Origin of the sequence: Bartonella sp. CL162QHHD (assembly GCF_042195435.1) — a bacterium.
Lineage (GTDB): Bacteria > Pseudomonadota > Alphaproteobacteria > Rhizobiales > Rhizobiaceae > Bartonella.
Map to the genome: position 1 here is coordinate 57,672 of NZ_JBHIOG010000015.1, position 55,951 is coordinate 113,622.

Consider the following 55,951-nt stretch of genomic DNA (forward strand, 5'->3'; position numbering starts at 1 on the left):
AACTTTAATTGATATTTTACCTAATAAAATATCCAATTCTAACTCTGAAATGATTGTTGCACATTATAACAAATGTCGCAAACCAGATATATTAATCCGAAGTGGAGCTGTTCATACACTGAACTCTGCTCTACTTTCTCATATGTTGCCTGTTCATATCATACGAAGCATTGGGCTTGGTTTGTTACATAGTTTCCCACCATTACGTAATTTATTTATGCGCGAAGGAATGTATCCGGGTTATGGATTCAAGGAAATTATGCAAATATCTCCAACAAAATCATCAAAACAGCCCTACTGAACAATAATGGACAATAACGTAAAATAAAAAAATAATAAATTGCATTTTGCAATCATATCATATTACTGATGCAAAAAATATCTTTGTTCTTTCTAGGAAAGAAAAAATTATTATATATATTTAGCATATTGATATGAAATAAGATAAAACTTAATTATAGACTAAAGCTTAAATTGTAAAGATATCTTGCTAAATCACATCTGTTAAATTTTGCACTATAAAGAAAATGAAAAATAATACCGTTTTTAAAGAGTTATTTTATAATATTAATTTTAATAAGAAAATAAATAATAAAAAACAGTTTTATTTAATCAATGGATTTTAAAATCTTTTTATTATTAAGTATAATATTAAAAATAAAATCATCTTTGGAACCTGTTAGTAACACAGAGGTTAATGAAGTGTTGTTTTAACAAATGGTAACAAGATGACACTAAATAAATTTTTGAAATTAAGTACTTTTTTTATAATGATTGTATGTGTCTCGTTGATAGTCACTACTTCAATAAGTGAAGTTTTTCACCTTCCTTATTGTCAAACCTTTACCTATAGCTCTACTCAAAATGTCACTAAAATAGGTCAGAACTCATTTACTGCTTCACAAGTTAAAAATTGTCTTATGCAAAATGGTTTTGAGAATATTAAACGATTGCGTTTAGATGACAATGGCATCTGGCGTGCTTTAGTAAAATTTAAAAAGTCCCATTTTTTCGTATCCGTTGACTATTCAGGAACAGTTAGCATTCAAAATGAAAGAAAAGAATATGATTGATTTTAAAACTTACAGCAACGTTTCTTTTTACAGCCGTAAGAAAAAAAATTTAAAAAAGTGCTGCCATTCTATTAAAGAATTTGCTTTCATTGGCGGTTTAAATGGAAGCATATCAGGAGCTATCGCGGCAATTCTTTCAGCTTATGGTTATATTGCTCTTCCAGGATTTGGTCCAGTTATCGCAATGGGTATAGGAGTAGCACTTTCTGCCGGAATAATAATAGGAGCACTGATAGGATCAGGAATGGGAGGAAGTGTCGGTATATGCTGTATTTTATGGGAAATTTATATGAATCATAATAATTCTTTCTCTTATAAATTTCATAATGAATAGAAATTTCTCGTCATTTTTTCTATGAAAAACAATTAAATCATCAACAAATTATATGTTCTTTTTTTGATGAAACGATTATCATATTATAAATGAAATAACATCTAACTTATTAAAACTGTTTGCTTAATTCTTTATTATACATCAAAAAAGTAGATTTTTTAAAGCATCTCTTGAAGAAATGTAAGCGAGATATAATTATCAGTCTATGGAAGCTACATTTTTTATAGATCAAAAAATGAAAGTTATGTTTAGAAATATATATATAAACATACTTTAATTTATTTGCTCTTTCTAATAACTAATATTTCTATTTAAATTATTTTTGTAAAAGTTCAATTTAAGACACTTATATAATATATTATTAATATAGATTATTAATTATAGATAATAATCTATTTAAAATAAGTATAAAGGTATTTTATGAAAAAAATATTATTATCATTATTGTTTTTTATGGCATTTTTAATTCATAAAAATTCTGTATTAGCACTATCAACACAAGTAAATATTTATAAATTAGAAGATAACAATTTCAAAAAGGCTATTGGTAGCATTAAAATTGAAGAAAACACGTACGGTTTGATTTTCATCCCTAATTTATCTACTTTATCAGAAGGGATGCATGGTTTTCATGTACATGTGAATCCTTCATGTGATACAAAAGATGGCATAATTGGTGGAAGCGCAGGTGGACATTATGATCCGGAACATACCGGAAAACATTTAGGACCTTATAATGTCAATGGTCATCTTGGTGATTTACCAGCACTTTATGTTGATAAGCACGGATATGCCATAATGAGCGTTCTTGCTCCACGATTAAAAAAAATCTCTGAAATTAAAGGGCGCTCTTTAGTCATTCATTTAGGGGCTGATAATCAATCAGATAAACCATTACCGCTTGGCGGAGGTGGTGCACGTTTAGCGTGCGGTATTATTGAAAAATAAAGAGAGTATTGTGGCAAACTGTGATAGTACACCCCTTTACTATAAGATGTGAGAAAAATTTATTTTCTAAATCTATTTCAAGAAATTGAGTAAACTGTGTGAATATTTTATAAAATTAATATTTTTGAATGTTTACTTCGGATAATAAAAAACTTAATAATGATCAAAATGAACAGCAGTAGAAATTAAAGAAATAGTAGTGTAAATTCTCCGTAAGAAGACTTCAATATGAGAAAGTAATATTTTTAATGCTTGATATAAACAAAGCAAAAAAGTCGAATTTCACTCTCTAAAGTAGCAAATTTGTAATAAATTATAGTCATTAAGTCTAGTATCTAATGGAATCATGCCCAATGCACAAAATAGAACAGGCCTAAAACAGAATTTTTACTCTTCCCCGACTCAACCCCACTCATGAGGTACGCGAAAAAAATTTAGTTGATACAATATCAATATAATAAGTCAAACAAAATAGTTAGAGTAATTTTTCATCACTCTGAAAAAAGGGCTTTTAAACAATGGAGTCTTTTTAAAAATACCCCTCATAGATACATATGATCCCAATCTAGAGAACGCATCTCACCAGTTTGATAAAATTGACGAATAAGCTTAATATAATCAAGAAAATCTTTGTTTTCCTCCACTAATCTATTAGCAGTATCCCAGTCAATATCACTACGTTCTTTGGCAGGAATTAAGATCTCACTCTCGGAAGAGTTTTCCTTATTAAGTCTTATAAATCCAATTCCATGCAAACTTGAAAGCACCCGAAGCTCTTTTAATGTATCAACTCCTTCAATTTCACTAGCTACTAAATAACTCAAATTAGCCCATGAAGAATTACTAACTGTTTGAAAAAATGCTTTTCGTAAATTTGAACGATTGATGAGAATTTTTACTTCAAAAGACCAAAGCTTTGTCTTTTTATCAAAATATTGCAAAACACAGTCTTTGATTTCACGATTCCATTCCTTGCTTAAATCTTGCATCCCTACGAGATCTGGATAAAGCCATTTATTTCCGCCTGCACCATGTTTATTACGAGAACATTTCTCATTAATGCGCTTGCTATAAACTGCAAGCTCTGACCATAAAAATTTAGATAATAACGGATAAAGATCATGCTCTTTAACAGAGCTACCTTCTGTTCTACTCTTTGCATTGTCCTCTATTGCGTCAATTTCAGCACTATCTGTTTGTTTAGTAAAATAATATTGTCGCGGTCGTCCTTCAGTGGTTTTAATTTCTGAATAACGCTTTTGTAATTGAGGGCGCTGCGATCCTATTTCAGCAACAATTTGCTGAATAAGAGCAGCATCACTATTAAGGGGATTGATTATCGCCGTTGAATGCTTTTGTTTTTGGCGGCATTTCTCTGGGTAATTTTCAAATATCCATTGAGCAATTTCTCGAGCTGTAAACTTTTTCGTCGGGTTTTTCTTTAAAAAATTAAAAACAGTGTTTGTTAAATTTAAAGTCATATGAAAAACTCCCCCTTTTATCCTCTGGGTATTTCATTATATTCAGGCGTTTTAAATGAAAGAACAATAAACTGTTTAAGTTTTTTAAAAAAAGAACATTTATCAAATTACTCAATAAAATCAAAATATTTTTTTAATTTATGACTATAACTCAAAGATCTTTTCACATAACGAAAATAAGATTGTACTTTTATAAAAAATTGTAAATGTGCTACAAATCCCCATACAAAAGCATAATCTTGTATAACTTTTCTATACATTTTTCTTTTTATTTTAACGTCGTTAGAAAAAAGTTAAAAATAATTATTCAAACATTTGATTGAACCTCACACCCGTCAATTAAAAAACTTATGTGTTTTATTTTTGAAGCAAAAAGTTACGAGCTCTCAAGTATAGATTCTGAAATGGTAAACTCTGCACACAAACCTTCAAAACTACTATTTGCTTTAATAGCATCATGGGGAATAAGAACATAATACCATTTTTTATCGCCATAAGTCGCCGCATAGCGCGTTGCATGACAACACCATTGAACTGCAGCTTCTCTCTTTTTTAAAACAATAGGATTTTGCATTTCAGAGGCTTTTTTAGGCTCACAAAGATATTTGGCATCCTTCGTTTCTACAACAAAGTCCGGTTCATAAGTCGATCCTTTATCATATTCTATTCTGAAAAAACCTCGAGCGGGTTTCATCCATTTCAAGACTTGTGCATCATCCTCTAATATTTGAGCAAATCGTAATTCCCCTTCTACTGAATCAAACTTTTGTAAAGGATAACAGCATTTTCTAAAGCCGCTGAATACAAGTTTTTTAATATCACTTTTAATGGCAGGAATATTACGAAAATCAAGAGGAGACGTCCCTTGCGGTAACACATAATGGATAGGTGATAAAGTTGTAAAACCTCGTGTAACTTTAACCGCATAATCTTTTTGCGTTTCCCATTGATGTTCTCTTAATTGCGCAACAATAAAACTAGTAAGCTTGTGCTGATAGTGAATTAATACGTTCTCAACAGCTGTATCATTGGGTAAATAAGATCGGAAATGTTCTACTATCTGACTAGCTAATTTTCGTAATAAGAGCGTATGGTTATCATAATCGACAAAGTCATTATCAATCAAACCACGAATGATGTAGTTTTCAAGATAAGGCTCTTTTACATATTCATTCTTAGAAGTAAGAAAAATGCTTTTATGGGTACGCAATTCTCGAATTAAAAGTTCTTTACTAACAGGTTGAAAATTTAAGCTTTCTAGATTTTTAAAATCAAAATCATAAAAACCATAAGTAACATCACGCGAAGGTATGAGTATAATATTTGGAATATCTATTATCAGTTCTGTTAATTGTTTTGTCAGAATTGTCACCACTTTTGATACAAGAGACTTTTGTGATGAAGGCTTAATATTCATAACTTTATTAGCAATTTTTTCTTGTATCTGTGCAGAACAAAGCATTTGAGAACTTGGCAATTTATCATTCTCTTTGATAAGATCCCACGCGATCGCTGCAATTTCTTGCTCCTCAGGCGTTAATGTAGGGGAATCTGTATTACGTAATATGATACCTTGTAAATCAGAAGATGCTCCATTTATATCGGAATTACGTGTTACCATCGTTTGCATCAATAAAGCTTCTACTTGACTTGGAACTGTCACTATATCGGTCTTTTCAAAGGGGATATTCCCTCCTGTTCCAATCTCAATATGCTTTTTTATAATTGAGTTTGGATCGTTTGCACGATCAATAATATCTTGAAAACGATCATGCGCAATAATTGTTAAACGATCAATAGCTTCCACGCCTGTTCTATACCCATAAGGCAAACGCAATCCACGCCCAATTGTTTGCTCTGTTAAAATTTCTGAAGCCGATGCACGCAACGGTACAATAGTATAGAGATTCGTAACATCCCACCCCTCCTTTAATTTATTAACGTGAATAACAATTTCTGTTGGGTTATGAGAATCTTCAATTGCAATCAGCTTTTGAATATTTTGATCTTCTTCTATATTCGACTGTTTTGTATGAATCTCTATAACTTTTCTCTTATAAGCTCCTGCAAAAAAATCATCTGATTCCAATAAATCACGCAATTTCTGTGCATGATTTGTATCTTGAGCGACAACTAAAATAAAAGGCTTAACGAACTTTTTGTTATAATCTTTTGCATAGACAATTAAATCTGCTTTCACGTTTTCATGGGCATGAATTGCATCTTGTAATTTGATATGTTCTAATTGTTCAGATGTATAATTTTGAGGTTGAAAATCTTTACGTGTAGCAACAGCAGGCTCTTTTACAAAACCATCCCTCATAGCCTCTGCAAGTGAATAACTATAGACAACATTTTTAAAATCTACGGGTTTTGCACCTATTGTTTTTGGTGTCGCTGTAAGCTCTATTCCTAAAACAGGTTTTAACTCATTAATTGCTGCCGCACCAGCAGAAGCTCGATAACGATGTGCTTCATCCATTAACAAAACTAAATCAGGAAGATTTGCGAGATAATCAAAATAACTTTCACCAATCGTTTCTTGTAAGCGTTTAATTCGCGGAATACTAGATTTTAGTGCGCCTTTTTTATTATCTGTTGTATTAATTTTAGAAATATTAAAAATATTGATAAAGGCCGTATCTCTATTCTCAAACAAACGCTTTTGTCCTTCAAAATGGTGTTCATCAACGCGAATACCTTTACCACTTTCATAATCTTCACCTGTAATAATAACGGGTCTATTGGCAATAAATTCACTTATTCCACTGAAAACATACTTCGGACTTTGGGGACTAAAATCCTGTTTTAACTTTTCATAAATAGTCAAATTTGGCGCTAAAACAAAAAAATGTCGGCTACGACCTGTTAAGTAAAGATAGCTAATAAAAGCCCCCATAAGTCGCGTTTTTCCAACACCCGTTGCTAAGGCAAAACAAAAAGAGGGAAAGTTTCGTTCAAAATCTTGCACAGAAGGATAAAGATTTTTTATCACTTCTAACTCTGCAACCAAATCAGCATTTTTAGAAAGCTCTATATTTTCTAAGATTTTTACCAAAATATTTAAAGATTCACGTTGAGGATCACGTAACGATAAGCGAGCAGAAATCCTTTTTTCAACAGTGTTCATGAAAAACTCCGCTTTTTATATATTATTCAAATAGATCTAATTCTGCTTGCGCAATATCTTTATTTTTGTTGTTTTCTTTTACCACAATCACTGGTTCAAGATTGGCTACATTTAAACTGTAATCGTCCCTTCCCCATTCGCATTTTTCTAATATTGCACGGGGGATTTTAGTGAGTGTCAGATTTTCAAAGGATGCTGATTTTGTATCAAAGGCTGTACCACAAATCAGCAACGTGCGATGAGAGCCTACCTCTTCACTCATTATACGGAGTTGTTCATGGGTCATAGCGCTTGTTGTGACATAAATATAATCTGTTTCGGTTGAGTACCCTTGCATCCAATAATGATTTTCATCAGGTGCGTAGGTAAATCCCATATGTTTGCACATTGCTTCTGAAAGCATCGCAGCATTATATTCGCGACTAATAATCCATTGTCCCCATGGATCTTTTTGTAACAGAGAAGGTGCAAGGCGATAATAGCGAAATCCACCGCCACCTTGCCAATTGACACTTTTGGAAATTCCCCCTTGATCAGTTCCATCAATGACTTGTTTTAAACGAGGGATAATGTGGGTGTGACAATGTTCACCAAGTTCAATCATAATCCACTTTCTTCCCATTTTATGAGCAACAGCACCGGTTGTGCCGGAACCCGCAAAAGAATCCAATACAAGATCACCGGGATTTGTAGATATCTTAATAATTCTTTGAAGAAGATGTTCAGGTTTCGGAGTATTAAATAATTCTACTTCATGATTAATAAATATTTTTTTTAATTCATCTTTAGCATTTGCATTATTGGAGAGACCTATCCAAATAGTTTCTGGAATACTTCCTTTATTTTCTGAAAGAAAAAATTTACGGTATAAATTATTTCCTTTAATAAGAAGGCGATCCTCTTTATCTAACTGCTGCATACTCTCTAGATTAACAAGCCAAAGGCGTTTAGAAAAAAACTTCCCTGTTTTGGTGGTGTATTCATATTCAGATCCGCCTTGCTGTCTAGCCCACAACCCAAGAATACGATATGCACCTCTTGAATCATTATCTGGATTTACATATGCTTTTTTTGTTACATCATCTAATTCAATTCAATTAATATAAAATTTTGAAAAGTCTTTTGCATAAACTAAGATATGATCGTGGGTTGTGCTAAAATAACGAGAAGAATTATCCTTTCCTCTTTTTTTATGCCATATGAGATTAGCAACAAAATTATTACGTCCAAATAACTCATCACACAGTATTTTAGCATAATGTATTTCATTGTCATCCAACTGCATAAAAAGCGCACCATCATCCGCCAGTAAATGATGTAACAATTCTAGCCGGTCTCTCATAAGACTGAGCCATATGGAATGCTCTAAACCATCTTCATAATGTTCAAAGGCATTGCCTGTATTATAAGGTGGATCGATATAGATACATTTTACCTTCCCCGTATATTCTTTCTCAAGCGCTTTGAGCGCGAGCAAATTATCACCAAAAATAAGCTTATTATCAAAAATATCTTGGGATGATATTTGATGCGAAGCGTGATAAGATTTTTCAAGATCTTCTAATAAGATACGAGGCTCTAGTTTTGGGCGTTTTTCTTTTCCAATCCAAGTGAGTTCTAGTTTTTGTTTATTATAACTCATGAGATCGTCCTTAAATTCAAATGCTTGTGAAAAGTAAACAGCTTATTCATGAATGGCTAAATTAGAGTCTCTTAACAATACTTTTAGTACCATCCGACAGCAATTTGAGCTTCTTCTGACATACAATCAGGTGTCCATGGTGGATCAAAAGTCATAGTGACTTCAACATACGAAACCCCTTCAACTGCACTGACTGCATTTTCTACCCACCCCGGCATTTCACCAGCAACAGGGCATCCCGGTGCTGTAAGAGTCATTTCAATTTTTACTGAACGATCATCTTCAATATCAATACGATAAATCAGTCCTAGCTCATAAATATCAGCAGGAATCTCTGGGTCATAAACTGTTTTAAGAGCAGCAATAATATCATTCGTCATACGATCAATTTCATCTGCTGGAATTGCTGATATGTAAGATTTTTTATTTTCACTTACAGTTTCAACAGATTCTGTAGAATGACGCTCTTCAATTAATTCAGCCATTAAAAAATGTCCTTGTTTCTTGCAATGCTTCTACCAATTGATCTATATCTTCTTTAGTGTTATACATGGCTAACGATGCGCGGCAAATAGATGTTAGACCAAAGCGCTGTAATAAAGGCTGTGCACAATGAGTTCCCGCACGTATTGCAACCCCTTTTCTATCAATAAACATAGCGATATCATGGGCGTGAATTCCTTCAATTGTAAATGATATAATAGCTCCTTTATTGGGAGAATGACCATAAATACACAATGACTCAACCATTTTAAGTTTTTCCTGCGCATAAGCTAAAAGGGACCTCTCATGGGCATGAATCGTGCTACGACCTTTCTCTTGTATATAATCAATAGCCGCAGTTAATCCAATAGCTTCAACGATAGGAGGGGTACCTGCTTCAAAACGGTAAGGAGGAGCATTATAAAACACCTTATCGGTTGTTACCTCCTCGATCATTTCCCCTCCCCCTTGAAAAGGACGCATTTCTTCTAATCTATCTTCTTTACCATACAAAACACCAATACCAGTGGGACCATAAAGCTTATGACCTGTAAAGACATACCAATCACAATCGAGATCTTGCACATCAACGGTTAAATGTACTGCTCCTTGAGAACCATCAACAAGAACCGGAATAGAATTTTGATGTGCTAGTTTAATAATCTCTTTAACAGGAGGCACAGTTCCTAATATATTGGACATATGCGTTATAGCAACAAGCCGCGTTTTTTCGCTTAAAGCCTTTTGGAAATCTTCAATGTGCAGAACACCATTTTCATCGACAGGAACAAAAATAAGTTTAACACCTTTTTGTTCACGGAGAAAATGCCAAGGAATAATATTTGAATGATGTTCCATGATCGTTAGAACAATCTCATCACCTTCTTTGAGTTTTGGCATCGCCCAACCATAAGCAACAGTATTAATAGCTTCTGTTGCATTTTTCGTAAAAACAATTTCTTCAGCTTTTTGAGCATTTAGAAAAACCCGAACGGTTTCACGAGAATTTTCATAAGATTGTGTTGCTATATTGGCTAAAAAATACATTCCCCTATGCACATTAGCATAACTATAGTGATAATAATTATTCATTGCATTGAGTACTGACATTGGTTTTTGGGCAGAAGCACTGCTATCAAGATATGCTAATCGCTTTCCATAAACTTGATGGTGCAAAATAGGAAAATCACGCCGAATTTCTTCGACATTATAAGTAAATGTTTGTACGTTATTTTCCATTTTTTCTACCTTAAACATTTTTTTCAAGCCATTTACTAATGATATTCTCCAAAACGATTTGAATCTTATCCTGCTTGATGTCATCAATGAGCTCAGAGATAAATCCTTTAATCAAAAGTGCACGAGCCGTTTTAAATGGGATACCACGCGCCATAAGATAAAAAAGATAATCATGATTAATATTAGCAACTGTTGCACCATGACCGCACGCAACATCATCAGCAAAAATCTCCAGTTCAGGCTTTGCATTAAATTCTGCATCATCTGAAAGAATAAGGCTATTACAAGCCATGCGTGCATCTGTTTTTTGCGCTTTTTGAGAAACACGTATTATTCCTTGGAAAACACCAACAGCCTTATCTGTAACCACATTGCGTATAATTTCGGTTGATATTGACTTTTCTTCCACATGACGAACAGTCATTGTAAGATCACTATGTGTTTGTCCTGATAATAAATTTATGACGCGTAATTGAAAATTAGATTCTTCTCCCTGTAATTCAATATCGATTTCTTGGCGATTTAATTGGCTCCCTATATTAATGACATAAAGTGATAACTTCGCTCTTTGATCAAGAACAGCACAAAATCGACCAAATTGTGTAGAATTAAAATCACGATTGCGAATGAGAATCCACGTAACATCACTATCAGCAGCAATACTTAATGAAAATATTGAACTGACAAAGGTATCTTTATCATTGCCAACCTGATGTTCAATAAACATAACTTGACTATTTTTATCAACTTTTATATCCGAAAAAATATGAGATTGTCCCCCCATTTGTATATTTTGTAATTCAATGGGTATATTTAACTTTGTATTTTCAGGGATGTGAAAAAGCCAACCATCTGTAACAAAAGCTGTATTTAACTGTCCAATAAAATCTTCATCAGAAATGTTTTGATTTATCTGCACAGAATTATCTTCTAATGCGTCTGAAAGGCGTTTTACTGTAATATTGTCTACCTTTGACTCTATCGATGTTTTTCCATTGTTTATGGAGAAAACAGAACTTTCTGAAAGCAATGCATCAACCAATTGATTGTCTTGAACTTTTGAAAAATTGCTAATAGACTTCAGTAAGGTACGCAGATTGGTATAATGCCATCTTTCGATTTTACGGGAAGGAAGCCGTGTCATTTGAAACTGCTCAATAGTTTTCTTGCGGATTTCCTGTACAGCTTTATCACCAGGTAAGTCGTTTACATACTGATTAAAATTACTGAGGATATTTTCTTCAACCGCTAACAAGTTTTGCTGTGCATTCATATTTAATAACCTCAAACCGCTTCCCTGATAAGATCAGCATACCCATTTTCCTCTAAATAAAGCGCTAAGGATTTATCACCGCTTTTGATAATTTGTCCTTTATAAAGAACATGTACCGTATCAGGAATAATATAATTAAGTAGCCGTTGATAATGGGTAATCACCAGAAATGAACGTTTTGAATCCCGAAGTTTATTAACACCATCTGCAACAATTTTTAGTGCATCAATATCTAAACCAGAATCCGTTTCGTCTAAAATGCAAAGTTTAGGTTCAAGAAGTGCCATTTGTAAAATTTCAGCGCGTTTTTTTTCTCCACCTGAAAAACCTACATTTAATGGACGCTTTAGCATATCCATATCTATTTCAAGTTTGGCTGAAACTTCTTTAACATATTTTATAAATTCAGGAATTTTAAGTTCTTCGTGACCTCGTGCTTTGCGTTGAGAGTTCATCGCAACTTTTAAAAATTCCATTGTTGCTACTCCTGGTATTTCCATTGGATATTGAAATGCAAGAAAAACACCATATGCAGCACGTTCTGCTGGATCCATTTCTAAAAGTGATTGCCCATTATAGAGAATATCTCCTTCTGTTATTTCATAATCATCACGACCAGCAAGTAAATAAGACAAAGTTGATTTTCCGGCTCCATTTTGTCCCATGATAGCGGCAACTTCTCCATCTTGAACTGTCAAGTTTAAACCACGAATAACTTTTGTATCGGTCTCAGCAATACGGGCGTGCAAATTTTTTATCTCTAACATAATTTAATCCTGTTTTGGCTGTTTTTTCAGATACAGATGCGGATTATTTTGCCTTAGCATCCATCTACTTTTGTAATTAGCATAGAGGTCATTTTTAGCATTATATGCTACTGTTACAGCCTTTTTACATAAAGTCTTCTATTTATCTAATTAAATAAAATTATCCAACACTACCTTCAAGGCTAATACCAATAAGCTTTTGTGCTTCGACAGCAAATTCCATGGGAAGTTTTTGAATGACCTCTTTTACAAAACCATTTACAATTAATGCGATAGCTTCTTCTTCGGGAATTCCTCTCTGCATAACATAAAAAAGTTGGTCATCAGAAATTTTTGATGTTGTGGCTTCATGTTCAAACTGAGCTGTTGCATTTTTTGCTTCAATATAAGGAACTGTATGCGCACCACAATCATTCCCGATTAACAAACTATCACATTGCGTAAAGTTACGCGCATTTTGTGCTTTTCGATGAGCTGTGACTTGTCCTCGATACGTGTTATTTGAAAAACCTGCAGAAATACCTTTGGAAATAATGCGACTGGAAGTATTTTTTCCCAAATGAATCATTTTTGTACCGGAATCAATTTGTTGATGACCGTTTGCAACGGCAATAGAATAAAATTCTCCACGCGCATTATTACCACGGAGTAAGCAAGATGGATATTTCCAAGTAATCGCAGAACCAGTCTCAACTTGTGTCCATGAAATTTTAGAGCTATCACCTCGACAATCTCCACGCTTCGTCACAAAATTATAAATACCACCCTTTCCATCTCTATCGCCAGGATACCAATTTTGTACTGTAGAATATTTAATCTCTGCATTTTCAAGGGCAATAAGCTCAACAACAGCAGCATGAAGTTGGTTTTCATCACGTTGGGGTGCTGTACACCCTTCAAGATAAGAAACATAGGAATCTTCAGCGGCGATAATCAATGTTCGTTCAAATTGGCCAGTGTTGCGTTCATTAATCCTAAAATAAGTTGAAAGCTCCATAGGACAACGAACCCCTTTGGGAATATAAACAAATGAACCATCTGTAAAGACAGCTGCATTTAAGGCCGCATAATAATTATCACTTATAGGTACAACTGTTCCTAAATATTCTTTAATAAGCTCAGAATGTTCAATAATCGCCTCTGAAATAGAACAAAAAATCACACCGGCGCGTGCCAACTCTTTTTTGAATGTTGTTACAACAGAAACAGAATCAAAGACTGCATCAACAGCCACCTGCCCCGATACAGACATACTGTCATCAAAAGTGGAGGGATCAGACTGTTTTCTTACTCCTGCCAAAATCTCTTGTTCTTTAAGGGGAATGCCAAGTTTCTCGTACGTTGCTAATAACTCAGGATCCACTTCATCCAAAGATTTTGGTCCTGTATGATTTTTTGGAGCAGCATAATAATAAAGCTCCTGAAAATCAATTCTAGGATATTCAAGACGCGCCCAATGAGGCTCTTGCATTGTCAGCCAACGTCGGTAAGCCTTTAAGCGCCATGTTAGCATCCATTCAGGCTCATGTTTTTTAGCGGAAATAAATTTGATAATATCCTCATTTAAGCCTTTTGGAGCTTTATCGGTTTCAATATTGGTTTCAAAACCATATTTATATTGGTCAACATCTATTTCACGTACTTGGCGTATCGTTTCTTGTATTGCCGGCATAAATTTTCTCCATTTTTTGGCGTCAAAAACCGGTAACTAAAGTCTTGTTTTTTACAAGATTAAAGTAAGCAAGTTATCTCTAGGCTATAGGTAAAGTGCAAAAAATTCAATCAAACTTATTTTATTTTTAAAATAATTCTAATTTTTATAACTTTCTGATGATAAACCTTCCCCTTTTTTCCTGCTTATAATTTGAGAAAAAAACGACAGAAAATCATCAATATCTTCAGAAGTTGTGCCACGCCCTAGCGAAATGCGAATGGCACCATTTGGAACATGATACCCCATTGCCTCCAACACTTTGCTTTGTTTTACTTTTCCCGAAGAACAAGCAGAGCCGGATGATAAAGAAAACCCTTCTAAATCAAAAGCAATTTGCATCGTTTCAGCTTTTATATTTTTCACGGTAAAGTAAGTTGTATTTGGCAAACGTTGAACTCTTTTGCCAAAAATTTCAACATTTTTACTTATTCTTTGTAGTCCATCTTCTAATTTATTGCGTAAATATATTAACTGTTTTATTTCCTCCTGTGTGAAGCAATCAGTTATTGCTGCCCCAAAAGCAGCAATAAGGGGCAATGCTTCTGTTCCTCCACGGAGACCTTTTTCTTGTCCTCCCCCAGTAATAAGAGGGTGTGGCATGAGAAGATTACCACATGAAACAAAAGCACCGATTCCTTTCGGACCGCCAACTTTATGTGCAGACAATATAAAAAAGTCTCCTCCTAGCTGATTAATATCCACAAAATTTTTATCTACATATTGTGTCAAATCAACAATAAGAGTGCCTCCTAAATCCCGAACAATAGCGGCGATTTCTGTTAATGGTTGAATAACACCCGTTTCACTATTTGCAGCTTGAATAGCAACAAGAGGTAAACCTTTTGTTTTATCATGAACCGTTAAGAGTGATGTTAATTTATCTTGTTGTATGAGCCCATCTTGATCAACAGAAATGACGCTTATCAACTCTTTAGAAAAACGTCCTCCCTCTGCCACAGAGGGATGTTCAGTCGCTCCAAGGTAAAGACGAGAAAATTTAACTTTTGCATTCCCCATATTGTAAAAGGGTGTTAACAAAGTCATTGCGGCTTCACTCGCACCAGAGGTAAATACCACGTGATCTGGATCTGTTTTAAGATTTTCAGCGATTTGCCGACGAGCCTTTTGCAACAAAGTTTTAGCCGCACGCCCTTCCTTATGAACAGATGATGGATTACCAAATATTTCTAAAGATTCCAGTAACGCTATTCGTGCCACTTTTTTGAGTGGTGTTGTTGCGTTATGATCAAAATATCGGCGTTTTATAACCATTTTACATCGCAATCATTAATCTTATGAATTGATTAAAAAAATAGCGCAATTTTCTTGAAAAGTGCACTAAAAAAAGAATATCTAATAATTATTTAAGAGATTCTATGGTAAAAGTCGACCAAGATCAATGAAAGCCTTTTATTGCATTTAAGGAGCATTTTATGCCAGAAATTATTTTTAACGGTCCTGCGGGTCGGCTCGAAGGACGTTATCAACCTTCACAACAAAAAAATGCACCCATTGCGATTATTTTGCATCCTCATCCCCAATTTGGTGGAACTATGAATCATAAAATTGTCTATGACCTCTTTTATATGTTCCAACAACGTGGCTTTACAACTTTACGTTTTAACTTTCGTGGTATTGGTCGTAGTCAGGGTGAATTTGATTATGGAATAGGAGAACTTTCAGATGCTGCTGCTGCTCTCGATTGGGTGCAAACACAACATCCAGACTCTAAAAATTGTTGGGTAGCAGGATATTCATTTGGAGCATGGATTGGTATGCAGCTTTTAATGCGCCGACCGGAAATTGAGGGATTTATCTCAGTTGCCCCTCAGCCTAATGTTTATGACTTTTCATTTCTTGCACCTTGTCCCTCCTCTGGGCTTATCATTCATGGCGGTATCGATAAAGTTTCCCCTCCAAAAGATGTTCAAATACTTGTCGATAAATTAAAAACACAAAAAGGTATCATCATCACACAAGAAATATTAGAAGAGGCTAATCACTTTTTCAGTGGATGTCATGAAGAACTTATTGAGCGATGTGCCCACTATTTGGATAACCATATCTCCAATGAACTTCTCGCTCCTCCTCCTGAAATACTTTCACTAACTTAGGAAAATACGATAGATTTATAAAAAATTAGCAAAAGTCGTTTCTGATCATAACAAAGTAATTTTTTCCGTTTGCATTTAAAATTTTTCTAAATTTTATTTCAGGATAAAAATGAGAATAACAGCATCCCTGTTTTCTATCACTGATAAGTCTCTTTTTTAGCGTAAAAAGGAAATAATACCTGTATTATTATCTTTATGTTACCAATATGTCTCTTTCTCTTGTGAGGTGTGTGTCAGTTATGATAGATAACGCATTAATAACTCATTATATAATCGCCTATTCTATAAAATAATGCACTCTTAAATTAGGAAATTAAATCTGTGTTTGCCTTTAAATCTGATTTTTTACACATTATGAGCGAACGTGGTTTTATCCACCAAATTTCAGATGAAAAAGGCTTAGATGATCTTTTTTCAAAAGAAACTGTAAGCGCTTATACTGGATTTGACCCAACAGCATCGAGTTTACATGCTGGAAGTCTTCTTCAGATTATGATGCTTTATTGGTTACAAAAAACAGGTCATCGCCCCATTGCTTTAATGGGTGGAGGAACCGGATTGATTGGTGATCCTTCTTTCAAAGATGAAGCGCGACGCCTTCTGACACAAAATGATATTGCTGAAAATATTGATGGTATTAAAAAGGTATTTGCTAACTATTTGACATTCGGTGACCGAGAAACCGATGCTTGTATTGTGAATAACGCGGAATGGTTATGCAATTTAAACTACTTAGAATTTTTGCGTGATGTAGGAAAACATTTTTCTGTCAATCGTATGTTGTCATTTGATTCCGTTAGACTCAGACTTGAGCGTGAGCACTCTTTGTCATTCTTAGAGTTTAATTATATGATTCTGCAAGCTTATGATTTTGTTGAACTTTATAAACGTTATGGATTGCGTATGCAAATGGGGGGCTCTGATCAGTGGGGCAACATTATTAACGGAATCGAATTAGGGCATCGTTTAGGAACACCGCAATTATATGCGTTAACATCACCATTGCTGACAACCTCTTCCGGTGCCAAAATGGGTAAATCATTGAATGGGGCTGTATGGCTGAATGCGGATAAGCTTTCACCTTATCAATTTTGGCAATACTGGCGCAATACAGAAGATGCTGATGTAACACGATTTCTAAAGCTCTATACTCCATTGCCAATGGATGAGATTCTTAAACTTTCTCTATTACAAGGGACAGAAATTAACGAAGCAAAAAAAATTCTTGCAACAGAAATTACAGCAATGTTGCATGGACGTGTTCTTGCTGATGCAGCAGCAGAAACAGCTCGCAAGACGTTTGAAGAAAAAACTCTAGGAGAAAATCTTCCAACTGTTGAAATTAATGCCTCAGAATTAAAAAAAGGTGTTGGATTGCTCACTCTTTTAGTACAAGCAGGACTCGCTAGATCTAATAGTGAGGCACGCCGACACGTTCAAGGTGGGGGGGTCCGTGTAAATGATCAAATTATTGAGGATGAAACACATCTTATTATTGAAGGGGATGTCAGTGCAGAAGGAACCGTTAAACTTTCTTTTGGTAAGAAAAAACATGTTGTGATGAAACCAGTATAATCTTTTGCTGTTTTGTTTATGTTGTCGACCTTGTTCTTTCAATTCAATTGTTGTGATAGGGCGAGTTTTGTTAGGAAATAAAGGTCTCTTCAAAATAATAATATTCTAGAGAGTTGAATAGTTCTTTTCTTCTGTGTACTCTGATATCTTATACCTGTTACACAAGAAAGAAAGATGAAAATAATGACAAGACCAATGAAAGGTGCTCTTGCTCCTGATTTTAATTTGCCGCGCGATGGAGGAGAGATGGTATGTCTTTCTGACTTTAAAGGAAAGTCTGTTGTTTTATATTTTTATCCAAAAGATGACACCAGTGGTTGCACAAGCGAAGCACTTGATTTCACAAAATTAAAGATGAAATTTGATGAAATCGGTGTTTCTGTTATTGGAATCTCTCCAGATAATGTAAAAAAACATGATAAATTTAAAGTAAAACATGAACTTGATGTCATCTTGGTTTCTGATGAAGAAAAAACAACCCTCGAAGCTTATGGTGTTTGGGTTGAGAAAAGCATGTATGGACGCAAATATATGGGAGTTGAACGGAGCACTTTTTTAATTGATGCAAATGGAATAATAGCAGAAGAATGGCGTAAAGTAAGCGTATCTGGGCATGCTGAAAATGTTTTAGCTACTGCAACACTTTTATATCATAATGGTAACTTGTAAATTGAGTGTTTGATTTACCTTAAAAAGCAAAAGTTATCCTCCTTAATTGATTTTAGTTTTTCAACGGATTCAATTTTTACAATATATTGATTTATAAGGATAATGAATTGTTTTACATTTATATTAGTCCCCCGAATATCCCAAATTTTTCTTATTTCAGATTCTTCCTATCACTTGCAATATCATAAGCAGAATTGGCGTGTGAGAAAAAAAATGAAGAAAGAAACAAGAAAATCCCTCTTTAAACCTTTAAAGTATCAAGGACTATCGTAACATCACAACATCAATAAAACGAACAGCTTAAGAAAAAATCTACATGGCTTGAAGGAAGGATATATAATTAACGAATATCCTCAATTTTTTTGTCTTGTCTATAAATGCGCCGTGCGAGTGCTGCCTCTATAAATGCATCTAAATTACCATTAAGTACGGATTGTGGATCCGTATTTTCAATTCCTGTACGCAAATCTTTGACAAGCTGATAGGGTTGAAGAACATAAGATCTAATTTGATGTCCCCATCCGATTTCTGTTTTAGAAGATTCAGCAGCATTGGTTTCTTCTTCTCTTTTTTTAAGCTCTTCTTCATAAAGCCGTGCACGCAACATCGACCAAGCCGTAGCGCGATTTTTATGTTGAGAGCGCTCTGTTTGACATTGAACAACAATACCCGTTTTTATATGCGTGATGCGAACAGCAGAATCTGTCGTGTTAACATGTTGTCCTCCTGCTCCCGATGCACGATATGTATCAATACGCACATCTGCCTCTGAAACATCAACTTCAATATTGTCATCAATAACTGGATAAACCCAAATGCTTGCAAAAGAGGTATGGCGCTTTGCATTCGAATCAAATGGAGAAATCCGCACTAAACGATGAACGCCTGATTCTGTTTTTAACATTCCATAAGCATTATGCCCTTTTACAAGAATAGTCGCTGACTTTATTCCTGCTTCTTCTCCATCATGAATTTCTAAAATTTCAACCTTCATTTCATGCTGTTCAGCCCAGCGCATATACATACGTAAGAGCATAGAAGCCCAATCTTGGCTTTCTGTCCCCCCTGCTCCAGCATGAACTTCTAAATAGGTATCATTCGGATCTGCTTCTCCTGAAAGAAGTACATCAATTTGCCTTTTATCTATCTCATTTTTAAGATTACGTATTGATCTTTCTGCATCAGCGATAATTTCAACATCACTTTCTTCTTCGCCCATCGCAATAAGCTCAATGCATTCTTCAAGTGTTTTTGTAAATGATAAAAGACCATTGATTGAATCATCAAGACGTTGACGCTCACGCATCATATCCTGTGCTCGTTGTGCATCATCCCATAATGATGGATCTTCTGCTTTTTGATTAAGATATTCGAGACGCTTTAGTGATTGATCCCAGTCAAAGATGCCCCCTTAGCAATTGTATTGCTTTCTGGATTTCATCAACTAATGTTTCTATTTCTGCTCGCATAATTTAACACCGTATTTTTAAAAACTCTTTTTGGTTGTGTCTCTTAGCATTTTATACAAATTTAATAGCTGCTATCAGAAAATGGTACAATTCTATCACTCTATTTACAGAACAGACATTGTAAAAAAGAGATAAAAACCATGACTCATGGCAAAAGGAGATTTTTTCGATTAATACAGCCCACCTGTCCCACTTTCAAGTGCTTTGTTGACTTGTGGAGAAGTCGTTACTGCAGGAACACCTTCTTGAAAAGAATTTGTACTCCCAATAACTTGATATATATCAGCAGGACCAGTCCCTGGTTTAAATGCTTCTATAATAACATCTTGATCTCCTCTTTCGGCAAGCATTCCTGTTTTTCGATTAATTGGCATTAAAATCATGCCCTTTGGCATCTTAAAGGGAACATCTGGCTTCCCTTTAAGAGCATCTGCCATAAAATCACCAAAAATAGGCGCAGCTAATGAACTTCCTGTTCCATTATATCCTAACGGAGCTGGTTGATCATAACCGACAAAAATACCAACGACAATATCAGGAGTAAATCCCATAAACCAGACATCCTTAGAGTCATTGGTTGTTCCTGTTTTAGCAGCAATATGTCGATTAAGATAACGTAAACGTGCCGCAGTACCACGCTGAACAACCCCTTCCATCATCGATGTAATCTGATAAGCCGTCATAGGGTCAAGAACTTGATCTCTTTCATCAATCAATGTGGGCTCACTTTGATTATTCCATGAATGCGTATTACAATTTTCGCAAATACGATCATCATGACGATAAATTGTCTTCCCATAACGATCTTGAATTCTGTCTATCAGAGAAGGTTTAATAGAGCGTCCCCCATTGGCAATAACTGAATAAGCTGTAACCATTCGTAATACTGTTGTTTCGCCAGCCCCTAAAGCCATGGGAAGATAAGGCTGCAATTTATCTACGATCCCAAAGCGTTCTGCATATTCAGCGACAAGAGGCATTCCCATATCATTGGCAAGCCGTATTGTCATAAGATTACGAGAACGCTCAATACCATAACGCAACGTTGAAGGTCCTGCAAAGGTACCTCCATAATTTTTGGGTTGCCAAACTTCACCATTATATTGACGAACTTCAATGGGGCCATCTAAAACAACGGATGCTGGTGTATATCCGTTATCAAGAGCTGCTGCATAAACAAAAGGCTTAAAAGCAGACCCCGGTTGGCGATAAGCTTGGGTTGCACGATTGAATTCAGATGCGGCAAAAGAAAATCCTCCCACCATAGCAAGAACGCGCCCTGTATGAGGTTCCATAGCAACAATTGCACCTTCAACCTTTGGAATTTGTTGTAAACGATAAGTATTATTTGTATTGGGTAGTTTTTCAACAAAAATGACATCCCCAACTTGCAGAACATGAGATAAGCTCTGAACAGTTTTTCGATAACCATTTTCTTTTACAACATGGAGTGCCCATTTTGAATCAGCTTCAGATAAAACAGCAATTTCCCGTTTTTTTGATAATATACCTGAAGCTTCGCGCTGTGGCTGTAAACCAATCTCTACTTTGTTGGGATTAGTAGAAAGAACAACAGCTAAACGCCATTCAGGAACATCACTTAGCCCTGTGATATTTGCAAGTTCTGTCCCCCAATCACTTTTCTCATCAATATGCGCATAAGCTCCACGCCATCCTTGCGCATGATCAAATCTAATTAATCCATCGTGCAAAGCACGTCGCGCAATAAGTTGTAAATGCGGATCAAGCGTTGTACGAATGGAAAGCCCACCTTCATAAAGTGTTTTAGCCCCATAGCGATGTATTAAACGACGCCGTACTTCTTCAGTAAAATAATCAGCCGCAAAAACATAGCTATCACTCCCACGTATTGTCGCTCCTAAAGGTTTAGCTTTCGCTTTTTCACCTTGTTCACGCGTTACATATCCATTTGCAATCATCCGGTCTATAACCCAATTACGCCGATCAATAGCACGTTGTGTATTCTTAAATGGATCATAATTTGCTGGTCCTTTTGGAAGAGCAGCCAAATAAGCACATTGTTCTAGCGTCAGGTCATTGACGGATTTATTGAAATAAGTCAAAGAAGCAGCTGCTATACCATAAGTGCCACGACCCAGATAAATTTCATTGAGATAAAGTTCGAGAATATGATCTTTTGAATAAGTTTTCTCAATACGCATTGCTAAAATAGCTTCCTTAAATTTACGTTCTAACGTTGTTTCTGAACTTAAAAGGAAGTTTTTAGCGACTTGTTGCGTTATAGTTGATGCACCCTCTGGACGTCTTCCAGAACCAATATTACGAATATTATTGATCAAAGCTCGAGAAAGTCCTTCAGGATCTAAACCAAAATGATGATAAAAGTTTTTGTCTTCAGCCGAAATAAAAGCATTTATAACAAGCTTTGGTATTGATTGAATCGGTAAATAGAGGCGATGTTTTGTTGCAAACTCTGCCATAAGACGGCCATCAGAAGCATGGACGCGGGTCATTACCGGCGGCTCATAAAGTGAAAGAACTTCATAATCAGGGAGTGCATTTGCTTGACCACTGGTCATAACACCCCACGTTATTGCACCACAAAGTCCAATAGCAATAAAAAAACGAAGAAGATATCTTAAAAAAATCATCATAAAAACGGCTATCGCTTTCTTAAGAATTAATTAAAGAAAAAATACGTTACTTCAAACACACCAAGTGGATATCACCACAAGATTGAGATCAAGAGAAATTGTTTTCTATCTTTTATTTATACTAGGTACACTAGAAGCCCATACTGATACTCTATTTTCTCACAAATTTAAAGAGGCTGTATCATTTTCTGCCTATAATCAGCAAATTGACGAATAGAATGAGCAATAGAGGCTGCCATTTGTTTTCTCCAATGAGGATCATTTAATAACTTTTCATCCTCTTTATTGGATAAATAACCTATCTCTATCAAGACTGAGGGTATATCTGAAGCTCTTAAAACTTGAAAATTAGCATACCGATGTGGGTTATTAATCAAGTTAATATGATTCTTTGATAAACTTGAAATAACACTATTTGCAAAATTAACCGAAAATGTATGTGTTTCACGTCGTGTAAGATCCATCAAAATATCTGTAACTTCGAGCGTTTCATCTGCAGGCAAACCATCAAGCAAATCAACTTTATTTTCATTTTCAGCTAAAGATTTTGCAATGGCATCAGAGGCTTTGTCTGATATGGTATACACTGTAGCACCGCGAAGAGAATGTAAATCAATCGTATCCGCGTGAATAGATATAAAAAGATCAGCATCAAACTCTTGCGCTTTTTTAACTCTTTCACTTAGTCTTAAAAAAATATTGGAATCTCGTGTTAAAGCAACGGTAATATGAGAATCCTTTTGTAATTCGTCTCGCAATGCACGCGCAAAGTCTAAAGTCACATCTTTTTCTAAAATTCCAGTAACACCCCGTGCACCACCATCAATACCACCATGACCAGGATCAAGAACAACACGGAAATTATATGCTGGCATTAACTGTGTTTGTGTATCAAAATTGCTTCTTTGCTGTTTTTTTAATGTCTCATCAAATTTTTCTTGTGTACTTTTACGAATATCAATCAGCAACTGCCATAAACCATTATTTAATTTTTTTACGACATTTTTTTCAACCACAAAAGCCGTTTTACTTGTCAAAATAATGCGTGAAGTCTGTATATCAGAGAAAGCATAACGTACATCTGAAAGCATAACGGATAATGTATTCCGTTTCTTTAAAGGCGTATTTTGCATCGAAAAGTCAATTGTAGGTAAATTGATAACCAAACGTGCTGGCCTGTCCAAAATCTGTAAACGAACATTTGGTTTTGAATTAAAAACCGCAATAATACGCGTATGAACACTATCACCAATGGTTCGAAAATTAATAAGTCTCAGAGGATCTGCGGCTTGAACACTGGTTTGGAGTAGAAAAAAAGATAATAAAAAGTATGTGACGAGCACAATAACATCCCCATAAGCTGTTTTCAGCTTTTTGGTAAAAAAAACTCTTATCATAAGCAAAATACTCTACATTACCTTTGTAATAATTTATCTTGGTTATATAAAATGATACACCAATTTATTCTCTATTTTTCAATAAAAGCTAAATAAACACCCAAAAACGAAATTAAGGTCATAAAGATATTATAATTATACATGATTTACATTGTTACTTGCCAAACGCATGATATCAACATAAAAGAATATTTATGCTTCCTAGCTGATAATAGTCATCTAAATTATCTGTAACTCATATTAAGTTATCTTTAGAGGTTTTTTGCCTATTATGCGTTGAGACTTTTTTATGGATGAAAAATTTCTATGTTATAATATTAGGATTGCATTACTTAAGATTCGTTGGTTCGGATATCCGAACTGTTTTAAAGATTATTTTACCGGAGACTTTTAAGAAATATGAGTCATAAAAAACAGATGGAAATAATGATGAGAAATGGTGTAAATGCAGTCATGCCTCTGCACGTGGTGTTCCGTCCTGTTTTTCTGGTACCTCCCTTTTATGGCAGACAGCCTTTTATGTTTACGAATAGTTATAGCGTTCGTTTGAATAAAATTGTGCATGTCGCCTTCAGGATATTAACTTATGTCAAACAAAATGCTTATAGATGCCTCCCATCCGGAGGAAACTCGTGTTGTTGTTGTTCACGGCAACAAAATTGAAGAACTTGATTTTGAATCAGAACATAGAAAACAGCTCAAGGGGAATATTTATCTCGCACGGATTACGCGTGTAGAACCGTCTCTCCAAGCAGCTTTTGTTGAATATGGTGGAAACCGACATGGTTTTTTAACATTTTCTGAAATTCATCCTGATTATTATCAAATTCCTATTGCTGATCGACTTGCTCTTCTTGAAGAAGAGGAAAAAGCAGCTATAGGAGAAAATTCTGTAGATACCTTTACGGAAGAAGCAACTAAAAATAAAAAACGCTCCAGAAGAACAAAAAAAAATGGAAAAAACAATGTCATTGCAGCCGATATTGAAAGTGACATCACATCTGAAGCGACAATAATTGATAATACAGAAGAAGCATTAAATGCCGATATCTCTGATGATGAGATCGAAATGGTCGGTGCTGAGGACATCCGTGAAGAGCTCCCAATTTATCAAAGAAAACAAGGGCGCCAGTATAAAATTCAAGAAGTCATTAAACGACGTCAAATTTTGTTGGTACAAGTTATCAAAGAAGAGCGTGGTAATAAAGGTGCTGCCCTTACAACATATTTATCTCTAGCAGGTCGTTACTCTGTTCTAATGCCCAACACAGCACGTGGTGGTGGCATTTCACGAAAAATTACGAACGTACAAGACCGTAAGCGTCTTAAAGAAATCGTAAAAGAATTAGCTGTTCCAAAAGGTATGGGCGTTATCTTACGAACTGCTGGTGCCAATAGAACAAAAGCTGAAATTAAACGTGATTATGAATATCTTATGCGGTTATGGGATACTATTCGCACTTTGACACTCGAGTCAACGGCGCCATGCCTTGTCCATGAAGAAAGCAATCTCATCAAGCGTTCTATACGAGATCTTTACAATAAGAACATTAGTGAAATTCTTGTTTCTGGAGACCAAGGATATCGTGAAGCGAAAGACTTTATGCGTATGCTCATGCCAAGTCATGCAAAAGTTGTGCAACCTTATCGTGATCCTACACCCATTTTCGCAAGAAATAATATTGAAATTCAACTTGATAAAATGTTGCAACCACAAGTTTCTTTAAAATCTGGTGGTTATCTTGTTATTAATCAAACAGAAGCACTTGTTGCTATTGACGTAAATTCTGGCCGCTCCACGAAAGAATTCTCTGTCGAAAAGACAGCCTTACAAACTAACCTTGAAGCTGCTGAAGAAGTAGCGCGGCAATTACGCTTGCGTGACCTTGCTGGTTTAATTGTGATTGATTTTATTGATATGCTTGAAGAACGCAATGTGAAGCTGGTCGAAAAAAAATTAAAAGATTGTTTAAAAAACGATCGTGCTCGTATTCAAGTAGGTCATATTTCACACTTCGGCCTTTTAGAAATGAGTCGTCAACGTATTCGCATATCGGTTTTAGAAAGTACAACACAGCCCTGCCCGCATTGCGCAGGAACAGGAAATATACGTTCTGAATCATCCATTGCGTTACATGTCATGCGCTCAATTGAAGAATATCTTCTTCATAATTCGCAATATAATATTATCGTGCGCACACCCGTAGCAACAGCGCTTTATGTATTAAATCATAAACGCAACATTCTTGTTAATTTAGAAGCTCGTTTTAAGCTTAATATTAGTATTGAAGCAGATGATAGTATTGGAACGCAACATCTTGTTATTTCTAAAGGCTCAATAGCAGAGAGCATTTCTCGATCTTCATTGGAAGATGCCAATGAGCAAGAAATTGAAGATTCTGTTTTCATAAAGAGTGAATCTATTGAAAATCCTTCTCCCATTGAAACAAACCAAAAGCGTAGGCGCAAAAATCGTCACGGTGAAATTACTGATCATTCTCTCTCCAACGTTCATAAAAAAGAAGATACTTTGAACGATGATTCTTATCGTCGAGGACGTCGTCGAGGACGTCGTGGTGGTCGACGCAATCAAGATAATAGTTTTCATCAGATTCGCGTTCCTTACGCAGAACCAGTGGGAGATTTTGCTAAGAAAGCTTTGGTAGAAATTAAAGCAGCGCATCGCAAACGTCGTATTTCGCCTACTAAATCTTTTGAACTTGAAGAAACAACAAATAATACACAAGCTCTAGATATACAACAACAGGGTGAATCTGAAAAAATTGATACAAGTATTAAACCTAAAAAACGTAAAACACGTTCTTCAAAAGTAGTAGAAAATCAGCTTTCTTTAGAGAATGATCAAAATGTTGCAGAACAAAAATCTCTTGAAGAAAAACCTACAACCAGTTCGATGCGTAAAGCTAAAACAAAAAAAGCAGACAAATCTATTCATGAGGTAGAAGATAAAGCTCTTGAAAAGAGTAAAAAATCAACACGTGGAACACGTAAAAAATCATCTTCTAAAGAGACGCAAATACAAAAAATATTAGAGCAAGAAACTGTAATCGAGATGGAGGAAGTTGTAGAAACCTCTCCTTCCCAAATTGAAGAAACAATTAATCAATCCGTTGTTATTTCATCAACGCCTAATGATTCTTCCAAAACTGAACGTATTGGTTGGTGGAAACGCAGAATTCTTTCGAAAAATTAAGGATTAAAAAAACCGCCACAGAAAACTGTGGCGGTTCAAATAAACAATTATAGAAAACGTTTCAACCAATTCTATAGTGTGGGTTTATTACTTTTGTTTTGCTTTTTCTTGCTCAGCCCGCATACGCTCTTCAATTTCTTTTTGCTTTGATTGAATGGCTTGCTGCAGCTTTATTTGTTCTTGTTGGAAATCTTTTTCCTCCATACCAGGACCGGTATAGGCTGCTGTAAACCCATTAAGAGAAAATTCAATAGGATTAGCTGAACCACGAAAATTAACTGTGGTTACAACCATTTTTGTTCCACTTTTCATAGCTGCTATAAGCTTATCATCTAAGACATCATTAGCAATACAACTTGGTCCATTACAAATAATATAAGGAATTTTTTTAGAGAACTCGTCACCAATTTTAATGTGAACACCTTCTGGCAAAAAACGCCCAGTAGGTACTTGAATACCTATACGTTTTTCATTTTGCTTCCCTTTTATTTCAACAAGATTAAAAGCCGTTAAAGGTTGTCCCGTATTCGATAATACAGTATTCATTGTATTACAAATATCAACATCATGCTGCTTACTGCAAACTTTGTACCAACCTTGTGATAAAGTTTGCGCATTTGCAGAAATACCAGCTATAAGAAAAAGGGCAGCGGCTCCAACTAATACTGAAACAGCAGAATAAACATTTTTATGCGACATGATTAAGTTAATCCTTTCAACGCGCTCTTAAGTAACTTTAAAAAAAATATTAAATGTAATTCCAACTTAAATTTATTAAATTATAATGAAATAACAATTAATTTTACTATTTTTACTTCAATATAAAAAAAAAAGTCAAATTTAGAGAAAAAATACGATGAGCCATTCTATTTTTATACACCCATATAATTCCCCTCTTCATCACATTGGTATTTGATATAATCTATCTATAAAATACCTCTGTGCATTTAAACTAAGATTACACAAACGAATCAATATTGCAATATTAATTAAAATAAAGTCTAATACTACTCTAAAAAACTTACTAATTAAACTTTTTACATTTATTACTCTTCATGTTAAGCTTATAGAGCCTTAGCAACAGGTTGTTGCAATGCATGAAGCTCCAAAATATCAGATAAATTTTACTGTTTTCCTTATGTGCCTCGTGTGATACATAAAAACAAAATCATCTACGATATTATTGAAACATTTAATGAATTAAAACCACTGATTGTCTAAAATTTCTGCATAATTGTAAGAGAACTTTTTGCTAATGAACAATTTTCTGCCCTTGTTTACAAAACAATGGTGATACGCTTTTGTAATAAAAATTTTATATTCTATAGCGTTTAAATAAAAAGTTTAGTTTAAAAATACGTTACTAAAGAAGTGCTTTTTTCTTAATTAAACAACACATTTTCTTAGAGAGAAAATCTATAACTGCTGAAAATATTTTATTTATAATAAACTTTCTTAAAATATAATAACATATTAATTTATAATAATAATTTATCTTTTTTCTATTTCTATATTGTATGAAAGATCTTAATAGCGCAAACCTCTCTTATATTGAATCAATAAAATTTATCCACTTGTACATCACAAGCAGAGTTAGTTTTATAGATAAAACTACTGAACAAAGGAATACCCCCCTATGAATCATCTCACGTGCCCAAAGCCATAATAAATTTATGCTTATATATTATACATCTATTATTGCACCTCTGTACAAATATCATCTCTCAGCTTTATAACGTGAATAAAAAATGTAGCTTTTATCAATTTATTTTAAGTTATTTCTCAAATAAAAGAAGCTTCTAAAATGATAAATTATTTTCAGCTTTCACAACATCAAAGATATAAATCGTTAATGATTTAAGTTTTAAGAAAAAATGAATTCAAAGTATCATTTTGTTTCCCTATATAACACAATTTAGAGCTATAAAATATTTCTCTTATCGTATTAATGAAACAATATTTATGATATGAGATGTATCGTCATTAAAATAATTAATCAGATAAAAATAAAAAACTACAAGCACAAAAAATTATGCATAAAAAGAAAACATAAAAAGATATATGAGTTTATTATTTAATATATATATTAAGTCTTATATGATAAGAACAATAGATAATATATTACGTGTATAAGATTACTTTATTATAAATAATAAGTAATAACTCAAAAAATAAAATATATTATTACTAATATGTTTTAACTATTGTTTAGTATATCAGCTTAATTTTTCTGTATTTATATGAGTAAATTTTTAATTGGATATTCTCATAGCATTATTTTTTATGAATTTTCTAAACTATAATGTTACGAAAAATTAAGTATTTTTCTATTTTGAATATAATTCAACATAAATCAAATAAATAATTTTTAATTGAATAATTCTTCAACATGAAAACGCATACGATCTATAATATTCTTTTTCTTGTTTGGAAGCATTATATTATGTACTTCTTTAATGGTATTACAAAGCTTAGGTGCACTTTTTACAAACCAATTATCTTCTGTAAGACTATTTTTTATATCGTCAAATATTTGTTTTTCATAACTATAAGAGCCATCTGTTAGTAATTCTTTAATATCCCTGACTAAACTAGGACTTATTGAATTATTTGCGCCTTTAGCCCAACTAAAATCTTTATCTTTCCAATCAAAATCTTTGCGCAAAATAGCACCTATATCACTTTGCAATATATCCGCTAACGTATTGCAAGCAATAATAAACATGAGATAATTTTTCATTATCTCATCATCACCTCCACTTTTCTCATTCATTCCCCTTTCATTAAACGTTTGAGTTTTTTTTAAATAGTCTTTTGCTTTAATCAACTTTTCTTCATACTCCCCTACTTCATACTCTCTCGCTATATGTATTCTAGAGATAATTTTTTGTTTTTTTTCAGCTAGATCCTGTAATTTCGAACCAAGATTATAATATTCATCCTTCAGAGTTTTCAGTTTTTTATATAACTTATTCCGTTCCTGTAAACGCTCATAGTATTCTGCTTTAGAAATATTTTTTTCCCAAATATCCAAATGAGATATACTTTCTTCAATAAATTGTATGCTCTCTTTAATATTCTTTCTTTTGTTTTTTAAATGTTGGTATTGTTCATCAGAAGATAACTCAGCATAAGCGTTTTTTACGCCATGTATTAAAGTGAGTAATAAAAAAACGATAGTTAGACACTTTTGTAATGAAGAAAGCATGCTATCTTTACCTAAATTCTTTCTAAAAAATTTACAGGAGCTTATTAACTTATTATATTGAAAGTGCTATTTAATGCGGTCCAACCGTCTAATCTATTTTCTTCATTATATCAATACGTATATAATAAAAACCAAATAAATATATAAAGGGTTCTTTATTATAAACTTAAATTTTATTTTTATACAAAATCAATAACTGTTTGTTTTTATAGAATGATTTTATAAAAATGAGTAACAGTTCTGAAACAATAAAGAAATTTTTTAAACAGAATGTTGTTCTGCCATTTCGACAAGCTGTGTCATAATATTCGCTGCTCCAACAAGCCTTTCATTCGCTGAGGACCAATCACGAATAAGAGCAATACTTTGATCTGGTCGAATTTTTGCCATTGAACCTTGTTTTCCCACCCACTGAACAAGAGCAACACTATTTGCAAAATAGTTATTACGAAACTGTATGACAATCCCCTTTGGTCCAACATCTAATTTTTCTACATGTGCTTTTCGACACAATGTTTTAATATGAAAGACTTTAAGAAGATGTTGAACCTCAAGGGGCAAAGGACCAAAGCGATCAATTAACTCCGCTGCAAATTCATCAATTTGTTCTAAACCATCAAGTTCTGTTAAACGACGATAAAGTCCCATACGTAATGATAAGTCAGGCACGAAACTTTCTGGTATCATCACTGTTGTACCAAGAGAAATTTGAGGTGACCATTGCTTATCTTCATTTAGCTCTCCATCTTTTAATTCAGCAACAGCTTCTTCAAGCATTTTTTGATAGAGTTCAAATCCAACTTCTTTGATATGCCCCGATTGCTCTTCACCTAAAAAATTTCCTGAACCGCGGATATCCATGTCATGGCTTGCCAATTGAAAACCGGCCCCTAAGGTGTCAAGAGATTGTAACACTTTAAGACGACGATCAGCAGCAGTTGTTAAAACTTTACCAGCAGGAAATGTAAAGAGAGCATACGCACGTTGTTTTGAACGTCCTACCCTACCACGTAACTGATAAAGGGCAGAAAGACCAAACATCTCAGCACGATGCACAATTAGGGTATTGGCTGTTGGAATATCAAGACCTGATTCAATAATGGTTGTTGATAGCAGCACATCATATTGTCCATCATAAAATGCATTCATGATATCATCAAGTTGTCCAGCCGGCATTTGTCCATGAGCCACAACGAATTTCAGTTCTGGCACATGTGTTTTGAGATATTCTTCTACAAAAGCCAGATCAGAAATACGAGGACAAACATAGAAACTTTGTCCACCACGATAATATTCTCGAAGCAGGGTCTCTCGTATAACAAGTGCATCAAAGGGTGAAATAAAAGTACGAACCGCCATTCTATCAATGGGAGGGGTTGTTATCAATGAAAGTTCACGTACACCCGATAAAGCTAACCCTAAAGTGCGTGGTATGGGAGTTGCTGAAAGTGTGAGAACATGAATATCACTTTTAAGCTCTTTTAAACGCTCTTTGTGTTTGACACCAAAATGCTGTTCCTCATCAATGATAAGAAGGCCTAACCGTAAAAAATTAACTGCACCACTTAATAATGCATGGGTTCCAATGACAATATCGATTGTACCATCTGAAACACCTTTTTTTACTCGTGCAAGTTCTTTCGCTTTTACAAGCCTCGAAGCATGTCCAATTTTAACCGGTAATCCTTGAAAACGCGAAATAAATGTTTTGTAATGTTGACGTGAAAGCAAAGTTGTCGGTACAACAACAGCAACCTGATATCCATTTAATGCTGCAACAAAAGCACTTCGAATAGCTACTTCAGTTTTTCCAAAACCAACATCACCGCATATCAAGCGATCCATCGGCTTACCTGAGGCTAGATCGTCCAAAACAGCATCAATTGCATTCATTTGATCTTCCGTTTCTTCATAGGGAAAGCAAGCAACAAACTCATCAAATGGTCCAATTGGTGGAAGTAAAGCAGGCGCAGCACGAGTCATACGCTCTGCAGCTATACGGATTAATTGCCCTGCCATTTCCAATAAATGTTTTTTAAGCCGAGCTTTACGTGCTTGCCAAGCAACACCTCCTAATTTATCTAAAGTTACCTCTGTTCCTTCTGAGCCATAACGTGAGAGAAGCTCAATATTTTCAACAGGTAAAAAGAGTAAATCACCTCCAGCATATCTAATTTCAAGGCAATCTCGTAAAATTCCAGTGGTTCTGATGGTTTTAAGACCAACAAATTGGCCAATACCGTGGTCGATATGCACAATAATATCACCAGAATTTAAAGCAGAAATTTCAGAAATAAAATTTGTATTATTCTTACGCCGCTTTGGTGATCTTATAAAACGATCGCCAAGGATATCTTGCTCTGCTATAATAGCCAAATCTTCAGCCTCAAAACCATGTTCTATCATGATAACAGCTGCTAATATGCGATCTCGTGGGGTTGCTTTGACAGTTTGCAAGGATTTTACAACATCTATTTTTTTCAATCCATGCTCGTCGAGAACTTGTAGCAAACGATTGAGAGATCCTTCACTCCAACACGCTAAAAGCACTTTTTTACCAGCAGTGCGTAAAGATGCGATATGATCAATAACACTTGAAAAAACATTTTTTTCCTGCGCATTACGCTCTTTTACAAAATCATATCCTTGTTTAACATTGGTGTGAATAACAGTTTGTTCCAAACTTTGTGGAACATTAAAAGGCGAAAAATCAATACGCTGCGAAGATTGTTGCGCACCTTCCAAAACACGCTCTGGCGTTAAATAAAAAAGACTAGGATCTATTGGATGATAAGAAGTAGAATTTTTTTCATCACTTTCGCGCTCTTTGCGCGCATTATAATAGTCTTCAATAAGACGATAGCGCTCAATGAAGACTTCTTCTATGAGATGCTCAAAAACTATCGGTAAGTTGCCACAATGGTCAAAAAAGCTATCAAGGTTTTCATAAAAAAATGGAAGCCAATGTTCCATACCGGCAAAACGCCGACCTTGAGAAATTGCTTCATAAAGCATGTTATTTTTTTGTGATACACCAAATGTACGGGTATAATTGCTTTTAAAACGACTGATGCGTTCTGGTGTAAGAACAACCTCACTCATTGCCTGTAATAAAAGTTCAGTTTTTTGGCCTGTTGTCCTTTGACTTTCTGGATCAAATACGCGGATACTTTCTAGGGTATCTCCAAAAAAATCAAGACGTAAAGGTTCAACATCCATAGGAGAAAAGATATCAAGTATTCCTCCTCTTACAGCAAACTCACCAACATCACGGACAACCGTAACGCGTTCAAAACCATTAGTTTCTAGAAATTGAATAAGATTTCCCATGTTATTGCGCTGGCCAACACGTGCGTGAATAAGCTGAGCTTCTATCATTTCACGAGGAGGTAGCTTTTGCATAATCGCATTTGCTGTTGTTAATATAATTGCAGGATGTGGATCTTTACGTAAATTTGCTATGTGTGCCAATGCTGATAGTCGACGTGCCATAACAGCAATTCCTGGTGACACACGATCATAAGGCAAACAATCCCATGCAGGAAATTGAAGTACGGGTAAATTGGGCTCAATAAAATTTAAAACTTGTTGTAAATGCACAATTTTTGTTCCGTCACGGACAACATAGAGGAGCGGTTTACCTTGTGCAATTTCTGAACTTAATTTAGCAAGCGCAAAGGCTTCAAATCCATCAGTAACGCCATCTAAAATCATACGAACAGAATTATTTTTGGGAATAACAATTTTTTTAAATATAGGCATCTGGATTAATAACTTAAGCAAGTACGATAATTGGCAATATCACGAAAAAGTGGACTATCAACCTCAGAGGGGGGCAAAATTTCTCCAGTAATCCATGTCAGTAAATCACGATCATCAAAAGACATAATATACTCAAGCTCAGAGAGCGTTCTATCATTCATCCCAGTAATATGAGCATCGACATAATGTCCAAAAATGAGATCCATTTCACGAATACCGCGATGCCATGCACGAAAAATCAATCGACGACGACGAGCATCTAATTGATTTTTGTCAACGACAAAAACTGTCATAAAAAATCTCCTTGAATAAAGTAATATAAACTATTCAATTAGTCGTATAAAATTTGTACCTTGCTTTAAGGAAGTTCTATAATCTTTTGTTCTTTAAGTGTAATTCGACGATGCATTTGCTTAGCCAAAGCGTAATTATGTGTTGCAATAAGAGCAGAAAGACCAGACTGACGAACAAGGATAGATAAAGCTTGAAAGACATAAGCTGAAGTTACTGGATCAAGATTTCCTGTAGGTTCATCAGCCAAAAGAACCGAAGGGCCATTTGCTACTGCACGTGCAATAGCAACACGTTGTTGTTCTCCTCCCGATAACTCTGAGGGACGATGGTTCGCACGATGAGAAACACGCAGATACGTCAATAATTTGCGCGCACGATCTTCTGCTATAGATTTTTTTAATCCTGCTATCATTTGCGGTATCATGACATTTTCTAACGCCGTAAACTCTGGAAGTAAATGATGAAATTGATAAACAAAACCAATATCATTCCGTCTTATAGCTGTTCGCTCACTATCAGAGCGCTTTGCACAAGAAACACCCCGTAACATCACATCACCAGCTGTTGGTTTTTCTAATAATCCAGCAATATGAAGAAGTGTTGATTTTCCAGCACCAGATGGTGCAACAAGTGCGACAAGCTCTCCACGATTAAGAATAAAATTCGCTTTATCTAAAACAATGAGCGGCTTATGGCTCTCGAAAAAGTGTCTTTCAATCTCTACAAGCTCTAAAATAGCTGTCATTATTCATACCTCAAAGCTTGTACGGGGTCTAGCTTAGCAGCACGCCATGCCGGAATGAGAGCAGCAAGAAACGACAAGAATAAAGCCATCATAGCAACCAAGATGGTCTGTTTCCACTCAATTTGTGCAGGCAATTTTGTTAAAAAATAAAGTTGAGGATTAAAAACATCGACATTAAATAACCAAGATATAAAATCTTGGATATGATTAATATTCGCGGTCGCGATAACACCTAAAACTAAACCCAATATAGTTCCAATAAAACCAATCATCATTCCTGTAATGATAAATATACGCAAAATCGCACTCTGTTGAGCCCCCATCGTGCGTAAAATTGCAATATCATGACTTTTATCTTTTACAAGCATAATCAGCCCTGAAATAATATTTAAAGCAGCAACAAGAACGATCAGAGAAAGAATGAAAAACATAACATTTCGTTCAATCTGTAAGGCTGAAAAAAAAGCCTGATTGCGTGTACGCCAATCAATTAAATAGACCTGTTGTTCAACTGCTTTTTCTACAACAGGTTTTATTTGATCAACAGCATCAGGATCATTTAGAAATAATTCCAAAGACTGAACCTTATCTCCCAAATTAAAAAACATTTGTGCTTCATGGAGAGGCATAAAGATAAATATTGAATCATATTCAGACATACCAACTTCAAAAATAGCAACGACTTTATAAGCTTTCACACGTGGGGTAACGCCAAAAGGAGTCTCATCACCATCTGGAGTAATAATACGAATATCTCTTCCAACTGTCAGTCCTAATTTTTCTGCTAAGCCACTTCCAATTGCAACACCTTCTTCTTGATCAAACCGAGAAATCGATCCTAATTTAATGTTTTGAGAGACTGTTTTAAGCTTTTCTAGATCTTGTTTGCGCATACCACGAACTAACGCGCCAGAGCCACCTTGAACTTCACCTTGAACAAGCGCTTGACCTTCAATAACAGGTAAAGCAAACTTCACACCATTTGTAGTTTCTAAAGAAGAAATAAGAGTCTTATAATCAGAAAAACCAGAATCAACTGTTTGAATAATAAGATGCCCATTCATACCAAGAATACGATTGAGAAGTTCTGTACGAAAGCCATTCATCACCGCCATAACAACAACCAGAGCAAATACGCCCAACATAATCCCAATAAGAGAAATAATTGAAATAACAGATGCAACGACATGTTTTTTATTGGGAATCATATAACGAAAAGCGATCATCCACTCATAAGATGAAAAGCATTTGTTTTTCAGCCTCTTCATAACATTTCCTATTAAATTATAGAAAGTTGGCTGAGCACATCTTCAACCTTTAGAGATTTTTTTATTCCTGTTTTTCGATCTTTAATTTCAACTTCATTTTGTGCAATGCTGTTAGGGCCAACAATGACTTGCGTTGGCAAACCAATCAAATCCATTGTTGCAAATTTTGATCCAGGACGTTCATTTCTATCATCTAATAACGGATCAAAACCAACCTCCTTTAATCCCTGATAGAGAAACTCACATGCCTGTGTGCATTTTTCATCATCGGGTTTCATATTGATAATCCCAAAATCAAACGGTGCCATCGACTTTGGCCAAATAATACCATTTTCATCATGAGAAGCTTCAATAGCGGCCGCAACAAGACGCGAAGGCCCAATACCATAAGATCCCATAGAGACCACATGCTCTTTTCCATCTTGTCCCATAACTTTTGCTCCCATTGGAGCAGAATATTTAGTACCAAAGTGGAAAATATGACCTACTTCAATACCACGCGCTGAAAGACGATTATGATCAGAAACTTTAGCCCACTCCTCTTCATTATGCATTTCTTCCGTTGCTGCATAACAAGATGTCCATTGCTTAACAATATCATCTAAAACAGCTTTATCACTAAAATCGATTGAACTATCTGGAACGGTAAGTTCAAGAAATTGTTTATCACAGAAGATAGCACTCTCTCCTGTTTCAGCCAAAATGATAAATTCATGACTGAGTTCCCCCCCTATTGGACCTGTATCTGCACGCATAGGAATTGCTTTTAATCCCAGGCGAGAAAAAGTGCGTAAATAAGCAACAAACATACGATTATAAGATGTTTTAGAGCCTTCATAATCAAGATCAAAAGAATAAGCATCTTTCATTAAAAATTCTCGTGCTCGCATCACACCAAAACGTGGACGAATTTCATCACGAAATTTCCATTGAATATGATATAAATTCAGCGGAAGATCTTTATAAGAACGAACATAAGAGCGAAAAATATCTGTTACCATCTCTTCATTGGTTGGACCATAAAGTAAATCACGCTTTTGACGATCTTTAATGCGGAGCATTTCCAAACCATAATCATCATAACGACCGCTTTCACGCCAAAGATCAGCAGACTGAATTGTAGGCATCAATATTTCTATTGCACCCGCACGTTCTTGCTCTTCACGAATAATTTTACAAACTTTATCAAGCACTTTTTTTCCCAAAGGAAGCCAAGAATAAATCCCTGATGTTTGTTGTCGAATCATTCCCGCGCGCAACATGAAGCGATGAGAAACAATTTCTGCTTCTTTAGGATTCTCTTTTAAAAGTGGAAGGAAATATTGAGAAAGACGCATTGAAATAATTAACTCCTAATCAGATCTATCATATCGGAACAATTTATCACACCCTCTATTCATCTATAGCCGCATTCTGAATACTTGCAAATATAACGATCTTATCATTTAAAAATTTATTGTGCTTTATTCTCTATTTTTCTTATTTAGCAATAAAATAAAAAATGCTCTTCTCTTTTTAAATAACGTAATATGAAAGTTCTTTATTTTGACCGATGTAAAAAAACTGTACAGATAGGTTTTTTTTGCCAAATTTCATGAACAGCCGCTCTCACTGCACGTCGTGTTGCCTCTCGAATAAGTTCATTATTTTTCTGTTTCATGCGTGGGATATTATAAACTGTATTTTCTACGATATCTAAAAGAATATCTTTTAAACTTTTCCCCTTTCCATTACTTTCAGGTAACCCTAATATTGTTAGACCTATATCCCCTAATAATTCATGCTTACTATTTATATGGAGAGAAATAGTAACATGACCAGCATAACTTAGTTTGCGGCGCTCACGAATCCCTAATTCATCTTCATCTCCAATTAAGCAACCATCCTTATAGATGCGGCCAACAGGAACTTGATCAATAACTTCTACAGGCTTTGGTGCAAGGCGTAAAATATGTCCATTTCTGATATCCGTAACAGTTTTAATACCTGCTTGACGTGCTAAAGTTGCCTGAGCCTTAAGATGCATTGCTTCCCCATGTACAGGGACAAGTATTTGTGGCTTTATCCAATCATACATCTGTAAAAGTTCTGAACGACGTGGATGACCTGAAACATGAACAAGCGCATCTTCATTCGTAATAATTTCAATACCCAAATCAATGAAACGATTTTGTACCTCAATAATCGCTTTTTCGTTTCCTGGAATACTTCGTGATGAATAAATAACGGTATCACCAGCGGAAAGTGCAATATTTTTCATTCCATCACGTGACAGTTTAGCCAAAGCTGCACATGGCTCACCTTGGCTCCCAGTGACAATTAAAACAAGATCTTTTCGCGAGATATAGCCATAATCATCTTCCGTTACAAATGGCGCTAAACCATTCATATAACCAAGCTCTTGTGCAACCATAATACTTCGCTTAAGGGAACGCCCAATGACAAGCACCTTACGTCCAGCAGCTTCAGCTGCAAGAGCAATAGAACGTATCCGACCAATATTAGAAGAAAAAGTTGCTATCGCAACGCGCCCTTCAGCTTTGGAAATAATCTCAGAAAGACTGGCTTGAACTTGCTGCTCTGATGGAGATATACCATCCCGACATGCATTTGTGGAATCACAAAGTAATGCTAAAACACCTTTTTTGCCTAAAGCACGAAATCTTTTTTCATCGGTTACAGCCCCGAGTGAAGGGGTATGATCAATTTTCCAATCACCAGTATGAATCACAGTCCCCAAAGAGGTTGTAATTGCTAAAGATACAGATTCTGGTATTGAATGGTTAACGGCTATAGCCTCTACAGCAAAGGAACCTACCTGAAAACAATCACCAGCTTGAAAAATATTGAGTAAAATTTTTTGAGATTCAAAATCTAATTGTTTTTTAGTTTCCAATAATCCTGCCGTAAAAGGCGTACAGTAAATTGGCACTTGTAACTTTGGACATAAATCAAGAACGGCCCCATAATGATCTTCATGTGCATGTGTTAAAACAAGACCCCGTATATTATGTTTTTCACTTTCTAGAAAACGAATATCAGGCAAAACAAGATCGACACCTGGTAATTCAGAACCAGCAAAACTAACCCCCATATCAACCAGCAGCCATTCACGAAGACTTTGGGGACCAAATCCGTAAGCAGCTAAATTCATCCCTATCTCACCTACACCTCCCAGAGGTAAAAAAACAAATTCATTCTTATTGGCTGCAACCATAAACATCTCCCAAATCATTAAGGTATCTGATGGTAAAATAATTTTTCAATAACGACCTGCATTAATAGAATCAGCGGAACCAAAATGAACATCTCCAGCTGTTATAATGGCTGTCTGACCGTCTTTTTGCTTTATGATGCAGTTAAAATCACTATCAAGACCATCAAAAATACCCTCAATGACTTTTTCATCATTCACCACTTTGACATGTTTTCCAAGGTGAGCGGAATATAAAAGCCATTTTTTTCGGATTATTTCACATCCTTTTGGTTGTTTCCAAAGAAGGTAATTTTTAGAAAAACACTCCGTCAAAACCGTAAATAATTGTTCTGCATCAATATGCAAACCGATATTCTTTAAGCTTGAAGTGGAATAGGTTGCATCTTCATAATTATATTTCACATTTATTCCAATACCAATAACCAAGGCATATTGTTGTGATGACAATTTTAAAATCTCAAGCAAAACTCCAGAGCTTTTTTCTCCTCTGAGCAAAATATCGTTTGGCCATTTTAAGCTCACAATATTGTTTGTCTGCTTTTCCTCTTTTATCAATTGTTTTATTGCCTCTGCCACACTTACTCCAGCAACAAAGCCAAGTTGAGCCGCAGTTTGATGAACAATATCATCAATTAATAAAAGACTAGAATAAAGGTTCCCTTTTGGACTAGACCAAGTCCTCCCTCTTCTTGCTCTTCCCTGTGATTGTTCTTGTGCAACAATCCAAAGATTACCTTGATGACCAGTTTGCGCTTTTCGTTGCGCAATGAGATTTGTTGAATCAACACTATCGTACGCTTCAACAGTGTATCCCTGTTTTTGTGCAAAATCTGATAAAGTATAAACCATATTCATTAAAACAATGCTGTTGCTGCTTTTTCTGCTAGCTCAGCGAACCAAACTCCAAAAAGCGCGTAAAATAAAATAAAGAATACAGAAAGACCAAGACAAAACTGAAGCTCATTCGATAAAGCAACAAAATGCGCTTTTGCATCATCAAACCACATAATTTTAATGACTCTCAAATAGTAAAAAGCCCCAACGACAGACGCTATCATCCCCACGACAGCAAGTGGAGTAAGTCCAGCGTGGACAGCCGCAGAAAATGTATACCACTTTCCAAAAAAACCAGCCATAGGAGGTATGCTTGCTAAAGAAAAAAGCTGTATTGTCATCACAACAGCCATAAAAGGATTCGTCTTTGCTAACCCTGAAAGATCATAAATATTTTCAACATTGCCATTCTGAGAGCGCATTCCAAGAATAAAGGCAAATGAACCAATCGTCATTCCAAGATAAATCGTCATATAAAGAATAACACTTTTTACTCCTAGCATATCTCCAGCAGATAAACCAACAAGTGCATAGCCCATATGACTGATCGACGAATAAGCCATTAAGCGCTTAATATTATTTTGACCAATTGCAGCAAAAGCACCCAGTATCATTGATGCAATCGCCATAAAGATCAAAATTTGTTGCCATGCAGGCATCACATTATCAACACGCCCTAGGGGAATAAAGGTCACCACAATAATACGGATGATTAAAGCCATTGCAGCAACTTTAGGAGCACCAGCAAAAAATGCTGTAATCGGTGTTGGCGCTCCTTCATAAACATCAGGTGTCCACATGTGGAATGGAACAGCAGAAATTTTGAAAGCCAAACCAGCTAAAATAAAAACAATTCCAAAAATAACACCCAATTGTAAATTCTTACCTTTTAAAGCAAGAGCAATTTCGTGAAAACCAATTTGACCGGTAAAACCATAAAGTAAAGAAATACCATAAAGCAGCAATCCTGAAGATAATGCTCCTAAAACAAAGTATTTTATACCGGCTTCAGAAGATTTTACATTATTACGATTAATCGCTGCTAAAACATATAAAGCTAAAGATTGCAGTTCTAACCCCATATAAAGCGACAGCATATTACCCGCTGAAATCATAAACATCATTCCAAGGGTTGCTAAAAGAACAAGCACTGGAAATTCAAATATATTAAACTTTTGTGCATTGGCAAAACCAACAGACATAATAAGAGAAAAGAGTGCGCCAATAAGCATTAAAATTTTCATATAACGACTAAAGGAATCGATAACGAGCGCATTGGTTTGAAATGAACCATTTTTCGGAAAAACTATAAGAATAATAATGGTTGCCACAAGAAGTGCCATGGCTAAACCTGTCACTGTTAAAGAAGCACGTGTATTGGAATAAACACCAATCATAAGTAGCACGACAGCTCCTAATGCGATTAAAAGCTCCGGAAGAATTAAGACTAATTGCGCTATTATTTCAGTTTGCATGTGCATTCTTCCCTTATCTAGTGCAGTTTATTGATGAGGGTTTCTACGGAAAACGCCGTTGCCTTAAGAATAGGCGTTGGATAGATACCAAAGAATATTGTAAGAATAACCATTGGATAAAGGAGGAATTTTTCTCTTAAAGAAAGATCTATTAATACTTTTAAATTCTCTTTATCCAAGGAACCAAAAACCACACGCCGATAAAGATAAAGGGCATAGGCTGCCGATAAGATAACACCTGTTGTTGCTAAAACAACAACCAATTTATTTACTTGAAAAACACCTATTAAGGTTAAAAACTCACCCAAAAATCCTGAGCTTCCAGGCAAACCAACATTTGCCATAGTGAAAATTAAGAAAACAACAGCATATTTAGGCATATTATTCACTAAACCACCAAACGCTGAAATTTCACGCGTATGTAAGCGATCATAGATAACCCCAACACAAAGAAACAATGCTGCTGAAACAATTCCATGGGATAACATCTGATAAATAGCCCCTTGTATCCCCTGTTCATTTGCAGCAAAAATACCCATTGTCACATACCCCATATGCGCTATTGAAGAATAAGCAATAAGTTTTTTGATGTCACTTTGAACAAGTGCAACCAGTGATGTATAAATAATAGCGATAAGCGATAATGTGAAAACAAAAGGCGCAAAATCTGCTGAAGCGATAGGAAACATAGGCAAAGAAAAACGAAGAAAACCATACCCACCTAATTTGAGTAAGACACCAGCTAAAATAACGGAACCCGCTGTCGGTGCTTCTACGTGAGCATCAGGGAGCCATGTATGAACTGGCCACATTGGCATTTTAACTGCGAAAGAAGCAAAAAATGCAAGCCATAGCCATATTTGCATATGAGCAGGAAACTGATAATTGAGTAAAGTTGGTATATCAAGTGTCCCAGCCTCCCAATACATAACCATAAGAGCAACCAGCATAAGCACTGAACCAAGTAAAGTATATAAGAAAAACTTTATACTTGCATAAACACGACGTGCTCCTCCCCATACACCTATAATGATAAACATTGGAATAAGGCTGCCTTCAAAAAAAACATAGAATAGCATTGCATCAAGAGCACAAAAAACGCCAATAATCGCAACTTCTAGAAGAAGAAACGCAATCATATAAGCCTTTAATCTCTCTTTAACATTCTCCCAACTTGCTAAAATACAGAAAGGCAAAAGAAAAGCCGAGAGAACAACAAAAAGAATAGAAATACCATCAACCCCCATATGATAGCTAATACCCCCCCCTAACCAACTGGATTTTTCAACCATTTGAAAATTTTGGTTGCTAGAATCAAATCCTATCCAAATAATTAAAGAAATAATAAAAACAAATAGAGTCGTAAAAAATGCGACATTACGTATATTATGGCGTGCTACTTCACTATCATCTTTGATAAACAAAATCAGAAGCACACCAACAAGCGGCAAAAATGTAACCGTAGAAAGAATAGGCCAATCGGTCATTAGTTTACGCCCCCGATCATCATCCATGTAATGAGCAATGCAACGCCGATAAGCATTGCAAATGCATAGTGGTAAAGATAGCCTGTTTGCATTCGAACAACTCTATTTGTAATATCAACAACACGCGCTGCAATACCATTAGGGCCTAGACCATCAATAATCTTACCGTCTCCCACTTTCCAAAGAAAAGAACCAATTCTAAAGGTAGGACGAACAAACAAAAAGTTATATAATTGATCGAAATACCATTTTTGGTAAAGAAAGTTATATGTTCTTGGCATAATACGAACCATTTTCTTAGGAAGAGATGGGATAGAAACATAAAATAAATAAGCTAAGATAAACCCAAGAAGCATCGCTATAAATGGCGACCATTTTACCCAATTAAAGACATGGTGGGCATCATGAAGAATGTGATTATGGCTGCTTGTAAATAATGCTCCCTTCCAAAAAGCATTATACAACTCACCAAAAAAGTAAGGTTGGAAAACGACACCAGAAAATATTGCTCCAATAGATAAAAGAAAGAGTGGAATCAACATAACTGGAGGCGATTCATGAACATGATGCATCACATCAACTGTTGCCCGTGGTTTACCATGGAATGTCATAAAGATAAGCCGCCATGAATAGAAACTTGTTAAAAAGGCAGCAAAAACAAGAAGATAAAAAGCATATCCTGAAGCAATATTATGAGATGCAAAAGCAGACTCTATAATCGCATCTTTTGAGAAAAAACCTGCAGTCCCGAAAAGTGTTCCTGGAATTCCAACACCGGTCAAGGCAATGGTCCCGACCATCATCATCCAATAGGTGACCTTTATATGTTTGCGTAACCCACCCATTTTTCGCATATCTTGTTCATCAGATACAGCATGAATCACAGAACCTGCACCAAGAAACAATAAGGCCTTAAAAAAAGCATGCGTAAAAAGATGAAAGACAGCAGCGCCATAAGCTCCAACACCTAATGCCACAAACATATAACCAAGTTGAGAGCATGTAGAATAAGCAATAACACGCTTAATATCATTCTGCACCAACCCCACAGTTGCTGCAAAAAACGCTGTTGTTGCACCAACAATAATAATCACGGTCAAAGCAGTCGAAGAAAGTTCAAAAATTGGCGACATACGCGCAACCATAAAAACACCAGCCGTTACCATTGTAGCAGCATGAATAAGCGCTGATACAGGGGTTGGTCCTTCCATTGCATCAGGCAGCCAAGTATGTAAAAGAAATTGTGCGGATTTTCCCATCGCACCAATAAATAATAAAAGACATGTAATGGTAATTGCCGTCTGCCCATCAAATTGCCAATCTAAAAATGTCACATTTTGTATAAAGCTCTTGTCGGCAGCTTTTGCAAAAATAGAGGCAAAATCAACTGATTGGAACAAAACAAAAATACTAAAGATTCCTAAGAGAAAACCAAAGTCTCCAACACGGTTAACTACAAAAGCTTTCATTGCGGCCTTATTAGCAGAATCGCGCTGAAACCAAAAACCGATGAGTAAATAAGAAGCAAGTCCGACACCTTCCCATCCAAAAAACATCTGAATCAAATTATTGGATGTGACCAACATAAGCATCATAAATGTAAATAAAGAAAGATAAGAAAAAAAACGAGACCTTGAAGGATCATGATGCATATAACCAATTGAATAAATATGCACCAATGCCGAAACACTGTTTACAACAATAAGCATGACAGCTGTTAATGCATCAACATGTAAAGCCCAATTAAAGCTTAAGTCACCAACAGTCATCCAATGTAATACCGATACATCAATCGCTGGAATATGACCAAGTGCAGTACTGAAAAATGCTATCCACGATAATATGGCAACAACAACCATAAAGCTACATGTTATCAATTCACTCGCACGATCTCCTATCGTTTTTCCACCTAGTGCAGCAATTAAAAAACCCAAAAGCGGAAGAAAGACAATCGTATAATACATCACTGGTTAGCCTTTCATTACATTAACATCTTCAACCGCAATGGAACCACGATTACGGAAAAAAACGACCAGAATTGCTAAACCAATGGCAGCTTCAGCAGCTGCTACGGTTAAGACAAATAAAGCAAATACCTGACCAACGAGATCATGAAGAAATGCTGAAAATGCAACAAAATTGAGATTAACTGAAAGCAATATAAGCTCAATGGACATCAAGATAATAATCACGTTTTTTCTGTTGAGAAAAATTCCAGCAATACCAATTGTAAACATCAAAGCAGAAACAGTGAGATAATGTGTAATATCAATATACATCTACATAGCCCCCTTATATACCTTTGCCTGATTCAACTTGTTTGATTTCAATAGCACTTTCTACCGTTCTAGAAACTTGCTCCGCAATAGATTGCCGCTTTACTCCTAATTTATGACGAAGTGTTAGAACAATAGCTCCAATCATTGCAACCAATAAAATCATTCCAGCAATTTGAAAATAGAAAACATAATCCGTATAGAGAATATCACCTAATGCTTGTGTATTTGTTCGCTGGGCTAAATCTGGCATTGGTTGCGTAACATGCGTTCTCAAGATTGGAGAAAAATAGCTACTCATAAAAACAACAATCAATTCTACAGCGATAATAACACCAATAAGAGCTCCAATAGGAGCATACCGAAGAGTTCCACTCTTTAACTCAGCAAAATCAACGTCAAGCATCATAACGACAAATAAAAATAAAACAGCGACAGCTCCAACATACACAACAAGCAGAATAAGCCCTAAAAACTCTGCCCCTGCAAGTAAAAACAAAGCTGCTGCATTAAAAAATGCGAGGATTAAAAACAAAACAGAATGCACTGGATTGCGTGCTGTAATAACAATAACTGCACTTGTTAGCATAATAAAAGCAAACAAATAGAAAAATGCCGCCGCTAGATCTGTTAGCATAGGCTTCTCCTTAATTATTCAAACAATTGGTATAAACTTCATACCAGATTACAATTTATCGGAAAAATATCCGACACCTCATTTAACGATACACTTAACGATAAGGCGCATCCATCAATATATTTCGAGCAATTTCTCGCTCCCAGCGATCTCCATTCAATAAAAGCTTTTCTTTATCATAATAAAGTTCTTCACGTGTTTCCGTCGCAAACTCAAAATTTGGACCTTCGACAATAGCCTCAACCGGACAAGCTTCTTGACAAAAACCACAGTAAATACATTTAACCATATCGATATCATAACGGACAGTTCTACGTGTACCATCATTGCGCCGTGGCCCAGCTTCAATTGTAATCGCTTGAGCAGGACAAATCGCTTCACATAATTTACAAGCAATACACCGTTCTTCACCATTTGGATAGCGACGCAATGCATGCTCACCGCGAAAACGCTGAGATACAAAACCTTTTTCATAAGGATAATTAATCGTGGGCTTTGGTGAAAAAAATTGGCGCATAGCTAAGAAAAAAGCACTCACAAATTCCAATAGAAGAAGTGACTTTGCCGCCTGAATGAAACCTGACATCGTAAAATCTCCTCTTAAACGAAATCCGTAAACTTTAAAAAAGCAGCAGTTATCACAACCATTGCTAGTGAGAGAGGAAGAAAAACCTTCCAACCAAGCCGCATGAGCTGATCATAGCGATAACGTGGAACAAATGCTTTAACCATAGCAAACCAAAAAAATACAAAACAGACTTTTAAAACAAACCAAATGATACCAGGAACCCAATTAAGCCACCAAACATCTAAAGGAGGCAGCCAACCGCCTAAAAATAGAATGGTTGTTAATGCGCACATTAAAACAATCGCAACATATTCACCTAAAAAGAAGAGCATGTAAGGCGTTGAAGAATATTCTACCATATGACCAGCAACAAGTTCAGATTCTGCTTCCACCAAATCGAATGGAGGACGGTTTGTCTCTGCAAGCGCAGAAATAAAAAATATAATAAACATTGGAAAAAGGACCAACCAATTCCAATCGAGAAAACTGTTAAAAGGAAGACCAAGAGTTGTACCAAAACCATGACTTTGTTTAAGAACAATTGTTGTAAGATCCAACGAACCACTCACTAAAATAACGGTCACAAGCACAAAACCAATGGAAACTTCATAAGAAACCATTTGTGCCGCCGAACGAAGAGCTCCTAAGAAAGGATATTTTGAATTTGATGCCCATCCCCCCATAATAACACCATAAACTTCAAGAGATGAAATAGCTAAAATATAAAGCAAGCCAACATTAATCTTCGCAACCTCCCAACCCTCATTGACAGGAATAACAGCCCAAGTTGATAAAGCAAGTGTCGCTGAAACAAAAGGAGCCAAAAGAAAAACCCCCTTATTTGCACCTGCTGGGATAATAGGTTCTTTCACAACAAATTTAATTAAATCTGCAAAAGACTGTAACAATCCCCATGGACCAACAACGTTTGGTCCACGACGCAATTGTACCGCAGCCCAAATTTTTCTATCTGCGTAAAGAAGGTAAGCAACTAAGAGCAAAAGAACGACCAAAAGAAGAAGTGTTTTTCCGATTATAATGAGTAATGGCAACAGCCAAGTCATAAAGAAATCATACATCATTATTCTTTTTCCTTTGCCCTTACTTTACAGTACAGTTTGCGTAGAACGATTTTTTGCAAGAGATGAACATTTAGCCATAACAGCAGAAGCACGTGCTATCGGATTTGTTAAATAAAAGTCTTTAACCATAGAAGTAAATGTTTGACTCTCGAGAGAAACCATTTTTGAACCAAGCGCCTTAAGACCACTTATATCAGAAGGCACTATATCATCAACAGCACAAAGGTGTGGATAATCATTAAACAAGCATTGCCTTAATTGAGGAAGAGAATCAAAAGGGAGTTTTTGTCCTAAAATATCCGATAAAGCACGCAAAATAGCCCAATCTTCTTTTGCTTCACCTGGAGCAAAACCAGCCCGATTTGTCATTTGAACACGTCCTTCTGTATTCACATAAAGCCCTGATTTTTCAGTGTAAGCAGATGCAGGCAAAATAACATCAGCAGCATGTGCACCATTATCACCATGGCTCCCAATATAAACTGTAAAAGCTTTTGTATTGGCTAATTCTACTTCATCAGCACCAAGCAAAAATAGAACTTCACAGGTTTTAAGTATATTTGCAACCCCAAGCTTAGAAGTAAAGCCTATGTCTAACCCTCCAACAATCGATGCTGCATTATGAAGAACCCCAAACCCATTCCATGTCTCACTAAGAGCACCAATATTATCAGCTAATTTAGCAAGACTTTTTAAAACAGATAAACCTTCATTTCCTGAAACAGCCCCCTCTCCGATAAGAATAAGGGGCCTCTTCGCTTCTTTTAAGACATTAAAAAAAACATCCTCTCCACGAATAAGTGTCGTTAATGTATCACTCCCAGATCCAAGGTAAGAATAAGGATAACGTAAATCGACTTTCTCTCCAATTAATGCAATAGGAAAATTGCCCATCCGTTGGCGCTTTAAAATACGCGCATTTAAAACAGCTGCTTCATGACGTGGATTAGATCCCACAATAAGCAGTGCATCAGCCTGTTCAATACCTACAATTGTAGGATTAAAAATATAACTCGAGCGTCCAAACTCTGGCGATAAAGCCCCCCCTCTTTGACGACAATCAAAAAGCGTTGAGCCCAAAGAGCTCAATAATGTTTTAAGGGCATACATTTCTTCAACAGAAGCAAGATCTCCAGCAATGGCTCCAATTTTTTCTGGAAAAATTTTAGAGATCACCATTTTAATTTTTGCAAAAGCTTCTGTCCAACTGACAGGTTGAAGCTTTCCATCTTTGCGTACATATGGCTTATCAAGCCGCTGAGTCCGTAATCCATCCCAAATAAAACGCGTTTTATCAGAGATCCATTCCTCATTTACATCTTCATTCGTACGCGGCATAATCCGCATAACTTCACGGCCGCGGCTATCAATACGGATAGCACTACCAAGCGCATCCATCACATCAATCGATTCCGTTTTTACCAATTCCCACGGACGGGCATGAAACGCATAAGGTTTTGAAGTTAAAGCTCCCACTGGACAAAGATCAATAACATTTCCCTGTAACTCAGATGTCATAGCTTTTTCAAGATACGTCGTAATTTCAGCATCTTCACCACGACCGATCAAACCAAGCTCAGAAATACCTGCAACTTCCGTTGTAAAACGAACACACCGTGTACAATGAATACATCGTGTCATAACAGTTTTGACAAGAGGTCCAATATATTTATCTTCTACAGCACGTTTATTTTCTGTATAACGAGAACAATCTCGTCCATAAAGCATTGCTTGATCTTGAAGATCACACTCTCCCCCTTGATCACACACTGGACAATCCAAAGGATGATTAATGAGAAGAAATTCCATAACACCTTCACGTGCTTTTTTTACCATCGCCGTATTGGTAAAAATTTCAGGTGCTTCACCGTTAGGCCCTACTCGTAAATCACGAACCCCCATAGCACAAGAAGCCTGAGGTTTTGGAGGCCCCCCCTTAACCTCAACTAAACACATACGACAATTTCCAGCAATTGATAAAGATTCATGAAAACAAAAACGTGGCACTTCAACACCCGCCGCCTCAGCAGCCTGAAGCAACGTGTAGTAATCAGGAACTTCAATCTCTTTGCCATCAACTTTGATATTTATCATCACCCATCCAACCTGCGGATAACCCACTTAAAATTTGCATTCGGTTGCTCTTAGAACAAAATCCGTTATTAAACCGCTTCTAAAGCAATATTTTTGCTTTGGACTACATTTCGCGTGTATTCATCAATTCTACGCTCGATTTCCGGACGAAAATTACGTATCAACCCCTGTACAGGCCATGCGGCAGCATCACCAAGCGCACAAATAGTGTGTCCTTCAACCTGTTTAGACACTTCAAACAAAAGATCAATCTCGCGTTTTTGCGCTCTTCCTTCAACCATACGCCCTAAAAGACGCATCATCCACCCCGTCCCCTCACGACACGGTGTACACTGTCCACAACTCTCGTGCTTGAAAAAAGCAGCTATACGCCAAATTGCCTTGATAATATCGGTTGATTTATCCATAACAATCATTCCCCCTGTGCCAAAAGAAGACCCGACATCTCTCATCCCATCAAAATCCATGATCGCATCGATCATATCCTCACCACGAACGACTGGACAAGAAGCCCCCCCTGGAATAACCGCTAAAAGATTATTCCATCCACCACGAACACCACCCGTATGTTTTTCAATTAATTCACGGAATGAAACACCAAGAGCGTCTTCAAATGTACAAGGTGCATTAACATGCCCTGAAACCATAAATAATTTTGTTCCAACATTATTTGCTCGTCCAATTGATGAAAACCACGAAGCACCCCGCCGCAAAATCGTTGGAACAACGGCAATAGACTCTACATTATTTACTGTTGTTGGACAGCCATAAACCCCCATATTGGCAGGAAATGGTGGCTTAAGCCGAGGTTGCCCCTTTTTTCCTTCAAGACTTTCAAGAAGAGCCGTTTCTTCACCACAAATATAAGCACCAGCTCCATGATGAATAACAATATCACAAGCATGCCCATATTTCGTTTTTTTGCCAAGTAACCCCGCATCATAGCACTCATCAACGGCAGCTTGAAGCGCTTCACGTTCACGAATATATTCACCACGAATATAAATAAAAGCAACATTGGCTCCCATAGCAAAAGTAGCGATTACACATCCTTCAATCAAAGTATGGGGGTCATGACGTAAAATATCACGGTCTTTACAAGTTCCAGGTTCAGATTCATCGGCATTGACAACCAAATAATGAGGACGCCCATCATTCTGCTTTGGCATAAAGGACCACTTCATTCCAGTAGGAAAACCAGCACCACCACGACCGCGTAAACCCGATGCCTTCACTTCGTCAATGATCCAATCACGACCTTTGTCAATCATCTCTTTCAGACCATTCCAATGCCCACGCAACATCGCAGCCTTTAATGATTTGTCTTTTAAGCCATAAATATTGGTGAAGATACGATCTTTATCAGCTAACATACCTCACCTTTTTTCTATTACCCATAGCATTTTCCGCTTTTCCTCAAATGCAATTTTTAAATATCTTTTCAAGACTTCTTACTTTTCGTTAAATGTTGCCATCATGGGTAGAATAATAAAATATTTTTTCAAGAAAAATACTTAATTATGTTCCCATTCTTTCCTTATCCTTTTTTGGTGAATACTTGAGAGATCTTTTTTTCTTTCTCATCATCAATAAGAGAAGTTAAACCACTAATCGGTTCCGACGATTTACGACTATTTTGTGGACCAACCGCTATCTCAGAACTTTCACCTGCTTCAAATGCATCAATAATTTCTTCAAGGCGTTCAGCTGTAAGATCTTCATAAGTATCTTTAAAAATCATAACCATCGGAGCATTAACACAAGCACCAAGACACTCCACCTCTTCCCATGATAAGGTTCCATCCTGATTGGTCGCAAAAGGTTCATGATGAATTTTTTTCTGACAAACTTTAATCAATTCATCAGAACCACGTAACATACAAGGCGTTGTACCACAAACTTGAATATGCGCTTTTGTTCCAACAGGCTTAAGCTGAAACTGAGTATAAAAAGTAGCAACTTCTAAGACACGGATATAAGCCATGGAAAGAATCTGAGCAATATGCTCAATCGCAGCACGTGTCACCCAACCATCTTGCTCTTGAGCGCGCATTAATAATGGAATTACAGCAGACTGCTGACGCCCTACAGGATATTTTTTTATGGTATTTTGTACCCATATCTGATTTTCTTTTGTAAAAGAAAACTCAGCCGGCTGATAAACATCATCTGCAAGACGGCGTACGGACATTAGCGATCAACCTCCCCAAAAACAATATCAATCGAACCCAAAATAGCTGTAGCATCTGCCAACATATGACCTCTGGTTAAAAAATCCATAGCTTGGAGATGAGCAAACCCAGGAGCACGCAACTTGACACGATAAGGCTTATTGGTCCCATCAGAAACAAGATAAACACCAAACTCACCCTTCGGAGCTTCCACAGCAACATATACTTCTCCAGGAGGTGTATGAAAACCTTCCGTATAGAGTTTAAAGTGATGAATCAGTGCTTCCATCGAGCTTTTCATTTCACTCCGCGTCGGTGGTACGATTTTGCGATCCAAGCTCGAAACCGGTCCACTTTTTTCACTACTCAGTAAACGCTCCACACATTGGCGCATGATTTTCGCTGATTGACGCATTTCTTCCATACGAATAAGATAGCGATCATAACAATCGCTATTTTTACCTACAGGAATATCGAATTCCATTTCATCGTAACATTCATAAGGCTGACTTTTACGCAAATCCCACGGAACACCAGCTCCACGAATCATAACCCCAGAAAAACCGCGTGCCCAAGCTTCATCAATACTTACAACGCCAATATCCACATTACGCTGCTTAAAAATCCGATTTGGGGTCACAAGCGCATCAAGTTTTCCGAGAGAAACAAGAAATGGATCAATAAAATCACCAATATCTTCAACTAAAGATTCTGGTAAATCTTGATGCACGCCACCGGGACGAAAATAATTTGCATGAAGACGAGCACCGCAGGCACGCTCATAAAAAATCATCAACCTTTCACGTTGCTCAAACCCCCAAAGCGGTGGTGTTAAAGCGCCAACATCCATTGCCTGTGTCGTTACATTAAGCAAATGATTAAGAATACGCCCAATTTCAGAAAACAAAACACGTATTAATTGCCCTCTTTTAGGAACTTTAATATCTAATAACTTTTCAATAGCAAGAACAAAGGCATGTTCCTGATTCATAGGAGCAACATAATCCAAACGATCCAGATAAGGACCCGCTTGAAGATAAGTCTTTGTTTCCATTAATTTTTCAGTACCGCGATGCAACAACCCAATATGTGGATCTACACGCTCAACAACTTCACCGTCCAACTCCAGAACCATGCGCAAAACCCCATGCGCGGCAGGATGCTGCGGACCAAAATTGATATTAAAGTTTCGAACATTGACCTCAGCCACAATCAACCCCTTGCTTTTTAAAAAACTTCATATCAAATATCAAAAAAATCTATCACGCTAAAAAATATTTAATTATTTAAGAAATACAGTACTCTAATATAATGCCTTATCAAAACCAATATTATTTTTTTTCATCTGCTTTTCCATCACGTGGCAAAGTATACTGTCCTCCTTCCCAAGGAGACAGAAAATCAAAATTACGCATCTCTTGGCGCAAAACAACAGGCTCATAAATCACCCTCTTTGCTTCATTATCATAACGGCATTCAACAAATCCTGTCACAGGAAAGTCTTTGCGTAAAGGATATCCTTCAAACCCATAATCTGTTAAAATCCGTCTCAAATCCGGATGTCCTGAAAATAAAATCCCATACATATCATACGTTTCTCGTTCATACCACTCTGCACCAGGATAAACCGTACAAGCTGAAGCAACAGGAGTATTTTCATCAGTACGAACCTTTACACGTAAGCGTAAATTCTCACGAGGAGATAACAATTGGTAAGAAACATCAAAGCGCTTATCGCGAGAAGGATAATCCACACCACTAATGTCTGTAAGATTAATAAATTGACAGCGAGAATCATCTCGAACAAACATTAAGACATCGATAATTGCATCAAGACGCGCCACAATGGTCAATTCACCAAAAGCAAGAACAGTCTCTTCAAGCTTATTTTTTAACTTGTTTTCCAAATAAGCAGCAAGTTCAACCAATGTTTCATCCACCATGACAAGAAAACTCTCTATCGCTCTATGGATCCGGTACGACGGATTTTTTTCTGTAACAACAATATGCCGTATAATAATGCCTCTGCTGTAGGTGGACACCCTGGAACATATATATCGACAGGCACGATACGATCACATCCCCGCACTACTGAATAGGAATAATGATAATATCCCCCACCGTTTGCACATGACCCCATAGAAATCACATAACGTGGCTCAGGCATCTGATCATAAACCTTCCTTAAAGCAGGCGCCATCTTATTTGTGAGCGTACCAGCAACCACCATCACATCGGACTGGCGGGGTGAAGCTCGTGGTGCATATCCAAAACGCTCATTATCATAATGAGGCATTGAGCATTGCATCATTTCGATAGCACAACAAGCCAAACCAAAACTCATCCACATTAAAGAACCGGTACGTGCCCAAGTAATCAAAGCATCTGCCGAGGTAACTAAAAAACCCTTATCTGATAATTCAGCATTGATATCACGAAAAAACTTATCATCAGATCCTATCAGCCCACCAGTATTTGGATCAATGATTCCTTTTGGTTTTGGAGCTGTAATCGTTGAATTATTAGATCTTAATTCCATTCAAGAGCTCCTTTTTTCCATTCATATATAAATCCAATAGTCAAAATCGCTAAAAATACAATCATCGACCAAAAGCCAAACATACCTATTGATTCGAATGAAACAGCCCAAGGAAAAAGAAAAGCAACTTCAAGATCAAAAATAATAAATAAAATTGATACCAAATAGAAACGAATATCAAACTTCATGCGTGCATCACTAAATGAATTAAACCCACATTCATAAGCCGATAACTTTTCAGGATCGGGGGAACGATATGCTACAATGTAAGGTGTAATCAACAAAACTCCAGCAATAACCGCTGACACAATAATGAAAATCAAGACTGGTAAGTAAGAGCTCAATAAATAAGCCATAACCCTCTTCCATCGTAACGAAATGCCTGAGTTAACACAATGATTCAATATTGCGAGACCAAACAGACAAATTTAACAATCGCTCTATTAACTCTATTCATACTGCTTCAAAGGCATACAGAGCGATACTTTTCTTATCGGCATAGGTAACGCAGAGCAAAGAAAGACGCAAGCCCTATTCTTATAAACCATATAAAAAGAAAGAAAAAACATATTTATCCCCCAATCAAATACTCCACCACCTCACTTATAGCATATGGATACTTAAAAAAAGGAAATTTCATAAGGAATCAAGAAATGGCGCGAGTGACGGGGCTCGAACCCGCGACCTCCGGCGTGACAGGCCAGCACTCTAACCAACTGAGCTACACCCGCGCATTTTTTTCGAACCAATTTAATTTGGTACAAGCGGTCGTGTAAGGGGTTCACGCGTCTATGTCAAGAAGGATTATGCATTTTTAAAAAAAATTATCAAATACCATCTTTATTCTTGCGTTTAGAAAAATTTTTCCTTAAAGAGTCTCCATTCAATTGCTGATCATTGCATTGGGCGATTAGCTCAGCTGGTAGAGCGCCTCGTTTACACCGAGGATGTCGGGAGTTCGAGTCTCTCATCGCCCACCATATAGCTTTATATTCCTATTAAGCTGTTGATTCTTCATATGTTTTTTTAAGTGAGGGACGCGTAAATAAAAGTTGGGGAATAGGATTTTCTAACATTTCTCTACAACAGTAGCATTTTCTTTTCTTTGCGCTTCGCTAATCATCTCTAATAATGTT

At 36.0% G+C, this 55,951-nt stretch carries 44 protein-coding genes and 2 tRNA genes (1 of these 46 running past the window's edge); 9 read left to right on the top strand and 37 right to left on the bottom strand.

All coding sequences use genetic code 11. The features are described 5' to 3' along the window. The 4 genes from ACFILD_RS01500 to sodC all read left to right on the top strand — a co-directional run. Positions 1-301, top strand: partial view of a UbiH/UbiF family hydroxylase gene (locus ACFILD_RS01500; RefSeq protein WP_375637628.1) — the 3' portion only. Its footprint begins 926 nt before the window's first position; 301 of the gene's 1,227 nt are visible here — the last part of the coding sequence; its start codon lies off the left edge, out of view; its stop codon occupies positions 299-301. A gap of 427 nt (positions 302-728) precedes the next feature. Then, entirely contained in the window at positions 729-1,073 is a 345-nt protein-coding gene (locus tag ACFILD_RS01505) for a hypothetical protein (protein ID WP_273791056.1), read from the top strand. Then, positions 1,051-1,407 (top strand): hypothetical protein, encoded by a 357-nt coding sequence (locus tag ACFILD_RS01510; protein ID WP_375631138.1) that lies wholly within the window; start codon positions 1,051-1,053, stop codon positions 1,405-1,407. The genes ACFILD_RS01505 and ACFILD_RS01510 overlap by 23 nt, the downstream gene beginning before the upstream one ends. A 420-nt stretch (positions 1,408-1,827) precedes the next feature. After that, the gene (gene sodC, locus ACFILD_RS01515) at positions 1,828-2,355 is read left to right on the top strand and encodes a superoxide dismutase [Cu-Zn] SodC (RefSeq protein ID WP_273791249.1); all 528 of its coding nucleotides are present in this window, start codon (positions 1,828-1,830) and stop codon (positions 2,353-2,355) included. A 542-nt stretch (positions 2,356-2,897) separates the two neighbouring features. Here the strand turns inward: sodC and ACFILD_RS01520 are convergent. From ACFILD_RS01520 to ACFILD_RS01565, 10 genes are all read right to left on the bottom strand, one after another. Further along, the gene (locus tag ACFILD_RS01520; RefSeq protein ID WP_375657777.1) at positions 2,898-3,836 is read right to left on the bottom strand and encodes a COG2958 family protein; all 939 of its coding nucleotides are present in this window, start codon (positions 3,834-3,836) and stop codon (positions 2,898-2,900) included. Positions 3,837-4,212: 376 nt separating this feature from the next. Continuing rightward, complete coding sequence (locus tag ACFILD_RS01525; RefSeq protein ID WP_375664671.1) at positions 4,213-6,966, bottom strand: DEAD/DEAH box helicase; 2,754 nt, start codon at positions 6,964-6,966, stop codon at positions 4,213-4,215. A 22-nt stretch (positions 6,967-6,988) separates the two neighbouring features. Then, positions 6,989-7,981 carry a DNA methyltransferase gene (locus ACFILD_RS01530; protein WP_375664672.1) on the bottom strand — a complete coding sequence of 331 codons (993 nt, stop codon included), beginning with the start codon at positions 7,979-7,981 and terminating at the stop codon, positions 6,989-6,991. A gap of 78 nt (positions 7,982-8,059) precedes the next feature. After that, a complete protein-coding gene (locus tag ACFILD_RS01535) occupies positions 8,060-8,608 on the bottom strand; it encodes a site-specific DNA-methyltransferase (RefSeq protein ID WP_375664673.1) in 549 nt (182 codons plus the stop codon). An 83-nt stretch (positions 8,609-8,691) separates the two neighbouring features. Further along, on the bottom strand, positions 8,692-9,093 hold the full coding sequence (locus tag ACFILD_RS01540; protein WP_273791253.1) for an SUF system Fe-S cluster assembly protein: 402 nt from the start codon (positions 9,091-9,093) through the stop codon (positions 8,692-8,694). Beyond that, entirely contained in the window at positions 9,086-10,330 is a 1,245-nt protein-coding gene (locus tag ACFILD_RS01545; RefSeq protein ID WP_375664674.1) for a cysteine desulfurase, read from the bottom strand. The genes ACFILD_RS01540 and ACFILD_RS01545 overlap by 8 nt, the downstream gene beginning before the upstream one ends. 10 nt (positions 10,331-10,340) lie before the next feature. Next, entirely contained in the window at positions 10,341-11,603 is a 1,263-nt protein-coding gene (sufD, locus tag ACFILD_RS01550) for a Fe-S cluster assembly protein SufD (protein ID WP_375664676.1), read from the bottom strand. An 11-nt stretch (positions 11,604-11,614) separates the two neighbouring features. After that, complete coding sequence (gene sufC / locus ACFILD_RS01555) at positions 11,615-12,370, bottom strand: Fe-S cluster assembly ATPase SufC (RefSeq protein WP_273791255.1); 756 nt, start codon at positions 12,368-12,370, stop codon at positions 11,615-11,617. Positions 12,371-12,530: 160 nt separating this feature from the next. Continuing rightward, complete coding sequence (gene sufB, locus ACFILD_RS01560; protein WP_375637634.1) at positions 12,531-14,042, bottom strand: Fe-S cluster assembly protein SufB; 1,512 nt, start codon at positions 14,040-14,042, stop codon at positions 12,531-12,533. A 138-nt stretch (positions 14,043-14,180) separates the two neighbouring features. Further along, a complete protein-coding gene (locus tag ACFILD_RS01565) occupies positions 14,181-15,356 on the bottom strand; it encodes a cysteine desulfurase family protein (protein ID WP_375664677.1) in 1,176 nt (391 codons plus the stop codon). Between the two features lie 161 nt (positions 15,357-15,517). On the opposite strand from ACFILD_RS01565, the gene ACFILD_RS01570 reads away from it, so the two are divergent. From ACFILD_RS01570 to ACFILD_RS01580, 3 genes are all read left to right on the top strand, one after another. Continuing rightward, complete coding sequence (locus ACFILD_RS01570) at positions 15,518-16,198, top strand: alpha/beta hydrolase (RefSeq protein ID WP_273791258.1); 681 nt, start codon at positions 15,518-15,520, stop codon at positions 16,196-16,198. Between the two features lie 321 nt (positions 16,199-16,519). Further along, a complete protein-coding gene (gene tyrS, locus ACFILD_RS01575) occupies positions 16,520-17,773 on the top strand; it encodes a tyrosine--tRNA ligase (RefSeq protein ID WP_375631146.1) in 1,254 nt (417 codons plus the stop codon). A 183-nt stretch (positions 17,774-17,956) separates the two neighbouring features. Continuing rightward, entirely contained in the window at positions 17,957-18,442 is a 486-nt protein-coding gene (locus ACFILD_RS01580; protein ID WP_273791260.1) for a peroxiredoxin, read from the top strand. Between the two features lie 340 nt (positions 18,443-18,782). On the opposite strand, the gene prfB is transcribed toward ACFILD_RS01580, so the two are convergent. The 3 genes from prfB to ACFILD_RS01595 all read right to left on the bottom strand — a co-directional run bounded on the left by prfB (position 18,783) and on the right by ACFILD_RS01595 (position 23,944). After that, positions 18,783-19,911 (bottom strand): peptide chain release factor 2 gene (prfB, locus tag ACFILD_RS01585; protein WP_375637636.1). Its coding sequence is split into 2 segments (ribosomal slippage): positions 18,783-19,841 and positions 19,843-19,911, totalling 1,128 coding nucleotides; the frame shifts between segments, so codons are not numbered across the junction. Between the two features lie 170 nt (positions 19,912-20,081). Next, on the bottom strand, positions 20,082-22,547 hold the full coding sequence (locus ACFILD_RS01590) for a penicillin-binding protein 1A (RefSeq protein WP_375664230.1): 2,466 nt from the start codon (positions 22,545-22,547) through the stop codon (positions 20,082-20,084). A 167-nt stretch (positions 22,548-22,714) separates the two neighbouring features. After that, entirely contained in the window at positions 22,715-23,944 is a 1,230-nt protein-coding gene (locus ACFILD_RS01595; protein WP_375664678.1) for an N-acetylmuramoyl-L-alanine amidase, read from the bottom strand. A 586-nt stretch (positions 23,945-24,530) separates the two neighbouring features. Here ACFILD_RS01595 and ACFILD_RS01600 point away from each other — a divergent pair. Then, positions 24,531-27,158 carry an Rne/Rng family ribonuclease gene (locus tag ACFILD_RS01600; RefSeq protein ID WP_375664679.1) on the top strand — a complete coding sequence of 876 codons (2,628 nt, stop codon included), beginning with the start codon at positions 24,531-24,533 and terminating at the stop codon, positions 27,156-27,158. Positions 27,159-27,245: 87 nt separating this feature from the next. Here the strand turns inward: ACFILD_RS01600 and ACFILD_RS01605 are convergent, their stop codons facing one another. The 24 genes from ACFILD_RS01605 to ACFILD_RS01720 form a co-directional block, all read right to left on the bottom strand. Beyond that, positions 27,246-27,857, bottom strand: a complete 612-nt coding sequence (locus ACFILD_RS01605; RefSeq protein ID WP_273791265.1) for an invasion associated locus B family protein — start codon at positions 27,855-27,857, stop codon at positions 27,246-27,248. Positions 27,858-29,526: 1,669 nt separating this feature from the next. Then, positions 29,527-30,366, bottom strand: coding sequence for a hypothetical protein (locus ACFILD_RS01610; RefSeq protein ID WP_375664681.1), 840 nt, complete (start codon positions 30,364-30,366; stop codon positions 29,527-29,529). Positions 30,367-30,627: 261 nt separating this feature from the next. Next, positions 30,628-34,128: a transcription-repair coupling factor gene (mfd, locus tag ACFILD_RS01615; protein ID WP_375664682.1), complete on the bottom strand. Its 3,501-nt coding sequence runs from the start codon at positions 34,126-34,128 to the stop codon at positions 30,628-30,630. A gap of 5 nt (positions 34,129-34,133) precedes the next feature. Beyond that, positions 34,134-34,421: a succinate dehydrogenase assembly factor 2 gene (locus ACFILD_RS01620; RefSeq protein WP_273791268.1), complete on the bottom strand. Its 288-nt coding sequence runs from the start codon at positions 34,419-34,421 to the stop codon at positions 34,134-34,136. A gap of 65 nt (positions 34,422-34,486) precedes the next feature. Continuing rightward, positions 34,487-35,167: an ABC transporter ATP-binding protein gene (locus tag ACFILD_RS01625; protein WP_273791269.1), complete on the bottom strand. Its 681-nt coding sequence runs from the start codon at positions 35,165-35,167 to the stop codon at positions 34,487-34,489. After that, positions 35,167-36,435, bottom strand: a complete 1,269-nt coding sequence (locus tag ACFILD_RS01630) for a lipoprotein-releasing ABC transporter permease subunit (protein WP_273791270.1) — start codon at positions 36,433-36,435, stop codon at positions 35,167-35,169. The genes ACFILD_RS01625 and ACFILD_RS01630 overlap by 1 nt, the downstream gene beginning before the upstream one ends. A gap of 11 nt (positions 36,436-36,446) precedes the next feature. Continuing rightward, positions 36,447-37,772, bottom strand: a complete 1,326-nt coding sequence (proS, locus tag ACFILD_RS01635; protein ID WP_375654462.1) for a proline--tRNA ligase — start codon at positions 37,770-37,772, stop codon at positions 36,447-36,449. Positions 37,773-37,975: 203 nt separating this feature from the next. Then, positions 37,976-39,652, bottom strand: coding sequence for a ribonuclease J (locus ACFILD_RS01640; protein WP_273791272.1), 1,677 nt, complete (start codon positions 39,650-39,652; stop codon positions 37,976-37,978). A gap of 45 nt (positions 39,653-39,697) precedes the next feature. Next, on the bottom strand, positions 39,698-40,507 hold the full coding sequence (locus ACFILD_RS01645) for a biotin--[acetyl-CoA-carboxylase] ligase (protein ID WP_375664683.1): 810 nt from the start codon (positions 40,505-40,507) through the stop codon (positions 39,698-39,700). After that, positions 40,507-41,961, bottom strand: coding sequence for an NADH-quinone oxidoreductase subunit NuoN (gene nuoN / locus ACFILD_RS01650; RefSeq protein WP_375664684.1), 1,455 nt, complete (start codon positions 41,959-41,961; stop codon positions 40,507-40,509). Before nuoN ends, ACFILD_RS01645 begins: the two co-directional genes overlap by 1 nt. Positions 41,962-41,978: 17 nt before the next feature. Next, positions 41,979-43,448, bottom strand: a complete 1,470-nt coding sequence (locus ACFILD_RS01655) for an NADH-quinone oxidoreductase subunit M (protein WP_273791287.1) — start codon at positions 43,446-43,448, stop codon at positions 41,979-41,981. Beyond that, positions 43,448-45,412: an NADH-quinone oxidoreductase subunit L gene (gene nuoL, locus ACFILD_RS01660; protein WP_375631157.1), complete on the bottom strand. Its 1,965-nt coding sequence runs from the start codon at positions 45,410-45,412 to the stop codon at positions 43,448-43,450. The genes ACFILD_RS01655 and nuoL overlap by 1 nt, the downstream gene beginning before the upstream one ends. 6 nt (positions 45,413-45,418) lie before the next feature. Then, the gene (gene nuoK / locus ACFILD_RS01665) at positions 45,419-45,727 is read right to left on the bottom strand and encodes an NADH-quinone oxidoreductase subunit NuoK (RefSeq protein WP_273791275.1); all 309 of its coding nucleotides are present in this window, start codon (positions 45,725-45,727) and stop codon (positions 45,419-45,421) included. Between the two features lie 13 nt (positions 45,728-45,740). Continuing rightward, entirely contained in the window at positions 45,741-46,361 is a 621-nt protein-coding gene (locus ACFILD_RS01670; RefSeq protein ID WP_273791276.1) for an NADH-quinone oxidoreductase subunit J, read from the bottom strand. Positions 46,362-46,455: 94 nt separating this feature from the next. Next, entirely contained in the window at positions 46,456-46,947 is a 492-nt protein-coding gene (gene nuoI / locus ACFILD_RS01675; RefSeq protein WP_273723184.1) for an NADH-quinone oxidoreductase subunit NuoI, read from the bottom strand. Positions 46,948-46,961: 14 nt separating this feature from the next. Further along, positions 46,962-48,008, bottom strand: coding sequence for an NADH-quinone oxidoreductase subunit NuoH (gene nuoH / locus ACFILD_RS01680; RefSeq protein ID WP_273791289.1), 1,047 nt, complete (start codon positions 48,006-48,008; stop codon positions 46,962-46,964). 27 nt (positions 48,009-48,035) lie between these two features. Beyond that, positions 48,036-50,105: an NADH-quinone oxidoreductase subunit NuoG gene (gene nuoG / locus ACFILD_RS01685; protein WP_273791277.1), complete on the bottom strand. Its 2,070-nt coding sequence runs from the start codon at positions 50,103-50,105 to the stop codon at positions 48,036-48,038. A gap of 68 nt (positions 50,106-50,173) precedes the next feature. Continuing rightward, on the bottom strand, positions 50,174-51,478 hold the full coding sequence (gene nuoF / locus ACFILD_RS01690) for an NADH-quinone oxidoreductase subunit NuoF (protein ID WP_273791278.1): 1,305 nt from the start codon (positions 51,476-51,478) through the stop codon (positions 50,174-50,176). Positions 51,479-51,642: 164 nt separating this feature from the next. Further along, complete coding sequence (gene nuoE / locus ACFILD_RS01695; protein WP_273791279.1) at positions 51,643-52,296, bottom strand: NADH-quinone oxidoreductase subunit NuoE; 654 nt, start codon at positions 52,294-52,296, stop codon at positions 51,643-51,645. Then, positions 52,296-53,486 carry an NADH-quinone oxidoreductase subunit D gene (locus ACFILD_RS01700; RefSeq protein WP_375664685.1) on the bottom strand — a complete coding sequence of 397 codons (1,191 nt, stop codon included), beginning with the start codon at positions 53,484-53,486 and terminating at the stop codon, positions 52,296-52,298. Before ACFILD_RS01700 ends, nuoE begins: the two co-directional genes overlap by 1 nt. Positions 53,487-53,607: 121 nt before the next feature. Further along, a complete protein-coding gene (locus tag ACFILD_RS01705) occupies positions 53,608-54,219 on the bottom strand; it encodes an NADH-quinone oxidoreductase subunit C (RefSeq protein ID WP_273791281.1) in 612 nt (203 codons plus the stop codon). A 14-nt stretch (positions 54,220-54,233) separates the two neighbouring features. After that, positions 54,234-54,815: an NADH-quinone oxidoreductase subunit B family protein gene (locus tag ACFILD_RS01710; protein ID WP_273791282.1), complete on the bottom strand. Its 582-nt coding sequence runs from the start codon at positions 54,813-54,815 to the stop codon at positions 54,234-54,236. Further along, positions 54,806-55,171, bottom strand: a complete 366-nt coding sequence (locus ACFILD_RS01715; RefSeq protein ID WP_005773599.1) for an NADH-quinone oxidoreductase subunit A — start codon at positions 55,169-55,171, stop codon at positions 54,806-54,808. Before ACFILD_RS01715 ends, ACFILD_RS01710 begins: the two co-directional genes overlap by 10 nt. A 298-nt stretch (positions 55,172-55,469) precedes the next feature. Next, positions 55,470-55,546 (bottom strand) — tRNA-Asp (locus ACFILD_RS01720). A 173-nt stretch (positions 55,547-55,719) separates the two neighbouring features. On the opposite strand from ACFILD_RS01720, the gene ACFILD_RS01725 reads away from it, so the two are divergent. Then, positions 55,720-55,795 (top strand) — tRNA-Val (locus ACFILD_RS01725). Positions 55,796-55,951: the final 156 nt, after the last annotated feature.

Coding starts and splice junctions, on each gene's coding strand:
- ACFILD_RS01505 (WP_273791056.1), top strand. CDS start 729: ATGACACTAAATAAATTTTTGAAATTAAGTACTTTTTTTATAATGATT.
- ACFILD_RS01510 (WP_375631138.1), top strand. CDS start 1,051: ATGAAAGAAAAGAATATGATTGATTTTAAAACTTACAGCAACGTTTCT.
- sodC (WP_273791249.1), top strand. CDS start 1,828: ATGAAAAAAATATTATTATCATTATTGTTTTTTATGGCATTTTTAATT.
- ACFILD_RS01520 (WP_375657777.1), bottom strand. CDS start 3,836: ATGACTTTAAATTTAACAAACACTGTTTTTAATTTTTTAAAGAAAAAC.
- ACFILD_RS01525 (WP_375664671.1), bottom strand. CDS start 6,966: ATGAACACTGTTGAAAAAAGGATTTCTGCTCGCTTATCGTTACGTGAT.
- ACFILD_RS01535 (WP_375664673.1), bottom strand. CDS start 8,608: ATGAGTTATAATAAACAAAAACTAGAACTCACTTGGATTGGAAAAGAA.
- ACFILD_RS01540 (WP_273791253.1), bottom strand. CDS start 9,093: ATGGCTGAATTAATTGAAGAGCGTCATTCTACAGAATCTGTTGAAACT.
- ACFILD_RS01545 (WP_375664674.1), bottom strand. CDS start 10,330: ATGGAAAATAACGTACAAACATTTACTTATAATGTCGAAGAAATTCGG.
- sufD (WP_375664676.1), bottom strand. CDS start 11,603: ATGAATGCACAGCAAAACTTGTTAGCGGTTGAAGAAAATATCCTCAGT.
- sufC (WP_273791255.1), bottom strand. CDS start 12,370: ATGTTAGAGATAAAAAATTTGCACGCCCGTATTGCTGAGACCGATACA.
- sufB (WP_375637634.1), bottom strand. CDS start 14,042: ATGCCGGCAATACAAGAAACGATACGCCAAGTACGTGAAATAGATGTT.
- ACFILD_RS01565 (WP_375664677.1), bottom strand. CDS start 15,356: ATGGTTATAAAACGCCGATATTTTGATCATAACGCAACAACACCACTC.
- ACFILD_RS01570 (WP_273791258.1), top strand. CDS start 15,518: ATGCCAGAAATTATTTTTAACGGTCCTGCGGGTCGGCTCGAAGGACGT.
- ACFILD_RS01580 (WP_273791260.1), top strand. CDS start 17,957: ATGACAAGACCAATGAAAGGTGCTCTTGCTCCTGATTTTAATTTGCCG.
- ACFILD_RS01590 (WP_375664230.1), bottom strand. CDS start 22,547: ATGATGATTTTTTTAAGATATCTTCTTCGTTTTTTTATTGCTATTGGA.
- ACFILD_RS01595 (WP_375664678.1), bottom strand. CDS start 23,944: ATGATAAGAGTTTTTTTTACCAAAAAGCTGAAAACAGCTTATGGGGAT.
- ACFILD_RS01600 (WP_375664679.1), top strand. CDS start 24,531: ATGTCAAACAAAATGCTTATAGATGCCTCCCATCCGGAGGAAACTCGT.
- ACFILD_RS01605 (WP_273791265.1), bottom strand. CDS start 27,857: ATGTCGCATAAAAATGTTTATTCTGCTGTTTCAGTATTAGTTGGAGCC.
- ACFILD_RS01610 (WP_375664681.1), bottom strand. CDS start 30,366: ATGCTTTCTTCATTACAAAAGTGTCTAACTATCGTTTTTTTATTACTC.
- mfd (WP_375664682.1), bottom strand. CDS start 34,128: ATGCCTATATTTAAAAAAATTGTTATTCCCAAAAATAATTCTGTTCGT.
- ACFILD_RS01620 (WP_273791268.1), bottom strand. CDS start 34,421: ATGACAGTTTTTGTCGTTGACAAAAATCAATTAGATGCTCGTCGTCGT.
- ACFILD_RS01625 (WP_273791269.1), bottom strand. CDS start 35,167: ATGACAGCTATTTTAGAGCTTGTAGAGATTGAAAGACACTTTTTCGAG.
- ACFILD_RS01630 (WP_273791270.1), bottom strand. CDS start 36,435: ATGAAGAGGCTGAAAAACAAATGCTTTTCATCTTATGAGTGGATGATC.
- proS (WP_375654462.1), bottom strand. CDS start 37,772: ATGCGTCTTTCTCAATATTTCCTTCCACTTTTAAAAGAGAATCCTAAA.
- ACFILD_RS01640 (WP_273791272.1), bottom strand. CDS start 39,652: ATGGTTGCAGCCAATAAGAATGAATTTGTTTTTTTACCTCTGGGAGGT.
- ACFILD_RS01645 (WP_375664683.1), bottom strand. CDS start 40,507: ATGAATATGGTTTATACTTTATCAGATTTTGCACAAAAACAGGGATAC.
- nuoN (WP_375664684.1), bottom strand. CDS start 41,961: ATGCAAACTGAAATAATAGCGCAATTAGTCTTAATTCTTCCGGAGCTT.
- ACFILD_RS01655 (WP_273791287.1), bottom strand. CDS start 43,448: ATGACCGATTGGCCTATTCTTTCTACGGTTACATTTTTGCCGCTTGTT.
- nuoL (WP_375631157.1), bottom strand. CDS start 45,412: ATGTATTATACGATTGTCTTTCTTCCGCTTTTGGGTTTTTTAATTGCT.
- nuoK (WP_273791275.1), bottom strand. CDS start 45,727: ATGTATATTGATATTACACATTATCTCACTGTTTCTGCTTTGATGTTT.
- ACFILD_RS01670 (WP_273791276.1), bottom strand. CDS start 46,361: ATGCTAACAGATCTAGCGGCGGCATTTTTCTATTTGTTTGCTTTTATT.
- nuoI (WP_273723184.1), bottom strand. CDS start 46,947: ATGTCAGGTTTCATTCAGGCGGCAAAGTCACTTCTTCTATTGGAATTT.
- nuoH (WP_273791289.1), bottom strand. CDS start 48,008: ATGTATGATTTCTTTATGACTTGGCTGTTGCCATTACTCATTATAATC.
- nuoG (WP_273791277.1), bottom strand. CDS start 50,105: ATGATAAATATCAAAGTTGATGGCAAAGAGATTGAAGTTCCTGATTAC.
- nuoF (WP_273791278.1), bottom strand. CDS start 51,478: ATGTTAGCTGATAAAGATCGTATCTTCACCAATATTTATGGCTTAAAA.
- nuoE (WP_273791279.1), bottom strand. CDS start 52,296: ATGTCCGTACGCCGTCTTGCAGATGATGTTTATCAGCCGGCTGAGTTT.
- ACFILD_RS01705 (WP_273791281.1), bottom strand. CDS start 54,219: ATGGTGGATGAAACATTGGTTGAACTTGCTGCTTATTTGGAAAACAAG.
- ACFILD_RS01710 (WP_273791282.1), bottom strand. CDS start 54,815: ATGGAATTAAGATCTAATAATTCAACGATTACAGCTCCAAAACCAAAA.
- ACFILD_RS01715 (WP_005773599.1), bottom strand. CDS start 55,171: ATGGCTTATTTATTGAGCTCTTACTTACCAGTCTTGATTTTCATTATT.